Genomic DNA, 52,402 nt, shown 5'->3' with positions numbered 1-52,402 from the left:
ACGTTCGGATCTAACTGAGAGGTGCGGGAGATAATACTCCCCATCGACTCAACCAAGTTCGATTCAGAGCGAGTAGAGAACACGCTGGATAAGGAACGTCAAGAATTGGCGACATTGATTCCTGTGGAAGGACGTTCAGCCCAAATCGGCGATATTGCCGTAGTCGATTTTAAAGGTTCATTCGCCAGAGTTGAGGGCGAGGACGAAACAGCTGAACTAGAACCGATTCCCGGAGCCGAAGCAACTGATTTTCAAGTTGAGTTGCAGGAAGATAAGTTTATTCCAGGCTTTATTTCGGGAATAGTGGGGATGAATCCTGAAGAAACCAAAGAAATTGCGGCGCAGTTCCCAGATCCGTATGCTAATGAAGATTTAGCTGGAAAAGCGGCAACTTTCACAGTGACGCTCAAAGAACTAAAGGAAAAGGAGCTACCAGAAGTAAATGACGATTTCGCCCAAGAAATCAGCGATTTTGAAACCTTAGAGGAGTTACGCGCTTCTTTGGTAGAGCGATATCAAAAAGAAGCGGACGAAAAAACAAAAACCAATAAGCAGGAAGCCTTGTTAACAGAACTGCTCAAGCACGTAGAAGTTGACTTACCAGCAACATTGATTGAGCAAGAAGTGGATGCAATGCTAACGCAAACAGCAATGCGCCTGTCTCAACAGGGATTGGATGTGAGAAAGTTGTTTACTCAAGATATTATTCCTCAGTTGCGGGAGCGATCGCGTATTGAGGCTATTGAACGCATCAAACGCTCCTTGTTCTTACGGGAAGTCGGTAAACGCGAATCTATCGAGGTAACACCAGAAGAAATTGCAGCCAGAGTCACAGAACTTTTGCAGCAATACCCGGAAGAACAAGAGGTTGATGAAGATAAACTGCGCTCAATTGTGGAAAACGAACTATTAACCGAAAAAATCATCGATTGGCTCTTAGAACACTCCTCAGTTGAACTTGTACCCGAAGGCTCCTTGAGTCCCACAGAGGAAACGGAACTGGCAGAATCAGATGCTGATGCTGATGCTGATGCACGTCAGACTGAGGAAGAAAGCAGCGAAGTTTCCACAGAAGTCACAGAAGGATAATAAAAAATCCCACAGCCATGAGTTCACCAGTTCTGAGTTAAAGTACTGGTGAAATGGGTAAGGTAAAGAGATGAGGGAGATGAGAAAGCGGGGGAGCAGGGAGCAGGGAGTAGGGCGAGAAATGCCCCATGCCCAATGCCCCATGCCCCATGACTCTTGACTCCTCAAAAATCAGGGATGAAGGCAGAATAATTAAAGAATTAATGAATTTTCAGCAAATAGTGACACCTGTTATTACCTGGGCTTGGTACTGTGTTAGACGAGAGGAAATTATATGAGGCATAATGGTTAACACGTAGCTTATAAAAATCCGATTCGTCGAAAAGGCAGCCTATGCTGCTGAAACATTTGTCCTAAATTATCGTCAAAGAAAGCTTGTATGCTTGAATCGCAGTCGGGAAATTACCCCATCAGCAACTTAAGTCGAATAAACATTAACTCCCAGTTGAGCAGCCCTAGCAACATCGTGCCGATGGTGATAGAGCAATCTGGCATGGGAGAAAGGGCTTTCGACATCTACTCCCGCCTGCTGCGAGAGCGGATTATCTTTTTGGGAACGCCAATAGACGATGCCGTAGCCAACTCAATTGTGGCTCAGTTGTTATTCCTAGACGCCGAAGACTCAGAAAAAGACATCCAACTGTATGTTAATTCTCCTGGCGGCTCGGTCTACGCAGGGATGGCAATCTATGATACAATACAGCAAATTCGCCCTGATGTTGTTACCATCTGTTTTGGATTAGCCGCAAGCATGGGAGCGTTTTTGTTGACAGCAGGGGCTGGCGGTAAGCGAATGTCGCTGCCCGACTCTCGGATTATGATTCACCAACCACTTGGTGGCGCTCAAGGTCAAGCCATTGACATTGAAATTCAAGCCAGAGAAATTCTTTATGTTAAGGCTAAGTTGAATCAGTTAATGGCTCACCATACTGGTCAACCCTTAGAAAGACTTGAAGCAGATACTGAGCGCGACTTTTTTATGTCGGCAGAAGAAGCGAAAAACTACGGTTTGATTGATCAGGTCATTTCCAGGCAAAATCTTCCCATAGCAGGGGAAAACGTCACCATTCTGAAATAAGAGGCTGGTATGTCTAAGTACGACTCCCATTTAAAATGTTCATTTTGTGGCAAGTCTCAAGAGCAGGTGCGTAAATTAATCGCGGGTCCGGGAGTCTACATCTGCGATGAATGCGTTGACTTGTGTAATGAAATACTAGACGAGGAGTTACTTGATACCAATGGTGCGGCAGCACAACCAGCACCAAGAGCAGAACCACCTCAAAAACGGCGTACCCATTCTTCTAGTATTTCGTTTAATCAAATACCCAAGCCAAGAGAGATTAAAAAGTATCTAGACGAACACGTCATTGGTCAAGACGAAGCGAAAAAAGTGCTGTCAGTAGCCGTTTACAATCACTACAAGCGGCTGGCGGTCATTCAGTCTAAAGCCAGTGGCAAAGCTGGGGCAGATGATGCAATAGAACTGCAAAAGTCCAACATTTTGTTAATTGGCCCGACTGGTTGCGGCAAAACTCTCTTAGCGCAAACCCTAGCAAAAATCTTGGATGTACCCTTTGCCGTCGCCGATGCTACGACGCTGACGGAAGCGGGGTATGTGGGAGAAGATGTGGAAAATATCTTGCTGCGACTGTTGCAGGTGGCAGATTTGGATATAGAGGAAGCGCAACGGGGAATTATTTACATTGACGAAATTGACAAAATTGCTCGTAAGAGCGAGAATCCGTCAATTACCCGCGATGTTTCTGGCGAAGGCGTGCAGCAAGCTTTGCTAAAAATGTTAGAGGGAACGATCGCCAATGTACCACCCCAAGGAGGACGTAAGCATCCCTATCAAGACTGCATCCAGATTGATACAAGTAATATTTTGTTCGTCTGTGGTGGTGCCTTCGTGGGGTTAGAAAAGATTGTAGATCAGAGAGTTGGCAAAAAAGCAATCGGCTTTGTGCAACCGGGAGAAGGCCAATCGAAGGAGAAACGAGCCGCAGACACTCTCCGCCATCTAGAACCGGATGATTTAGTAAAATTTGGCATGATTCCAGAATTTATTGGGCGCGTGCCAATGGTAGCAGTAGTAGATCCGCTAGATGAAGAAGCGCTAATGGCGATTCTCACCCAACCACGCAGCGCCTTAGTGAAGCAGTACCAAAAGCTGCTGAAGATGGATAATGTCCAGTTAGATTTTAAACCAGATGCTTTACGAGCGATCGCTCAAGAAGCCTACCGCCGTAAAACTGGTGCTAGAGCTTTGCGGGGCATTGTCGAAGAACTGATGTTGGATGTAATGTACGAGTTACCATCCCGTAAGGATGTGACACGCTGTACAGTAACACGGGAAATGGTCGAGAAGCGATCGACTGCCGAACTGATAATACATCCATCTTCACTACCGAAACCAGAATCTGCTTAATAGTCATTGGTCATTAGTCATTGGTAATTGGTTATTTGTCAAGAACTAAAGACTAATAACCATATACCAAGGACAAATGACAACTGACAAAGCGCAAAGTCTGGGCGGAGGTTTCCTCCGATCAGAACTTTGTAAGAGAGGACAAATGATAAATGCCTTATATTAATGTTCGTGGCGTTGAGCATTACTACGAATGGGTGAAAAAACCATCCGGTTCTTTGGTAAAACCAGTGATGGTTTTCATGCACGGTTGGGCTGGTTCGGCTAGGTATTGGCAAAATACCGCTGATGCTTTATCGGAGCAATTTGATTGTTTACTCTACGATTTGCGGGGGTTTGGGCGTTCTCGTGGGAAGCCAACTATAGCCCAAGCAAGTGAAGCTGTTGCCGAATCTGAGTCCCCTCAGCAAGAATCAGAGGCAATCAGAGAGTTAACCTATGAATTAGAAGAATACGCTGATGATTTGGCAGCTTTGTTAGATGGGTTGCATATTCAGCCTGTCTATATCCATGCTCACTCGATGGGCGCCTCTGTCGCCACTTTATTTTTTAACCGCTACCCCCAACGAGTAGAACGAGGAATTTTAACCTGTAGCGGCGTTTTTGAGTACGATGAAAAATCCTTTAGTGCCTTTCATAAATTCGGTGGCTATGTAGTAAAATTCCGTCCCAAGTGGTTAAGCAAAATTCCATTTGTTGACCGGATGTTTATGGCCAGATTTCTGCATAGTTCCATACCACATTCTGAGCGTCAGGCTTTTTTGCAAGATTTTCTCGAAGCAGATTACGATGCAGCTTTAGGGACAATTTTTACTTCAGTCAGTAAGGCTCAAGCTGAGTTTATGCCGCAAGAGTTTGCCAAGCTGACAGTGCCGACTTTGCTAGTGGCAGGGGAGTATGACAAAATTATTCCAGCCGAGATGGGGCGTCAAGCAGCAGCACTGAGCGACAAAGTTGAATTTGTGATGATTCCTAACACAGCCCATTTCCCGATGTTGGAAGATGCTCCAACTTACCTGCGACAGGTACAAGAGTTTTTGCAAATTAACACCCCACAACCGCAAGTGGGATAACTTGTTAATCTCTTTGTTGAGTTCCAAGATGTTATTTTCGGATAGCCTGTACAAATTCGACAACAGCGTCGTACTGGTCAGGATGTCCGATATATTGCAGCAACAAAGCTGGGTCTAAATTCGGGAAGAAACCGCTACGGTTTACTTCTTCATATTCGCCAGCCGCATTTAAACGGAATATTTTTATCTGGTTAGATTTCCAGAACCAAACTTCAGGCACTTTCTTGGGTTTGTATAACTCTTTTCGATTAATGGTGCCACTAGTAACAATAACTTCAATAACAATGTCTGGCGTTTCTTTATTGCTGCCAATGCAGTAAGATTCATCTGGTGTGCCAGAAGCATACTCAGGTTCTTCTAGAGTAAAACCACCACGACCATAGAACCGAATGCCCAACTCTCTCATGTAAGCTTCTAGCAAGTATCCAAGAGTTGTTTTCACGTACTCATGTTTATCTCCAATGGGCGACATAAGTTCTAATATTCCTGACAAATAAGAGAGTCGGACATTGCGGTTGTCCTTTAACTGTGCCTCAATACCTTTAAATTCCTCCCAAGAAACATCTGCGACGGTCACTAGTTTCTCTTCTATGGGATAGTCTAGAAGTGGAATACTCATATCGCCTCTCAACAGTTCTCCACAATCATAATCCTGAGTTATTTGTTAGGTGTGTCCGCCTATGCCATTCTTACCTTCTCTTAACTACCTTTAGGTTAACTCAAACCCAGTTCTCGTTTTAGCAAGTTAATCGAGTTAGTGCCGATATAATTTTCAACCTTAATCAACTTTGGTGGACGAATAATATCTTCATCGGCTGCTTGTACGGCTGCTTGCACTGCCGCAAAACTGGCTTGATCGCTTATGATTACCTCAGCTCGTTTAACCATAGCTTGAAGTTTATAAGCATCTTTTGGTTGCGAAGTCATTACCAGTAGTTCATCCCCTCGCAGTCCGTGGAGGATGACTTCTGCTGCTCGTGCAATCCCGGAACTGAGGCTAACTATGCCTACACAGTTTTCTTTTGGTAGGGTTTTCAAGAGGTTGAGTTCTTTGCTGTAGTCGTAGATATCCAGAGGAATTACCCGTGCAGCTTTTGGAGCTGCGATCGCTTCCACATTACTGATAAAATACCGACTTGTGACTACTGTCGCAGAGGTAGTTTTATCTAGCACAGCTACTAATTCTTCCATTGCTACCAACTGTACTGGTATTTTTAGAGCTAGTTCTAATTCATACACCATCAACTCACCAGCACCCATGTCATAAGATGGAACTGCAACCAGTACTCGCGCACTACAACGCAAGCGCCAGTCAATTTCCGCTAAAAATAGTTCTCTGGCTTGATTGAGTGAACATCCTTGGGTGAGCAGATCATCAAGTGCTTTCTGGACAACTTGATATGCATCAGGATTTTGTTTGAGAATTGGTGATTGCAGCCTACTACCGCCCTCATGACCTTGGGGACGAACATAAATTCCTGAACCAGCCATACTTTCAACAAATCCGTCTTCCTCCAGTTGACGGTAAACTTTGCTAATGGTATTACGATGTAATCCAGTTTGCATTGCCAGCGCCCGTGTACTTGGCAATTTGTAAGCAGGGGGATATTGCCGGGAAGCGATCGCAAACCGGATTTGATTAAACAGCTGGGTTGATGCGGGAATTTCGCTGTCTGGCTGAATACGGAATTGAATCATCACCAAACCTCCTGAATACTAAGTGCTGAGTTTTGAGTGCTGAGTTTTGAGTGCTGAGTTTTGAGTATCAAGTGTTGCTTTACTACTCAGCACGGGCTAAACACCCCGCTAGCGCTAACAGCACTTTTAACTCAGCACTCCTTTAGTGACCAGATGCATTTGCTACATATCAAATATTTTATTTACACATGAAGTTTTTCTGGGAGAAATTTCTAATGCGTTCATTATTGGTAATTGATAATTTAATTGGAAATAACCTGGACATACTGGCATAGTTATATCAAATAAACACAAGGCTAATCATATAGCACTGGTAAAAATTATTATGACAGAGCAAGCAATAATTACCACAACGGTTAATCTTTTGCAAGATAATATTCAAGTGTCTGCAAATCTTGCAGAGCCAAAAGAATCTGGATCTTACCCAGGAATCGTGGTATTGCAGGAGATTTTTGGTGTCAACGTTCACATTCGGGAAGTTACAGAACGGATTGCTAAACAAGGATATGTAGCGATGTCTACGACGGGCGTAGCTGCGGCACCTGCACTTTTTCAAGGTATTGCTCCTGGCTTTGAAACCGGATACACACCCGAAGATATTGAAACGGGCAGAAGCTACGCCATGCAAACTCAAGCCTCAGAGTTATTGAGCGATATTCAATTGGCAATTGACTACCTCAAAAATCTGCCTCAAGTGAAAAAAGATGCTTTTGGCTGTATTGGTTTTTGCTTTGGCGGTCATGTCGCATATCTTGCAGCCACCTTGCCAGATATTAAAGCTACGGCTTCCTTCTGGTGTGCTGGAATTACCACCCGCACACCAGAAGGTGGCGCTCCTACTGTCACTCGTACCAGAGAAATCACAGGTACTCTTAATGCCTTCTTTGGCACAGAAGATGCTAGCATCCCAGGCGAACAAGTAGATGAAATTGAAGCAGAGTTAGAAAAATATAAAATTCCTCATCGTGTGTTTCGCTACGATGGAGCTGATCACGGATTTTTCTGTGACCATCGTGCCAGTTATAATCCTAAAGCTGCGGCTGATGCTTGGGAGCAAGTGAAACAACTCTTTAGTCAACTGAACTGAAGCATACACAGCCAAGTTAGTTATTTGTCATTTGTCATTAGTAATAACCACAACACTGTGTACAACTTTTACTCAAATCTAATCCCCAGACCCCTTCTATAGTAGGGAATGGCGAAAACTCACAGCCTCTCTCCTTTTAGAAGTGAGGTCAGAATATTAAGTTGTACATTGCGTAACTACAGACAAAGGACAAATAACAATTTAAACTTCAGTTGCACCATATCAAATAACAATTAATCTTCAAAAGTCATGAATTCCGAATCGAAACTTTCTCAAACAGCCAATTCGCCCTTTACAATGGACGATTTTGCCAAAGCACTAGAAAAACACGACTACCAGTTTCAAAAGGGACAGGTTGTACATGGCAAAGTGTTCCAACTTGACCATGATGGAGCTTATGTCGATATTGGTGGCAAGTCGTCAGCTTTTCTGCCGCGCGATGAGGCTTCTTTGAGAGCAGTTACCGATTTATCGGAGGTGCTGCCATTGCAAGAGGAAATGCAGTTTTTGATTATCCGAGATCAGGATGCAGAAGGTCAAGTTACCCTTTCTCGAAAGCAGTTGGAAATTCAGCACATCTGGGAAAGACTGACCGAAATGCAGGAAAATGCTCAGACTGTGCAAGTACGGGTTATGGGTGTGAATAAAGGTGGTGTCACCGTCGATATTCTCTCTTTGCGGGGATTTATTCCGCGATCGCACCTGGCCGAGCGTGATAATTTAGAAGCACTCAAAGGTCAAAATCTAACTGTGGGTTTTTTGGAAATTAATCGCAACACTAACAAACTCATCCTTTCCCAGCGTTTAGCAACTCGTTCTAGCAACTTCAGCTTGTTAGAAATAGGTCAGTTGGTGGAAGGTAAAGTTACTGGTATCAAACCTTTTGGTGTATTTGTCGATTTAAGTGGGATGGGTGCTTTGCTTCATATCAAGCAGGTAAGCCAAAAGTTCATTGAATCTCTAGAAAAGGTATTTAAAGTTGGTCAGCCAATTAAAGCTGTAATTATTGACTTGGATGAGGGTAAAGGGCGGGTTGCTCTTTCTACCAGAGTTTTGGAAAACTTCCCTGGCGAAGTGCTAGAGAATTTTGATGAGGTGATGGCTTCGGCTGAAGCGCGTGCCAATAGAGCTAATAACAAAGCATCTGAATAGTTTTGAGATGGCCTGCTTAGACAAAAAGATCGTAATCGACCACGGGGCGATCGCATGAATTTACGGGTGAATAACACCCAAAAGTTAATAACTCCTAGATTGGGTTACTACTCCCCCTGCATCAACAAAGATGTGGGGGATACTTTTTGGACAAAAGTCGAATTCAATAAGCAAAATGGCATTTGACTTACTCAAAAGGTCTGTTTGCTTTCTCATTTCGGTGTTTTCCGCAAGCAATCAAGCATATTGAGATAGCAATATGCTTGATTGCTGACTCATTTCAGTAATTCACACACTCGTGACAACTATCCCCTTGAGATTATTTTTCTCTATCTTTATCTAATGCTTCCTGGATTACACGACGGCAAAATTCTGGAGGATCATCCTTGGTAGATAGTTCTTCCTTCATAGTTTTTGTGACACGTAAGTTAAGACGCTCACTTAAAGGTTCTTCCCTCTCTGATTTAAATGGTTTTAAATTTTCTGGATGACCTTTAGGGTTAGGCATTTATGTAGAAATATAAATAAAATTTGAATCACTGGTAGGCAGCAGATTAAATTGTTTTTTAGTGGTTGCTACAACTTGCCGGAAGTACAACCACTAAATATCCAATTTCAAAAATGGACACTTCTATTTTATGTTCACGCGTTCCGAACTTGAAATCAAGACTATTAAAGAATTACGCGATTTGTGTCGTAGATACGGCATCAAACCAACTGGGAATGCAGGATACAAAACCTCGTACATCGTAACTCTGATGGCATTTCCATTTTTAGCACTACAACAAATGAAGCAAGGCAAAGGGTTAAAATTCCCTAACTTTAACGCTATTCAGATAATCAGTTCTGCTATAGAAGAGATGAATTCACCCACAGATGAGCAAGCAGCACTAATTCGGATAACTTTAGAGGGCAGGAAAATGAGCTATCCTGACCGATACGACCAGGAGAACCTGCTGAACTTGCACAAAGCTAAGATGTCGCTTGAACAAGCTATTGATTTGTTGAGCCAGTAAAACTAATTCGATTACCCTATCCCCCACTTTTATAAAGATATGGGGGATAATTTTTAGAGTATTAAGATAAATAAGGTGTGATCTATTGGCTAATAGAGACCTAACCCCCAACCTCTTCCCTACTAGCGTTGGGGAGTAAGATTCAAAGCCCTCTCCTTTTAGGAGAGAGGTTTGGAGAGAGGTCAAAGTGTATTGCATACAAACGAGCGTAGGCGTAGCCCGTCGTAGACATCGCTATATAAACGCTGTAACTATTCAATTTAGGTATTTATATGTTTTTGGTAACTGGAGCAACGGGAGGAATTGGTCGCAGAGTTGTGCGACTTCTACGGCAACGAGAACAGTCTGTGCGGGCATTTGTCCGCCTTACCTCGCGCTACAGCGAGTTAGAACACCGGGGTGCAGAAATCTTCATCGGTGACTTGCTAGAGGAAAAAGATATCCAGAAAGCTAGTCGGGGTGTCCAGTATATTATCAGCGCTCACGGTTCTGATAGCGATGCCCTATCTTTAGATTACCGCGCCAATATTGAACTCATTGACCAAGCAAAAGCCAATGGCGTAGAGCATTTTGTCTTCATTTCCGTATTAGGAGCCGATCGCGGATATGAAGACGCTCCTGTGTTCAAAGCCAAACGAGCAGTAGAGCGATATTTGGCAGCTAGTGGCTTAAATTACACTATTTTACGCCCAGCTGGATTAGCATCTAACTTGCTGCCACTAGTAGAACGATTTCGGGAAACGGGATTGTATCTGCTGATTGGCGATCGCAAAAACCGTACCTCAATTGTCAGTACCGATGATTTGGCAAAGATAGTGGTGGATTCTGTGACAGTTGAAGCCGCTCGTAACCAGATTTTACCAGTGGGAGGGCCGGAGATTTTATTACGAGAAGATATTCCCCGGATTTTTGGTCGGATCTTCACCAAAGAACCAGTAATAATTAACTCACCACTATTTGTCATTGATGGGTTACAGAGTGGATTAGGTTTATTTAATCCCCAAATCCAAAAAGCTTTGGGAACTTATCGCACATTGCTAGCAAATGAATTTTTCTGTACAAAAGATGAAATTGCCAATTTAGAGGCGATTTTTAACTTCCAGTTGGAGACATTAGAAAACTTTTTGCGGCGCTACTTAGCAGTTTGAATTAAACATAAGTCATTAGTCATTTGTCATTAGTGAATCATAAAGGACAAATGACTAATGACAAATGACAACGGACAAAGGACAAAAATGAAATCTTCCCTAGCTGCAAATGCTGCTCAAGCACGTCAGACAAAAGAGCGATTCGCCCAACCAGAGGAACAACTCACCTATGAATTGGGGAAGGCAGTACAGGAATTACCACCCCTGTACACTAGATTATTAGCGGGAACGATGAGCGTCATCGTATTTGGGGCGATCGCTTGGGCGTACTTCTCGCAAATAGATGAAGTAGCAACAGCACCAGGGGAATTAATTGCTTCCACACAAGTAAGACCGGTGACATCCTTGGGTGGGGGGTCAATTGTCGCCGTCAAAGTGCAAGAAGGTGAGCGCGTTACTAAAGGTGAAATTCTGATTCAAAAAGATCCAGACTTACAAATAAGCGATGTTTCCCGCCTAGCCAAATCTACTAGATTGATTCAGGACGATTTACAACGTTTGGATGCAGAACGCACCGGAGGCAAAACTACTGGGACAAAAGTGCAAGATGAACTTTTAAACTCCCGCCTGCAAGACTTCCAAGCTCGTCAAGCAGCGGCGGAAGCAGAAGCAAATCGCCAAATAGCACTCATCAATCAGGCCAAAGTCCGCTTGACTCGGTTGCAAGACAACTTAGTTAATGCCAAAAGCAGCGTTGGGAATGCCAAAACCAACCTTGTCAACGCAGATAGCATCCGAATCAAAATTGAAAGTAATTTGGCACTTGCACAAGAAAGGGAAAAAAGCCTACACACCCTAATTACTCCTGGCGCTGTACCTCGTGTGGATTACTTGGATGCCCAAGAAAAATTAACTCGTGCAAAGACAGAAATCACTAGATCACAAGATGAAGTGACTAACGCCCAGAATAAAATCACAGAGGCTCAAGATAAAGTCACATCATTAGAAAAAGATATTTCTGCCCAAGTCCAAGAAATTCACCAAGCAGAACAAGCTTACAACGGTGCACGCAGTCAGGCCCAGCGTGTAGCATCAGAACGCCAAAGTGAAATTTTGACCCAGTTCAACAAGCGTAAAGAAGAACTGACAACTGTTCAAGGTCAATTAGAGCAAGCGAGAAAGCAGCAAGCTTTGGAAACCATCGAGGCTCCCGTTGCTGGTACGATTTACAGAGTTAAAGCCACCAAGGGGCCAGTACAATCGGGTGAAGAATTGCTGTCTATTTTGCCGGAAGGGGAAGAAATGCTTCTAGAAGTGAAAGTTCTTAACCGCGATATTGGGTTTATTCGTCAAGGAATGAAGGCAAAAGTGAAAATGGCGACTTTCCCCTTCCAGGAATTTGGCGTTGTGGAAGGCGAAGTCATGCAAGTCAGTCCGAATGCAATTGTTGATAAAGAATTAGGCTTAGTTTTTCCGACAAGAATTAAGCTAAGTAAACACTCCGTGAACGTGCGGGGTCAAGAAGTAGAATTTACACCAGGGATGACTGCTACAGGTGAAATTGTCACTCGTAAAAAGTCAATTTTGACATTCATCACTGAGCCTGTGACACGGCGGTTCAACGAGGCATTCTCGGTTAGGTAGCTTTGTAGCTTCTCCTGTTTTTATAACCATTTCAAAAGCGATGCCTGTGGGGGGCTACGGCTACGCATCTCACAACCCACACCTAAAACGTAAGGGTTTAGCATTGCTAAACCCCTACATTCATTCACGATAGATCAGCGATCGCTCTACAGCTACAGTGGTTTTATATTTAATTCAACTCACCTACTTAGTAGTTTTCCAAAATCAAGATTATTTTCATCTTCATTATCATCATTGCTATCCACATTGATGCTGCCCAGAATCTTGTCATAGTTTTGGAATTGCGACCATAATTCGGGATTGGCTAATCCGTTATTATCTTCGGCTGGTGTCAGATATTTTGTCGTTTCTGCGCTCGTCTGACCTGTTAGAGAATTGACATCATAATTATTAAAACTAGCAATAGTCTCTGGTGTCAGATATTTTGCCGTTTCTCTAATCGTCTGACCGCTCAGAGAACCAAAATTGGAACCATTAAAACTAGAAATTGTCTGTGATGTGAGATAATTTGTGGTTTGTGCGTTGATGCGTAGTAGGTTGTCGTCAGACATCGCCTGCCTTGCCAGAGAACTGACATTAGAAAGATTAAAACTAGAGCTTGTAGTTTGTGTATTATTTCCGGCGGTGTCTGCAATCACCTGACTCGCTAGAGAACTGACATTAGAAATATTCAAACTAGAGCTTGTAGTTTGTGTACTATTTCCGGCAGTGTCTGCGACAATCTCACGGACTTGGGCATCAGTCAGCTTGGAGTTAGCACTAAGCATCAGGGCAACTACACCAGCAACGTGGGGAGCAGCCATCGACGTACCGCTATAAATAGCATACTGGTTATTTGGAACTGAGGAGTAGACGTTGACTCCTGGGGCTGTGACGTAGGAAATTTGATTCGTTCCAGAGCGGTTAGAGAAGTCAGCTAGATTATTATTCTTATCTACTGCTCCAACGGCAATTCCCGATTTGGATGCATAGCGGGCGGGATAGTCTGGTGAAGAGCCACCATCATTACCTGCTGCCATGACGACAATCACTCCTTTGCTGCTGGCATAGTTAATGGCTGACTCTAGAGTACTATTAGAATAATTACCTCCTAAACTGAGGTTAATCACGTTAGCTCCATTGTCCACAGCATAATGAATGCCCTTAGCGATGGAAGTGTAGGAACCGGAGCCAGAGTCATCTAAAACTTTGACGGGCATAATCTTGGCATCATAAGCAATACCAGTGACACCGTAGTTATTATTTTCTCCTGCGATCGTCCCAGAAACATGAGTGCCATGACCGTTGTCATCTAGGACATTATTATTATTGTCAACAAAGTTCCAGCCGTGGATATCATCAACATAGCCATTGCCATCATCATCTTTACCATTGCCAGCAATTTCCTTGGGATTAGTCCAGATATTATCCTTTAAATCTTCGTGGTTGTAGTCAACTCCAGTATCTACAACAGCAACAACAACGCCTTTACCTGTGTATCCGTGTGCCCAAGCTTCCGGTGCTTTAATAAGGTCTGCTCCCCAATTATTGCCACCAAGGTCAGGAACATCAGCAAAGGTATTTTGACCAGCAGCTTTAGCCACTGCTGCTGCTGCATTAATTAAGCCATAGCCATTGGTGGAATTATAATTCCCAGTGCTAAAAGCATTAGCAGTAGTGTTACTGGTATTTTGCAACTGCACATCAGAATCGGCTGAGTTGTAGCTACTACGTCCGTTGAGGTTGAGGCTATAGTCATTCTTCGTATTAAAGGTATCTAATGAAGAGATTGAAGAGACATTTAGCTGTTTATTTGACAACAGATTGTGATTAACATCATCACGGAGCATAAGTATTTTTTCTCAAAGATATCAATCGTTTTTTGACAGTTTGAAGCGTTAAAACCTTTACAATAAAAAGATTTTAAGGTGTGAATAAGCTCCATTCTCAACAATTACTATAAAAATTCATAACAAAATGCTAATTCTACTACTAAAAATCAGAATTAATAGTGGAATTATTATTAACATAATAATTGACAAAATAAATATTAAATTGGTAATGTGTAAGTATAAAATGTGGAATAAAAATTAATTCCGTTATGCTTCTAAACTTAGAAGTTCCATAGGTTTTTAACATTACCTTAGAGGATGTTTTAAAAGTCGCAAAGTATACTATAAATCCCTCTCTCCCACTCCTAAGAGGCTTTGAAACCCCCATTACCTCATAGGGAAGGAGGGCTAGAGCGAAGCCTTTGAAATCTACCGTCAACCCAAGGTTGTCGAACGCGCTATCAACCGGCTCAAGCAATTTCGGCGTATTGATACTCAGTATTAAAAACTGGCTGTAAATTATAGAGCTATGATTACGATCGCCTCCATCATATTGTGGTTATAGTTTGAAAACACGCCCTAAGGGGGTTAGATTTGGGAGGTTTTGCTGTTAGCAACAATACTTTTCAAACATCCTCTTAGATGTGTCACAGCAGTAGGGTGCGTTAACTCCGTTAACGCACCTATTTTTATACGTTAAAAAGTAAGGATTGAGGTCAGTGGTAGTTGACAGAAGTAACATCATGGGAGAGCATCAGTTGTTAGCTCAACCTAATACTATAAAAACTTTACTGAGAGGAAATTATGGCAGGTAAATTTGATGGCAAAGTGTCACTTGTAACAGGTGGGACTTCAGGCATTGGTCGGGCTACTGCGATCGCCTTTGCTAACGAAAGCGCAAAGGTAGTCTTGACAGGTCGCCGAGAGGAAGAAGGACAAAACGTCGTTGACATTATTAAACAAACAGGCGGTGAAGCAACTTTTTTCCGAGCCGATGTCTCGCAGGAAGAGGATATTAAGAGAACCATTCAAAAGACAATTGAGACTTATGGAAGACTCGATTACGCTTTTAACAATGCAGGAATTGATTCATCGATAACTCCACTGCACGAGCAACCGCTTGATAAATTTGATCAACTGATGGCAATCAACGTTCGCGGCGTGTTTCTATCAATGAAGTACGAAATCATTCAAATGCTTCAACAGGGAAGTGGCGTAATCGTCAACACCTCATCCATCGCCGGACTGATAGCTTTTCCGGGTCTTGCTCCGTACCATGCTAGTAAACATGCTGTCATGGGCTTAACCAAATCTGCGGCGCTGGATTATGCTAAACAGGGCATTCGGATTAATGCCGTCAATCCTGGCTTCATTACTACTGCTATGATTGAGCGTTTAGCAGCTAACTCAGGAGAAGATGCCGATGCTGCCACACAACAACTAGCAAATTCTGTTCCAATGGGACGCATGGGCAGTTCAGAAGAAATTGCGTCTACAGTATTGTTCCTGTGTTCTGACGCAGCTGCTTACATAACGGGCCAGTCTTTGGTTGTGGATGGCGGTTTATTAGCGACCTGAGTCAATTACGCGCTTAACAACCTGAATCCTGACGTTAAAAATAATTATTCCCAGTAGATCACGGCGGAAATAAAGCTACCATTCAAAAGAGCCAGAAAGCGCAAAATAAAAGCCTTTTGATTTTTGCGTAGCGGTACTAGTACAGTTCGAGTGGTGCAAGAAAAAAAAGCAAATACCTGATTCCAAAACATTGCGATCGCAAAATTTATCATAAATCAAAGGGTTTAAGACCCCAACAATACAGGTAGCGCGGAGTCGGAGCCACTCCGCCTCCGCGAAGTTACCCTGCGGGATCTTGCTACAGTCGGGGTTTAAATAAGAGTCTGAAAATGTCTTTAATTTTGAATTTTGAATTTTGAATTTTGAATTGTTATCATGCTGTTGTATGACAACTTTGTAACCAAACTCAAATGACGAATGGTGTATAACTCCATTCGCCAAAGACTATCCTTAAGCCACTCTCCAGATATCAAGTAGGCACAACCTAAAAGCTAGTTAAATCTACTAAATGTTTGCTTGCTGCCGTTGATATAGTGACCAATATAAACCCTTTTGTTGCAACAACTCTGAGTGAGTACCACGTTCGGCAATCACACCTTGCTCCAATACCAAAATCAAATCAGCACGTTTAAGAGGAGCAAAGCGGTGAGCAATCAAGAAGACGGTACGGTTAGCAGAAATTTTTTGCAGGTTTTGCAATACTTGTTGTTCAGTTTCACTATCCAAAGCGCTGGTAGCTTCATCCAAAACTAAAATCGGCGCTTGGGAAAGAAATAGCCTTGCTAGGGCAATACGTTGTCTTTGTCCGCCAGATAAAGCTGTACCGCGTTCACCAACATTAGTTTCGTAACCGTAGGGTAATTGACTGATGAAGTCGTGTGCTACTGCTAATCTTGCCGCCTCTACTACTTGCTCTGCGGTAATGTCGGGAGTACCGAGAGTGATATTTTCCAAAATGGAACCGTTAAATAAAAAGTCTTCTTGCAGAACTACACTAACTTGTTGCCGCAGTGAGGCTAAATCGGCACTTTTAATGTCAAAACCATCAATAAGGATGCGTCCTGATTCAATTTGATAGAGGCGTTGCAATAACTTAGACAGGGTACTTTTACCAGAACCACTACGTCCGACAATGCCAACAAATTGCCCTGGTTCGGCATTGAAAGATATTCCCCGCAGAATTGCTTCAAAGTTCGGCCGGTAGCGGAAAAATACTTGCTCGAAGGTGACTTGACCTTTCAGGGGTGGTAAAACTAGGCCAGTTCCCAATTCAGCTTCTGGAGAGACGTTGAGAATATCACCAATGCGATCTACAGAAAGTAGCACTTGTTGCAGGTTTTGCCACAACTGTACTAGGCGCAAAAGTGGGCCTGTGACTCTACCAGACAACATTTGAAACGCAACTAGCTGTCCGATTGTGAGCTTTTGTTCGATGACTAACTTGGCTCCAAACCAGAGAATCAGCATGGTGGAAAAATTGGTGAGAAAATCACCAATGTTGCTGCTGATATTGGAGGTAGTAGAGGCTTTAAAACCTGTGCGAATGAAGCGAGCAAATAAGCCTTCCCAGCGATCGCGGGCTACTGGTTCTGCTGCATGGGCTTTAACGGAGTGAATCCCGGTGATTGTCTCCACTAGAAACGATTGACTATCGGCACTCCGGTTAAAGGTTTCGTTGAGCCAGTTACGCAGAATTGGTGTTGCAACTATCGTCAATGTGGCAAATAGCGGCAGTACTGCTAAGGCGACAAAAGTGAGTGGGACGTTATAGTAAAACATCAATGCCAGGTACACCACAGCAAAGATGCTATCTAGAATGACAGTTAATGCTGTACCTGTGAGAAACTGACGAATTTGTTCGAGTTCCTGGACTCGTGCTATTGTGTCTCCGACGCGCCGCGACTCAAAATAAGCCAAAGGCAGACGCATTAGATGGCGAAATAGCTGTGCTGATAAACTCAAATCCAAGCGGCGAGCGGTATGGGTAAAGATGAATAGGCGCAGAATGCCCAGTATAGACTCAAATATGGCTACACACAAAAGTGCGATCGCCATCACATCGAGAGTCGGCAAACTCCCCTGCACCATCACTTTATCAATGACGACTTGCGTAATTAGCGGTGTTGTTAACCCCAAAAGCTGCAAGGTAAAAGATGCCAACAATACTTCTGTGAGCAATCCCTTATACTTCCAAACTGCTGGGGTGAACCAACTGAGGTTAAATTTTTCTTGCTGGGAGATCAGTTCTACTTGCCACAATTGTCCATCCCAAGAAGCCTCAACTATCGACTGCGGCAAGCTTTCACAAGTCCGTTCGGGATTTAGAGGGTTAGCGATAATTAAGCGATCGCCCTTAACTCCATAGGCTACCACCCAAGATGGACTCTGGGGTGAGTCAGAATTCCACAGCAGTAAAGCTGGAAATGACAGCTGTCGCAACTCACCCCAACTCACTTGTAACCGCCGCAACACTAACCCTAACTTTTCTGCTGCTTCCACAACCTGTTTTGGGCGTTGTCCTCTGAGTTGACGCTGCACCCATTCCAGTTGCACAGAATTTTCTAACTGTTGCGCCACCATTGTTAAACAGGCAGCAGCGGTGTTCCAGCTAGCAACAAACGGATAATTTGAGATGATCAGATTGGCGGTTGGGAGTCCTCTTTGGGGTTGGAGGCTGTGGGGGCTGGAAGTTCCCTCCGAGGCTGGCGGTAGTGAAGGAGTGGAAGAGAAGGAAAATGTCTCCCTTTCTCTCTCCATGTCCATTGGTAACACTTGCCAGAACTCCTGAATTTGTGGGTGAGAAAATTCTGCCCACAGCGCTGTATCCCAACACACTAATATCACTTCTTTACTAGCAGCTACAGCTTTAAAATCCGCAGACAGCTTTTGTAAGTCACCAAACCAATCCCCCACATCTAGGGCGGCTATTGGTTTGCCAATGCCTTCTTGAGACAGCGTGTTGGGCGGCTTTGCCGACTTGTTGCGACTGTCTTCTCGCAAACGGACTTTCCCAGCCACAATCAAGAATTGATAGCCGTTGACATCGTTTGACCAGATTTTTTCTCCAAGACGATACTGACGAGTTTGGGACTCATTTTGCAATTTGGATTGTTGTTCGGGAGTTAGCCAACATAGCGGTGGTTGATTCCAAGGCAAAGAAGCTAGCACTTTTAATCGTAAAGATTCATTATCCAGAATTTTTAACTCACTTGTAACTTGACTGTCAGTTTTTGAATTTTCTCTGCTAGCCATTTCTCAAACAACTCATTTTGTAGTGCTTGCTTTAGTTGAGTATCTTCTAAAGACGCTGGCAGAAATTGTTCTACTCGAAACAAACCATAAGGTCCTTCTCCTTGGGGAGAGTCTTTGCCAACGATTTCTATTGGTCCTAACAATTGTCCAGGACTCGCCACATCAATAGTTGCCCGTAATATATCCGGCATACTTCCTCGGCTGACGATTCCCATCATGCCGTTCACAATTCGGTCATCTGAAAGTGAATACTCTTTAGCTAGTTGCTCAAAACTACCTCCTTCTTCAATTTGGGTTTGGAGTTCGTCTGCCAATTCTCGATTATCAACAACAATCCGGGAAAGTACTACCCGATCCAAAAAAATTTTGCGTTCAATAAAATATTCTTGGAGTTTTGGTTCCGTTACTACAGCTTTCAGCTTTTCTAACTTGTAACCAAAAGTAACCGATGTGTGAAAGCTAGCGTAATCTGTGTTATTAGTCTTTAACCACTCTTGAAAACTTTGAGGGTCAGTCAGTTGATTTTTCAGCCTAAAGTCAATAATTGCCTGTTCAGTTATTGCTGTACCAATCTCAATATCGCCTCGTGTTCGGATTTCTGACTCAATTACGTACTGGCGGAGAATATCCCCAATGAACTGTCCCAATTTTCCAGAGGCTTGCAGGTACTTTACTGCTGACTCAATAGAAATTATTTGGTCATTAATTGTCAAAAACGATAAAGATTCCATGAACTAATTATGTGAAAATGGTTAAACACTTATAGGACTTTTAAATCATATAGAAATCATCTGGTCGTTGATGGATAAATATGATAAAGATTCCATGAACTAATTACATCTAAATGGTCAAAAAATTATATAGCTACTAAATAAAATAATTTTCCCTAATCACTTTTACGGTCTAGTGGGGACAAAACAGGATTGAAAATCTCAGAGGTAGCGCAGTAGTAAGGCAGGTTGCCTATTTTCTGCCAAGACCCCTGAGGAATGCTGAGTATTGAGTAGCAAACTTTACTTTTTTACTCAGTACTCGTCAACTGTTTTGCCTTTGCCAATGCCCCACCTAAACGAGTAATTGTTTATTCTCCCGATCTACTTAATGATACTTATCCATGTCCAGGCAAGTAGCACAGCCGCGATCGCACCGATTAATGTATTGAAAATATTTACTACTTCATTGGTCAGCCAGGTATACTTAGATTGCAGTGTTGCCCCAATCACACTTTCTAAGTTAGTGGCAATAAATGCTGCCAACACACACCAACCTACTCCCAATAGATCAATTAAACCAACTCCCCAACCAACAGATGCGATCGCTACAGAAGCCACGATACCAGCTAAAGTTCCCTCCAAGCTTATCGCCCCTTCTGTACCGCGAGGCACTGGTTGGAGTGTGGTAATTAGAAAGGTGCTTTTACCATAAGCTTTACCAACTTCGCTAGCAGTGGTGTCAGCCAGCTTGGTACTGAAACTCGCTACATAGCCTAACAATAATAGGGACTGGAGACTTGTACTGAGCGTTGCGGAAGTATTGGGGACTAGGGATTGGGAACTAGGTACAAGAAATCCCGAATTGATCAACCCTACGCCCAAGGCACACAGCGCCCCAGTCAAAGCCGAACCCCAAACATTCTCTGGGCCCCTTGCCCCAGAACGCTTTTCGGCAATTCCTTCTGCTTCCTTCTGTGCCATACCAATGCGGGTAACGCCAGAACCAACCAGAAAATAGAACATTACTACTGCATATCCTTGCCAGCCTAGAGTTACCCAAATTAGGATGGACAGGAACCAAGCGTGGAATAATCCAGCAGGAGTAAGCAGCTTTTTCGGAGCAATCCAAGCTAAACCCAATAAAATTGTGTTTAATCCTACTGCTACCAACCAGGGATTTACAGAATTAATTAAGGATGACATCAGCAATTAATCATGAGTAATTTTGTCTGAATATCAACAGAATAACGAATTTGTGATAAGTAAGTCGGCGTTAAAAAATCAACTTATGTAACGAAGTGTAAAGTCATCAAAGAGCTTATAAATGAATCGTTTCAGGGTTTTTACAAAACTCAACATACCTTGATTTTATCGTGCCTACTTACTTACTTAATACTTAATCTCTGACACCTCCCCAGCTAAAGTAATATGTTTGTATTATTAACTGAATAGCGTAGGCGTAGACTTGAAAGCTGAGTGTAAAACTACAAAGAATATCTTAGATATACACTGCAATACTGACTAAAGAACGTGGATTAAACAAAATGCAAAACTTCTGTTTAGTTGGGTGGATTCTTCAAGTGCGTAACGCATCCAAAGCACTTTCATCGGGTGCATTAAGTTCCCAACACACCCTAATAAAGTTGTAAATTATCAAATCTACGTTCCTAAGCGTCTGCCAATACAAACCTAAATTAGTATAGCTACACAAGATAAAGCAGTCACCTAAAAAATTAAGTGTAAATTATGTAGATGCAGCGCGAAGCCCGTAGCCGCAGGGTGCGGCGGCTGAAGTGTTACTCAGTCCCGAATCTTAGTCATAACGATAAAGGATATAAGTTAATGTCAATTAAAACTGTGTTCAAGTTGACCACAATCAAGACTTAACAGCATAAATTGTAGATAGCATCAACTACTAGTCTTTTCCACACAAGCTATGAGCCAAACTTTATTCCATCTAGCTTTCCCTGTGACTGACATTGCCCAAACAAAAGCATATTACGTGGATGGCTTGGGCTGCATTCCTGGTCGTGAAAATCATCACGCCCTGATTCTCAATCTCTACGGTCATCAATTAGTGGCTCACGTCACCAAAGAACCATTGATACCGCAAAACACTATCTATCCCAGACACTTTGGGCTAGTTTTTACCCAAGAACGTGACTGGCAAGACTTACTAGAAAGGGCACAACAACAACAGCTACTTTTTCGCGAAGAAACCAAAAATCGCTTTGTTGGTTCTCCTCTTGAACATCGCACTTTCTTTTTAGAAGATCCCTTTTATAACCTCATGGAGTTCAAGTATTATCGTCACCCAGAGGCGATTTTTGGGAGTTACGAACATACACAAATTGGAGATAGAACTTAAGAAATTCGTAATTCGTAATTAAAGATGAATAAATCAAGCGTGGCAAGCATCCTGGCTACTGAGTGGATTTTTTCTTCAGCAAGGGTAGCTTAATAGGCTTTGCTAAAGCTGCTGTGACTACTGCTAAACTCCTGGGGTCTGTCAGCATCCAAGGGTGTAGAGGAACTGGTACTATTACTTCGCTTCCTACGGAGATTTGTGAACTATTCGCTGGGACAATCATCAAATCATAAGGTGTCCAGATAGACGTAAAATCTAGCTGCCCCAATATTACAGCATCAGAATTTAAATCCTTGAGAAAAATGCTGTCGGGGCGCATTTGTAAGCAACCAGGACGGCGGGAACCATAAGCAACCACAGTTCCATTATGGGGCGAAGAGATCGTGATAAACCTCTGCACGCGGTTAATTCCTCCCAGTCGCTGGATATAGTAACGGCTGACAATTCCTCCCATACTGAAGCCTACTAAATCTAGGCGTTGTTCTGATGCAAAGGTAGCTGTAACATAATCGGATACCTGCTTTGCCAATTCATCAAGACCCACATCAGCATTATTTGGCACTAAATTCAGGGTATGTACAGACAAACCTCGTTGTATTAGGTATGCCCTCATTTTATGGAAAACTGCCTCTGTGTCGTCAATCCCGTGTATTAACAAAACGGGATTGCGTTGTTTATTTTCAATGTTCATTTACAGAATCTGGCTGAATTAAGGGGTGTATTTCACTTTTGTAGATACAAACTGAAGCTGTTGCTTTTGGGATTCTTAGGACTTACGCAAAAGTACACACTGTAGGGGCAATTCATGAATTGCCCCTACCTGAAAATAAGGGTTTCGGCTATTGTTTACGTAAGTCCTGATTCTTTAAAAGATATTTTTGCAAAACTGAAATGCTGACAAAGATAGTATGTATAAAATCTAACTAATTCATCTCGCCGTCTGCCAATAGGCTATGACACTCCTCCCACTGGTTGAGAGTAAACTGCTTGCTTAATTTCAATTAAATATTTACTAAACAAAGAAATGTTAATTATTGTAAAGCTTGCTTTCAGAGTCTTGCTCTTAGTTACAGTAAAATTTAATAATTAGTTCTCGGTGTATTCAGGTTGCAAATGCTTGCAATAGAACATTTGTCCTGTAGTTTTACTACAATGTTAATTAAGCACAAACCTATAAGGGTTGTCACCAGAACGGGGTGACGCAAAGTAGAAAATGTAACATTTTGTCGTAATTTTTAACAATTACGGCCGAGTTCCAAATATAAAAGGTAAAAGGCAGGAGTAATTGTAATGGATTTTATCAAAAAGTTAATTTCGGGTATTCAGGGTTTTTTTGGCGCTATTCTAGGTTTTGTTACCGGACTGTTACCAGGGAAGAAGAAAAGCAACGGCTACTTCTTAGAATTGGACGAAGCCAAAGATGCTGCAAAAGATGCTGCTAAAGAGGTAGCATCGAACGCGAAGAAAGTAGCAGAGACAGTTACATCGACAGTTGCATCGAATGCTAAGAAAGTAGCAGAGACAATTACATCAGAAGCACCAACTCCATCTAAATCAGATTCGTTGAATGGAACAAAAACCGCTGCTACTAAGGCTAAGGAAAAATCAGCTAAAAATCCCAAACCAGCCGACGTTCAACTAGTCCAGACTGCTGAGGGTCTTAAAGTTGAACCGGGCAAAAATGCAAAAGCCGCAGCAGCCAAAGTACTCAAAGAGCAGCCAACTGAAACAACCTTTGCGCCAAAATATCTTGCTCCTTCGACTACTAGCTCTAATGGTCGTCGCCGTCCAGGCGCGAATATGAGTGCTTACCTAGACATGGCACGTCAGGTTAAAAAGCCTAAGTAATTGATAGAGACCGTAAATTTATGGTTTCTAGAAGTTAAACGTGAACATGCAAGGTTAAGATAACTTTGCCAGTTGTAGATGGGGGAACTCTCCAAAGAAGGAGCGATCGCTTAATTTTCTCCACTACAACTGCATCTTTTAGGGTAGAGGCTTTTTCATCCAAAACTACCCGTTCTACCCGACCTTTGTTGACGGTGAACTCAAAGACGATTTCACCATTGAAGCCGGAAGGAAAGTTTAGTTGTTGAAGGTGTTGGGTTAGGTTAGCAATTTCTGTTTCATCCAAGCCAGTAGCGCTGATCACCTCTAACTGATGCTTGATGCCTGCGTCTGATATTTCATCTTGTTCCATCTCCTGGAAATCAAAGCTCAAAGAGATATCGACTTCTTTGGCTACTGGAGATTGTGGCGATCGCCTTTGCTTGAGAAAATCTGGAGCTACTCCTGAAGCTAGCGCTGATGGCATTGAGAGTGATATTTTACGCGCAGCCGAAGCTTTGCCAAACCTAACTGCTTCTGGCATTTCGACTGGCATTTGCATAGACACGTATTCGCTTCCTGGTTCAACCCGCACGTCATCGCTGACAGCCACAAAAGCGGTGTATTGAGAAAGCAATTGATAAGTTAAGGCGGTTTCTGTAACTGCTTCTACACCAGCTTTGGTTTCAAAGCTCACCATTTGATTCATCAAATCTTTGATGCAAGCGCGTCCCCATAACTGCGCTACAGCAAGATTTCCTGTTTCCTCAAATATGAGGTGAAACGTTTTTTCGTAGTGCTTACCGCCCGCAGCAATGCCGGAAATTTGCAGATTACCGCCGGCTCTATCCTGTTTGCGACCAAACAAAACTAATGGTTGTTCGCTGAATAAATCAGGCGCTATGGCTGGGTAAATAACAGGCGATTCTGTCTCACCCTGCCAAGAGATTTGAATATTCGTGAGTACAGGATTGTTGATTTGCCTGTAAAATTTTTCGGCAACTTCTTCTGTGGGTTCATCATGACGAATAATTCGGGATATTCCCCGGCCAATTTCGGCGATGCGATTCAGTAAAAAACGGTTAACTGAACTACCAGCACCGAAACTGTAAAGGCGATTTCCTGGTTGCAGATGCTGTTGTACTTCTGCCAAAATCTCGTTTTCGTTGCCGATATATCCATCAGTTAAGAGTACAACACTGCGTAATCTTCCGACTGGTGTAGGGAAATTTATGGCTGTACGAATGCCACTGAGCATTTCTGTACTGCCATCAGCTTGTAAGTTGTTAATGTAAGCGATCGCTTGGGCACGATTTTCTGATGTATTCGGCAGAGGTGTTGGTGATAACTGTCTGACTCTATCGGAAAAATCGATAATTGTGAAAGTATCGTGGGGATTCAACCCATTGATAAATCGCCGCATCAATTCCTGACACTTTTGCAACGGATCGCCAGATTGCGAACCAGAAGTATCCACCAAAAATACAACATCTTTAGGGACAATCTCATCAGTGGAATATTCCAAAGCGGGAATCAGATATATTGCAAAATGTCCGCCGCGATCGTCGGCTTGGGTTAATACTGTGGATTGAGTTTCTTTACCAGAAACTTGATAGCGGAGAATTAAATCTTTGTTGGGAATTGTATCTTCTCCGGCTAATTGAATCCGCACAATTTGACCTGAATGTTCAATTTTTAATTGATGGGAAGGAGAACGCACTTCAGAAATTGGTAAACCTGCATCAATTTCGACTGTGACATTAATATCGTGACGCCTACGCGTTCCTTCCAACACTACAGGCGGTGTAATGCGGGAAGCATCAGGAACTCGGTCTGTGTCACCGCTACCATCTATCGGCGTTCCTGGGATATATCTTGGCCCCACCACCATCGGGAAAACAAATTCGTAGTTTCCCGCCTCAAATTTTAAACTTTCGGTATAACGAATTGTGACATCAATTTGTTCACCAGGTTTGATGTTAGCCAGAGATTGGGTAAAGATATTGTCTCGTTGCTGTTCTAGAAGTCCGGCGGTGCGTCCTTCTTGTTTTGCCTTTTCGTAGATTTGTTGCGCTTCTTCACGTTTTTTAATATTACCTTTGATAATGCGATCGCCTATTTTGATTTCCATGTCATCCACCGCCGCCTCATCAGGTAACGGAAAGATATAGACTGCTTCTAAAGGCTGCGTGAAGGGATTTTCAAAGCTTTGAATCACCTCAACTCGTGACAAGTTACCTGCAATTTTTGCTATAACTTCCGTATGCTTGAGCGGAAAAACTAGCTGCTCTCCTTGAGGAGATTGAACGTACAAACCCCCTAACTGTTGGTTTTTAGCACTTACTGCATTCATAGATTTGATAGCTTGCTTTGTGTGGAATATAAACCTAGACTAACCATGCTTAGATTTTTTCAAAAATCAAATCGGATTGCTATAAATTAATTAATCTACTGATGATAATTTATTTTACTGTTGGTTTAACCAAGTTTCTAAATCAGCAACACTAGAAAAGTCTAGTAATGCTTCTCCTAGATTCTCTAATTTTTCAATCGATAATCCTTTAATTCGCTCGATTAATGATGCATTAATTTCTCCAATACGGCGATTGAGTTGACGTATAATTAAACGTTGTTCTCCTTGTTTATTTCCTTCCTGTATAGCTTGTTCTCTATCTCTTTGATAAAGTGGTTCTAGTCGCATAATTAACTCCCTATCATCTTCTTCTAATTCTTGATTTACTCTCAAGTTTTCGCGCAAGTTGTAAACTAATTCGAGTGTTGCTTTTTGGTATGGATAATTTAATGGTAACGCTTGCAACTCGACAATCGCTTGTGACTGCACACTTCCCCTTCCCAAAAGCCTCAACCATAACGTCTCCGGTGCTTGCGGTAGTTGGTGTATCGCTACAATTGCTGTCCGCAAGGCATCTGGCAGAAAATATACTCCCGATAACCAACCTTCTTTTTGAATAGTTCCAAAGCTAGACAATCTAGTTTCAGATACGGTAGGTGTAAGAACCCACAACTTGGGAATTTCGGACTCCTGAAGTTTGGTTTTATTTGCTTTAGCTTCTCGTCGCACGAGAGCCTTGATTTCTAATAATTTTAAAATACAGTCGCATATTTCATCGGTAGAAGCTGGATTGCGAAATGGTTCTAATATTGCAGGATATTCAGCAAATTTTCCTAGCAATCCTAGCACTTGTAAATTAGAGTTTTGCTGTTTAAAAGGAGTGAATAAAACATCTATTTCTTTAATCTCTCCTGAAACTTTTTCCGACGGATTGACTTCTCCGTAATCTTTTAGTAATTCTTCCAGATAGTCCTTGGCGAATTTGTCATGTATAAAGCGCGTCATCTTATACTTGTCTATGAATTATTTAACCAATACCAGTCCACTATATAAATGAAAAGCTGAGTCCCAATTAGTCTCTTCCCTACGAAACAGATGAATGTGAGACTTGATATGACCCAGCATTTCTGTTTGGTCTAATACTGTATCTGCAAAGGGCGTGAAATCTGACCAAATTTTGACTTGAGGTAGTTGCTGGTCAATCCAACTTGATAAACTATTCCAATTAATTCTGATTGTATTTTGGCTAGCTTGAGGAATGATTTCTAAACCTTGCTGAAATTCATACCCGTTATCATCAAGTCGGAGAATGCAACGTCTACCAAGTAGGTGTAAATCACAAAACTGGGCATAGTCTTGTATTTGGGTTTTCCATTCGAGTTTATGGTGGGCATCAACATCTACAACTTGTTCAAAAATGGGCAACAGTCCCACTACTCTTGCTGTGACTTCTGACCAGTCAAAGGTGAGAGAACCGAGTTGATTTGCCTCGTTGCGGCAAACAACAGTAGCTTGTGAGGTAGATGCTTGAAAATATTTGACTTGATAAACTTGAATTTGCTGAATTTGAGCTATTGTTGCCCAAAAGCAAGGAATACCAGCCTGCTGTAGCTGTTTGCCGTAAAATTTTAGTTCTCCCACTTGGCCAGTGCGGTACAACCTCCAGCCACGACTCGGCAGTATTAATCGTGCAGTATAGGGGTCTAGCTGCATAATCTGGGCGAATTTTCGAGACGCTTCTGTTTTCAGTTCGGTACTGAGTGGCTCTAAAACTAGTACGCCAAGTTCGGTGTTATTTGGTTGGGCTATTGCTTGGGAAATGGCTCTTTGTCTTTCTTCTAGCTCCATTTCTTGTAGCCGTTGCAAACCTTGACGTGCGAGCGACACTATCTTGATATTCCTTGTATCTCGCAGCAATTGCCGATAAATTTTTTCTGCATCTTGGCGCTTTTCAGATACTTCATGTAACCGACCGAGATAATATTGTACCCAAGGATTTTCGGGCGATTCTTTTTGCAGCTGTTTGAGTAATTTAGCAGCTGTTTGATAGTCTTTATGGTCAAAAGCGATCGCAACTTGCTCAATCATCACTTACTTTAAATACATGCTGGAGTGATGTCTCACGCAAAAGTTATTTTGCGTGAGCTATAAATCATTTATACTTCATAAGTTGCGGTAATCAAGGATAATGCTACTACTGGGGCTGTAACTGCTCTCAGGATGCGGCGACCAAGGGAAACAGGTTGAAATCCAGCTGACTTCGCATTCTCAATTTCTGGTGTTGTCCATCCTCCCTCTGGCCCAGTAGCAATGATAATTGTCATTTGTCCTTTGTCATTTGTCATTTGTCCTTTGTGCTGTAAGCAATCTTTCAAATGGGGAAACTCACCACGCGCTACACAGATATATTGCTGGCTGTTTGCAAATGACAAATGACCCATGACTAATGACAAACCTGTATTAAAAGCAACAGGTTCTAAAATTGTCGGCACAAAAGAGCGCTCTGATTGCTCGGCGGCTTCCGCAGCAATGCGCCGCCAGCGTTCAAGCTTTTGAAGACTAGGATGAAGCAAAGTGCGATCGCTCAATACTGGTGCAATACAAGTTACTCCCAACTCCGTACAGCACCGCACTACTTCATCAAATCCATTGCCTTTGGGCAACGCCACCATCAGTGTAATCGATACAGGTAATTCCGTTTCTACTGTCAGTGGTTCTAAAACCTGTGCTTGTTCCCCTGCTAGTTGCGCTAACCACCATTTTCCCCTACCATCCATTGCAATAAAGCGATCGCCTTCACGCAAGCGCAACACCCGCCCCAAATAATGCTGTTGTTCTTTAGTGAGTAAAATTTGACCTTGCTGGAGTTGGGAAGGTGCGATCGCAATTCTTTGCAGTTGAGACATGATATTTGGGAATTTCAAGAATATAAAATCAAAGATGGACACAGATAAGTCCATCTGTGTCCATTCATGGTTTAATTATTTATTCAGTTTACGAAAGATTCTGGAAGTAAGCCTCTAGCGCTTCAGTCACCAACTGAGTCATCGGCTTACCTTGGCTTTCTGCTACTTCCTTCAACTTGCTATAAACCTCTTCTTTCAAATTGACCCGATGGCGCGATTTGTTTGCACCATTGGCTGTTTGGGGTTCGTAGCTAGCAGCAAATTCGCGGATGGCATCAAAACCAACGCGATCGCAAAAATCACCAAAGCTTTCTTTCGATTTCCGAGATTTCTTAAAGTAAACAAAAATCGGCTCTAAGAAGCTTTCCAAGTCATTATGGTGCAGCTTTTCTGTGTAAGGTTGCGCCAGTCGAGTCTGATTTGGCGAACCCCCTAACCATAATTGGTAAGATTCTGGAGCGCTACCGACAAAGGCCAATTCTGCTAAGTAAGGACGAGCGCAACCATTGGGGCATCCTGTCATCCTTACCACAAAATGTTCTTTTTGTAAACCTAATTTATCCAACAGAGCGCGAATCCGCTCCAAAATGCCTGGTATTGCCCGTTCTGATTCCGTGATTGCCAAGCCACAAGTCGGTAAAGCCGGACAAGCCATTGCATACCGTACTAAAGGTTCGATTTTACTAGGGTCGTCTCCGACACCGTGACGGCTGAGAAGGTCTTGAATAGCTTCCTTGCTATCTGGTTCGATATCGTAAAAAATCAGGTTGTGGTTGGCTGTCAGGCGGATGGGTAAATTAAACTGCTCGACAATTTCCCGCAAGGCGGTTTTCAGTTGAAACGAACCTTCATCCTTGATTCGACCATTGTCAATGGAAATTCCTAAGAATAGCTTGCCATCACCTTGTTCATTCCAGCCGAGGAAGTCGTGATATTTAAAGTCTGGTAGTGGTTTAAAGGCTTCGACTGGTTTACCAAAATATTCTTCAACTTGGGTACGGAATTTATCTACGCCCCAATCGTTGATTAGATATTTTAACCTGGCATGACGACGATCGGTGCGATCGCCATAATCTCTCTGGGTAGCAACAATCGCTTTCACTATGTCGTAAACGTCATCTTTCGCCACATAACCAATGGGGTCTGCTAACCTAGCGAAAGTTTCTTCTTTACCGTGTGTTCTACCTAAACCACCACCAGCAAAAATATTAAATCCTTCTAATTGTCCCTTCTTGTTAGTAATTACTACCAACGTCAGGTCTTGGGAATACAAATCAACTGAATTATCCCCTGGCACCGTCACGCAAATTTTAAACTTGCGGGGCATATAGTACGTGCCATAAATCGGTTCTTCGTTGTCATGGATAATTGTCCCATTCCCATTGCGCTGTCGCGCCGCTTTCACCTCTGGATTCTCTTCAGCACTAATTGCCTTTTCGCCATCTAACCAAATTTCGTAATAAGCACCTGTTTGTGCTGACAGCAAGTCAGCAATATTCTGGGCATATTCCCAAGCATACTGATACTCTGGGCGATTCTTAAAGGGGGCTGGTGGTGCCATTACATTGCGGTTGATGTCACCGCAAGCTCCCAAAGTCGAACCCAGGTTATTGACAATCGTGGCAATTGCTGATTTAAGATTCTTCTTTAAAATACCGTGCAGTTGGAAACCTTGACGGGTAGTTGCTCGTAACGTGTGGTTGCCATACTCATCAGCTATTTTATCTAAAGCCAGATACAGCTGCGGCGGTACCAAACCACCCGGATTTTTTGTCCGCAGCATAAACTGGTAATCTTTTTCCTGTCCCTTGGTGCGGTTGTCGCGGTTATCCTGCTGGTAAGAACCGTGAAACTTCAAAAGCTGCACCGCATTTTCGGTAAAATGGGTAGTGTCTTGAAGGATCTCCGTTGCTACAGGTTCACGCAAAAAATTACTATTTTCCTTGATTCCTTCTACTTTGGAAGGCTTACGGCTAGCGATGGGGGAAGGAGCAGATTTAACCATTAGACTTGTATAGGATTCTCAATAAAGCATTAGGTAGACGCCGAATCAGCACCCTTCGGCTAATTTATCCCCGGTAATCCGGCCGGAATAATGAGGAATCTTTTAATTTTACCACGGCAAAAGCCGGCTTTATCAGTAATGTAACACTTAACAAAACCAGCTTTTTGGAGTAGTGAGTTTTGAGTGCTGTTAGCGGTAGCAGGGCGTTTAGCCCGTCCTGAGTACTTAAGTAAAGTATAGAATGACTGAGGACTCAATAATCTTTTATTTGAAGCGATAACCAATACCACCATTGATGCTAACAGCAGAAGCATCGCTATTTTGGTAGGCACCAAGTCCGACTTTGGCATTAGTGTAGACAAGGAAGTTGTTAGCAACTTCCGATTCAACACCAGCACCTACCACTACTGAATCCCGATTACCTATGGAAGTTGGTGAGCCATCTTTCCCTACAAAAGAATAACCACCAGTTAAATAGGCATTAGTTCTATTAGCGATGGGTACATCCACAGAAAGTTCTGGGATGATGGCACTCGTCTTATCACTCCAGAGGACATTACCGCGTGCAGAAAACGGTGTATTTCCTAATTTCACGCGACCTGTGACATTATAGCAGGGGACTCTTTACTGGGGACTGGGTTGAAAGTCTGTTTGTATATAGGTTTTATCATCAGTTAATGTCCTAACCTTCTTGTCCGTTGCTATACCACCAAATGTGGCATCATCGTTGATGCCTTGTCCACCACTGGTAACGCCAGCTGCAACACCAGCACCAACATAACTAGCATCAGTACCATTTTTGGTTTCAGCAGAAGCTTGACCAGCTGATAGAACAACAGGAGCAACTATTAAGGAAGATCATGCATAAATTGTCACGAAATACTTGAGTAAGCGTTTCATAATTTTGACCAAATCTTGTATTTTTTACTTGTATATTTCAGGTCTAAAATCGTGTAATAATGTTCCAAATGTTTCCCAAATTTTATTAAATGAATGTTGCTATTGATGCATAACGCTTACAGTCTAACTATCACTTTAATTTATAAATAAGCTGTTATAATTACATTTCAATGTCTTTGATTTCTGGTTCTTGGTTCCCAGATAGACGCTTTTAAAACTGGCACAATATTTGGAACTAAAACTTAGTCGGGATATGGTAAAAAAAATGCCCGATTAACAATTTTTTGCCGAGCTTTTCACATAGGATGAAAAAGTAGGCTGTAGCATCTGTTGCAACAAGCTATAGAGGGAATCTATAAAGTTAATTTTGAGCAATTCTTGTGGAGATTGAATAATGCTAACCGCTACAAAAACGTTGTCTGGTTTGATGGGTTTATGTGTCGGTGATGCGTTGGGTGTGCCGGTGGAGTTTACTAGCCGTGCTGAACGAGCAAAATCTCCAGTGACAACAATGCAGGGTTATGGCACATGGAATCAACCACCAGGAACTTGGTCAGATGACAGTTCGTTAAGCTTTTGCTTGGCAGAATGTCTTTGTAGAGGGTATTCGTTGGATGCTATAGCCAATTCCTTCTGGCGCTGGTACAAGGAGGCTTACTGGACTCCCCGTGGCGATGTCTTTGATATTGGTCAAACTACCCATACAGCGATTATGCGTCTGAAACAGGGAGTTGTTCCCCATCAGGCGGGCGGCAAGGTTGAAAATAGTAACGGCAATGGTTCTTTAATGAGAATCTTGCCGATGGCTTATTGTCACAGAAGCTTAACTTTGGGCGAATTGCTGGCGCGGGTGCATGATGTTTCGGCTATTACTCATGCTCATGCGCGATCGCAGATGGCCTGCGGCATTTATATTAGTATTGCAGTGGCGCTACTAGAAGGGGCTGACCTCCAAACAGCTTATTTACAAGCACTGCAAGATATCCAAACAATTTATTCTGTGCGGGAATTTTTGTTAGAGAAGCCGCATTTTGGCAGAGTTTTCGGTGGTGAAATTGCCAAAGTACCAGTAGAAGAGATTAATTCTGGTGGCTATGTGATTGATACCTTAGAGTCATCCCTGTGGTGTTTATTAAATAGCTCGTCTTATTCTGAGGCGGTACTGAAAGCTGTCAACTTAGGCGGAGATACTGATACTACTGCTGCTGTCACTGGTGGGTTAGCGGGAATTTACTATGGCGTGGAAAATATTCCTCAACAATGGATAAATAAAATTGCTCGTAAACAAGACATTCTCTACTTGGCAGAGCGTTTTACAAGGGCTGTCTATAGCTAGTTTGGAATTAGAAATTATACCAAGCGTTTGATGAGCGGCTTTTCGCAAGTAAAATCAGTTGTAGAAAAGTTTCATACTGGTTGAACAATGCTAACCGGTGCAAAAACGTTGTCTGGTTTGATGGGTTTATGTGTTGGTGATGCATTGGGTGTGCCAGTGGAGTTCACCACCCGCGCTGAACGAGTAAAATCTCCAGTCATATCTATGCTGGGTTATGGAACTTGGGATGTTCCTGCTGGTACGTGGTCAGATGACAGTTCGCTAACCTTTTGCTTGGCAGAATGTCTTTGTGAGGGATTTTCACTAGATGCGATTGCTAATTCCTTCTGGCGCTGGTATCACGAAAGTTACTGGACTGCTCAAGGCGAAGTATTTGATATCGGTAACACCACATTTTTAGCAATTGTGAACTGGAAACAAGGAACTCCACCCATGAAAGCAGGTGGTACTAGTGAAAATAGTAATGGCAATGGTTCTTTGATGAGAATCTTGCCGATGGCTTATTGTCACAAAAGTTTAACTCTGGATGAATTGATTGCGCGGGTACATCAAGTTTCTTGCATTACCCACGCTCATCTCCGTTCGCAGATGGCCTGCGGCATTTATATTAGTATTGCAGTGGCGCTCTTGGAAGGGGCTGACCTGCAAACAGCTTATCTACAAGCATTACAAGACATCCAAACAATTTATTCTGTTAGCGAATTTTTGTTAGAGAAGCCCCATTTTGGCAGAGTTTTCAGTGGTGAGATTGCCAAGTTACCAGTTGAAGAGATTAATTCTGGTGGCTATGTGATTGATACCTTAGAGTCGTCCCTATGGTGTTTGTTAAATAGCTCGTCTTATTCTGAGGCGGTACTGAAAGCTGTCAACTTAGGCGGAGATACAGATACTACCGCCGCCGTCACTGGTGGGTTAGCGGGAATTTACTACGGGGTGGAAAATATTCCTCAACAATGGATAAATCAAATTGCCCGTAAACAGGACATTCTCTACTTGGCACAGCGTTTTACAAGGGCTGTCTACAGTTGAAGGGAGTGGGGAGTAAGAATTTTAGATTTTAGATTTTGGATTTTAGATTGAATTTTAATCCAAAATCTAAAATCCAAAATCCAAAATCCAAAATTGAATTGCCCAATCCTTAAACCGTAGACAAAGAATAGACCTGACCATCAATCAACAATCGCGTGATGCCCTTAGCTTGCAGATGAGTCCGAGCCTTATGGAGCATTTTACTATCTGGAACCTTGATCACGCGATCGCGCTTTGTAGAAAAGCGCTTGGCGACGCGATGGTTATCAAACACCGGCAGAGTTCTTTGCTGGGTTTCGAGGCTGGGAATTTGCCCCAAGTCACCAAAGTCCTTGAGAGGTCGCGTAATTAATTCCGAGGAACGGTCAATTACCAAATAGCAAGTTTTGGGCAAATTGGCTACAGACAGAGGTAAAACTTGAACTGATGCTTCACCTGGTCTTCGTTTTGTAACTAAAGGTCTTTCCTCATCCAGGTCATCATCATCAAAGTCTTCTTCCTCAAAGTCGTCATCTTCTAAATCATCATCTTCTAAATCGTCCAAATCCTCCGACTCGTCTAGCAAATCTTCGCCCAGCAGGTGCGCGATGACGGCCGCTCCTGGATGTTCATCCTTTAGCGGTGGGATGGGGATGCTGACTATTTCCAGCGGCTTTGGCTCTGGAGTTTCTAATTTCTCTGTAACTCGTAGCTTCGGTTTTTCCGACGCCGAGGGACGTCGCCGCACCCGTCTACTAGCGGCGATTGACTCCGCCGTTTCCTCTGAGTAAAGCTCCTGCTCTACATGAATTACCCGACGCGGCTGTGGCTCAACCTTTGGCAACTCCAAGGGTTGGCTTTCACTGCGGGGAACTTCTATCTCCGGCTCTAGTTGAGTCAGCAGGGGTAACTGCTCGTAGCTTACCTGTGCCCTTCCTTCAGGAGTTCTCGCAGCCCGCTTTAAAGAGACCAAGTATTCATACTCATCTTCTGGCAAAGTGCTTTTGAGCAAGCGACTAATTGTCGAGTTACTCACACCATAGCGGTCTGCCAAAGTTGAGGTTGTTTCGGCAGTCTCTCGATATAACTTCAGAATTTCTTGCTTGTCAGAGTCTGTTAATTTTCTCACGGTAGATACCAAAAATCTTTACTAAGCTCGTTTTCGTCCGCCGGTACGCCGCGTTCGTCTTAGTGATGCGTCATATTCTAAGACAGCGCCCATGCCAAATAACACTCCACTAAACACCCAAAAAACTTCTAATATCTCTCCACTTTGATAATTGGGGCCTTGGGCATATTTAAACCACATATCTGCAATGTAGAGCGAAAAGGCCGCCGCTGCAATCATTCGCCAAGACTGGGAAACTCTTCCCCCCCAAAAGGCTAACAGCAGAGTGGTAGCAATAATTAACAAAACCACATCGCTAACTACGTAAAACCAATTCAAAATAGCGACTAGCAGTTCTGAGGGTTTTTCCTGTTGCATAGAAATCCACCATGCCAACAAACTGCCGAACACTGCAATTCCTAACACAATTAGCCACTGCCATTTTTCCAGGTTGATTCGCCTGGAAGCCACAGCTAAAATCATGCCTGCGCCAAGTAATAGATAAGTCAGTACAAAAAATATATCGCCTACAGACACATCCGGTTCATCTTTTAAAACTATTTCGGTATAGCCAAAAATTATCCCCCCAATGAAATAGGAAAGCATACCTAAGCTAATTAAGAGCCAAACATTCCGTCCACTGACGATTTGCGGACTCAACCAGTTCCTCAAGCATAAGATACTGGCACTCAAATAAGCGAGAGCTTCAAAAATATTTGTGCCAATCACATACCACTCAGCCCGGGTTTCTATGCCATCTGCTCCGGGAACTTTGGCACTAAACAACAAAAAGTATAGCAGTGCCAGTACGCCCCAGCCAATATTAGCTAAGACAATATTCTGAGTGGTGAAAATTGATTTAGAAAGGAACGAATTTTCGTAAGAGTTATTCATAGGGCAAGACTTATGTAGATGCACTCTGGCAGTATTTTGAGTTAAAGGACTGTATATCTAGCAGTGTGTCTGCCAAGTAATACACAATCGGACACCAAAAGCAAGTGCCAGTGGCAGGAATTTTGTGAAAGAATTTCCATGCTACTGCCATAGTTTACCCAGTGGCGATTGATTTAGCCAACTGATAAACAGCGATCGCTCGGCTTCTGGCATATCTTCTAACTTATAAATCACTTGTTTGGTAAAATTAGCGTTGCCAAAATACGCCTTTCCTAATCGATGGAGTTCTTGTAACAGGATAACTACATGATTTTCTTGCCAATCAGGTATTTTGGCTGTCGGCAAAGGATTAGTCGATACCAAATATTTAACTGCTTCTAGGGAAGATGCTTGAGGAAATTGCTTCTGCTGTAACACCTCCGCAATATCTTTCTCAAATAATGCAGCTTGCCGAGCACCTAAAAACTCTTCAATGTCGATAGAAACACCTTGCAACAGCAAAATACTGGCTTGGATCAAAATCCCCGTTTTACTATGACCACCTGTATCATTACCCAGTTGCTCTAAACGGATTTTACCCCAGACGCTAAAGCGTTCCGGTTCCTCCAGTAAAACACAGGCTTTACCCCGGTTATCCGTTAATTCTCTCCATAAAGCTCTAGCTTCTTCCTCTTGACTAGCTTTGAAGACACTAATCAGGCGAAAAGTCTGCCCTTGATAATTGAGAATCGGCACCTGCTGATCCCGTTTTGGGTGCTGAATGCTTGATATTTCAACATCCTGCCGTTTGAGAATAAACATGGCACTAGCAAATAACTCCTCACAGGGGCACTCTTAATATGGAATATATAATGGCATTTGGCAGCATCGCCAAGGCTGAAATTACCTAGCATACTGTGGAGATGAGCCTAGCGATCGCCAGATCCTTCTCCAAGGTAGCCGCCCAGAGGACGTTAGCGCTAACGGGCAAATAACCCCTTGACAACACAATATATCTAAACCAATATCCCATCTGTTTCGTTTTCGGTGTAGATTGACTAACTAGCGACTAGCATCTTAGCCTTGCTAGTGGTAAATCTGCAATTTTCGATTGCTTCTTGGTAGGTGAGAACGATATAATAATGTAGGTGACTCCTTTAGGAGCCATTATTTTGTTTTGGGCGCGTAGCTCAGTGGATAGAGCAATTGCCTTCTAAGCAATCGGTCGCAGGTTCGAACCCTGCCGCGCTCGTTTTAACTTAATATGAACCCTCAAGCACCGTAAATTGATATGATAATTTAATCGATTGAGGGTTCGTTATTGCTGCATCATACCAAGAATAAAGGCGATATTGCTGCTACAAAAGCGATCGCTGATCTAACGCTTAAAGGATACTTGATTCTCACACCACTTGTTTGTGAGCATTTACCTTTTGATTTTGTTGCCTACAAAGACGATAAATTTTACAAAATACAAGCTAAATACGCGGGAGACAACAGGGTAGTCAATAAAACTATTTGGGTAGATAAAAATGGTACTCATCAGAAGAAGTATAAAGTAAATGACTTTGACTTTTATGCTGTTTATCTACCTGATATAGATAAAGTTGTTTATCCATCAATTAACTTTAATGGTTGCTACATAACTACCCAAATACCTAATTCAGCTACACCGTTTTACTGGTGGGAGGATTTTACAGATTTTACTGAAGCAGCGTCTAAGCGAACCTATAAGGAGTTTGGCATTGATTTAACAACTAGAAAGGTTAACCCAGACTCTAGAATTCACACCAGAAAAGTAGAAAGACCATCGAAAGAAGAACTAGAAAAACTAGTTTGGGAAAAGCCAACAGCGGAAATTGGCAGAGATTTGGGCGTGTCTGATAAGGCTGTAGAAAAGTGGTGTAAAGCTTATGGCTTAGAAAAGCCACCCAGAGGTTATTGGGTGAAGAAAGCTTATGGAAAAGTAGAAGGACAGTTAACAATCCATGACGAAGATTGAAACTTATTGAGTCTGCTCAAAAAAACTAAATCAATGAAAACTTTTTTATACATAGAAAATATTCCATCTAATCGGAGTGATGTTTTAGACTCTCTTAAAGGACTCAAGATACTTAATTTGACTAGGTATTGTTGGGAGCCTCCTGATAGAGAAGTTAGCGAATACGGTATTGAAGCAAAAGATGTTTTTTCACTAGCACCTGGACCTCTTATCATGAGCTTTGACTCAGGGCTAGTTATTGGATATGGAAGTCAACCATCAAAAAACTCAGTTACTATCTGGATTGAGAAAAACGAGGCTGCTGAAACAAGTGAAGAACTAGCTGAAGAAGATAAGGAACTTTATCCAGTAGATGCAAGAGATGCAGTATACAGTAATAACTTTTGGGCTAGGTTTGTAGGGCAACGTATATCAAATATAACTATTTTAAAAAGAAGCTACAGCAGCGCACTATACGCAGATATTGCAAATGAAATTGGATTACTGTTTGAGGTAGAAAATGGGAGTAGATTTATCGCTTCTCACGGATTACATGACGATTCGGATGACTTTTCAGTAATTCAGGAATCACAGATTGATAATGAAATTCGTAATCAGATCCAAGGACTTTAGAGGAGAGAGTGAAAAAAGGGCGTTGCTGAATAGTAGGATAAATGGCTCTATGGCTTGTACTTAGCCTACAAAATCATAGCCAAATCATAGCCAAAAAAACAAGCTGGATATCCCAAATTCTGACCTGATAGTCAAAATCATAGTCAGAATAGCCACCAATGAAAGTAAGAAACTTAGCTTTTGAACATCTAAATCTCTTAATAAGCCTGAAACCCTTGATTTTACGTAGATTATTTGATCATTTTAAAAAGCCCGTGACGAGGATTGAACTCGTGACCTCACCCTTACCAAGGGTGTGCTCTACCACTGAGCCACACGGGCAAAAGACGATTTTGATTTTTCAGTTGTAAGTTACAATGCTGGGAGCTTTGCTCTTTACCCAGCCATTATAACCTATAACTTCGTAAGTGGTGGGCCGGGCTGGATTTGAACCAGCGTAGGCGCTAGCCAACGGATTTACAGTCCGTCTCCATTAACCACTCGGACACCGACCCGATTTGTCTCACGATTAATAATCTTAGCACCATGTTTTATAAATAGCAAGTGTTTAGAACAAATAACTTATGGAAGAGACGCAACAAAACTGCGTCTCTTCCATACGTATAAAAAATACTAGTTACAGACTCATCTCCAGCATTCGTTGCATTGGTCGCAGTGCAGCAAGGCGGATATCCTCTGACATGGTAATTTCGGGAGTACGATTTTTCATTGCCCAGTAGAGCTTTTCTAGGGTGTTTAACCGCATAAACGGACATTCGTTACAAGCACAGTTATTCATCGGCGGGGCAGGAATAAAACGCTTGTCAGGAGCTAGTTTTTGCATTTGGTGAATGATTCCCGGCTCGGTAGCAACGATAAATTCTTTGGTGGGGCTATTTTGACAATACTTGAGTAAAGCGGCTGTGGAGCCAATAAAGCTGGCGTGGCGCAATACACTACTTTCACATTCTGGGTGTGCGATCGCCTCTGCTTCTGGATGGGTAATTTTTAACTGGACAATTTTCTTTTCGGAAAAGGTTTCATGGACAACACAGCTACCTTGCCATAGCACCAAATCTCGTCCAGTCTGTTCCATGACATACCGCCCCAAATTCCGATCTGGGGCAAAAATAATCGGCTGATCCTTCGGTATCTGCTGCACAATTTTCACAGCGTTGGAACTAGTACAAATAATATCGCTCATCGCCTTAATATCAGCAGAACAGTTGATGTAAGACACCACCAGATGATTTGGATGCGCGGCTTTAAAAGCTGCAAACTCCTCTGGTGGACAACTGTCAGCTAAAGAACAACCAGCATTCAAATCTGGTAAAAGTACTAATTTATCGGGATTAAGTATCTTTGCTGTTTCTGCCATGAAGTGAACACCAGCAAAGACAATCACATCCGCATTGGTTTTTTCGGCGGCTTTCGCCAGTTGTAATGAATCCCCAATAAAGTCGGCAATATCCTGAATATCTGGCTCTTGATAATAATGTGCCAGGATAACTGCGTTGAGTTCTTTTTTGAGACTCTCAATGGCGGCAAACAAATCTAGTGGTAGTTCACCCGGTTGGGTTTTTTCTCGTTGAGCTAGGGCAGTGGTAAACACAGTTAGGGGGTGCTTTAAGTTGCAAATTTATATCCTGTGGAATCAATTATAGTAGTTTTTACCAAAAATAGTGGACGGTTGATATTTTGGGGTTGTGTCCAAATCGGGCTGAGTTTCATATCCTGGAGATAGACGGCAAGGAAAGTGGCATGACCAGTCAGAAAACTCAATCGATAACCCTCAAAATTGCTGTAATTGGAGATGTTCACGACCAATGGGAAGTGGAAGATGGTATTGCACTCAAGCATCTGGGTGTTGACTTAGCGCTGTTTGTCGGGGATTTTGGCAATGAGTCGGTGGAAGTGGTCAGAGCGATCGCATCTCTCGATATTCCCAAAGCAGCTGTGATGGGCAACCACGATGCTTGGTACACCGCCACCGAATGGGGACGCAAAAAGGCTCCTTATGACCGCTCTAAGGAAGACTGGGTACAGGAACAACTCGATTTATTAGGCGCGTCCCATGTCGGTTACGGTAAGTTGGATTTTCCCGCTTGGAATTTAACTGTAGTGGGGGGTCGTCCCTTTACCTGGGGTGGCCCAGAGTGGAAATTCGCGGAAATCTGTCAAGAACGTTACGGTGTGACGAGTTTGGAAGAATCTGCCGATCGCATCGTGAAAGCAGTTAAAAGCGCCGCTTACCAGACGATTATATTTTTGGGTCACAATGGGCCTAGTGGGTTAGGCGATCGCCCCGAAGACCCCTGCGGCAAAGACTGGCACCCAATTGGCGGCGACTTTGGTGATCCAGATTTTGGCGAGGCGATTTCTCAAGCCTTGACTGCTGGTAAAACCATTCCCCTGGTGACATTTGGTCACATGCACCGAGATTTACGCCATACCAAGAAGGTGCAACGCAAGCCCATCTTTAGAAGTCCAGAGGGGACAATTTACTTGAATGCAGCCATTGTGCCGAGGATTGTGGAAAATGACAGCGAGAAGTTGCGTAATTTTTCCATTGTCACCCTAGAGGCGGGTGTGGTTTCGCAAGTGTCCCTAGTTTGGGTGGGTAATGACTTCCAGGTGGCAGAGGAGGAAATTTTGTATGAGCGATCGCGCAGTGTGTCGTAGAGATTCGCATTCAGTTGTGCAATCTGCGTAGATGATACGATATAGTATTATCTGTCAGCTTTAGTGCTAACCAACAAAAGCGCCTGAATAGCGTCTGAAAGTAGGTTAGGCACAAGTTTGACAGATTTACTGGAGAGGTGGCAGAGTGGTCGATTGCGTCCGACTTGAAATCGGATGAGGCTAAAACCTCCGGGAGTTCGAATCTCCCCCTCTCCGTTCTTAAATATAAAACTTGTCCAAACTTGCATCTAAATACTATAGTTCCCGATGCTGGGGATACTGCTTGCTGGTGGGCTTCCATGTGCTTGCCAGCTTTTCAGGTTTTATTGTAAACCAAGAAGATGGAGCGACCCTTTCATTATTTAACTTATTTGGGCAAAAGTTTAATTTGTAAACCTAAGCCAATTGCCAGTAAAACTGGCCCAAAATTTTGTTCACACTTTGTACCCACATACGTGATAGACTAAAAATTATGGCAAGGACAAAACCACCATCTGATAAAGAACTTAAAATTCGCTTGCCAAAAAACGAACTTGAGCTTCTTGAGGCTTACTGTACTAAACACGGAAAAACAAAAACAGAAGTCTTAAGAGAGTGCATTCGTAGCCTGAAATTAGACTCTTAGAAAGGATAAATAAATGAATTTACCTTGCGTTGAATCTGTGCAGGAGAGCAAATTTTCTCCTCTTGTATATGAGAAAGACCTAGTGACAGAGGCGGAAGAACTAATGAATGAGATTCATGCTATGCGTCGTAATTTGATACGGCTTGTAGATACTAATCCAAAATCTGATTACCGGAATGCACATTCATCTTCACGCCTTGTGACTCTTGGTAAACATAAGAAATGGCTTGATAAAAACTGGCCAAAATACAGTAATGTTTTTGCTGAACCAAAAGAAGTCTTTCCTGAAGCTATTCAACCGAGGTTGGAATTAGTAACAAAACAAGCACAAAGAGATATTTTTCGTATCGCCCGTTTATCTTGGAGTCTACCATATAGTATGGGTTACGGTAGACGACTCAATTATTTGATATGGGATGATTCCAACCACAAACTAATGGGTATTCTTGGTTTACAGTCGCCACCAATCGGTTTTTCAGCACGAGATACAACGTTTAATATCCCTAGAGAACGGAAACCTGAAATAGTAAATCAGACTATGGATGCTTACTCGGTAGGTGCAGTACCACCTTACAGTGATTTACTTGGAGGTAAGCTTGCTGTTTTGGCTGCCGCATCAAAGGACGTGCGTCAAGACTATGAACAACGTTATGAAGGACGAATAACTGAAATGGAAAAAAGAGTGTTGCCTGCTTATTTAATAGCGGTGACTACACTAAGTGCATTTGGACGTAGTTCTTTGTACAACCGAGTAAGTAAGGGAAAGAAAGGCAACCAAAACTTATGGGCTACAGCTTCTCTGGGAAATTGTAAGGGTTGGGGTACTTTCTACTTCAATGATGATCTTTACCGAAAAATAAAAATTTTTCATCAACAGTTATTTCCGGACAAACCAGTTAGAGGATTTGGTACAGGCCCAAAAGTTAAACAACTAGTTATTAGCCATGTACTTAGACAATTATGTTTACCTCAAACTTATCTTAAGCATAATATCAAAAGAGAAGTGTTTATTATATCTCACACAGACAATTTAGAAGATATTCTTGCAGGAAAAGAAGAAACTCCAATATACAATGATCAGCCTTTCCAGGAATTAGCAGAATTTTGGAAAGAACGGTATTGTCTACCACGTGCTAATAACCGATGCTCATGTTCTATAGATGGTAAACAGACTATTGCAAAAGCATTAGAGTTATTGTAAAAACAAGATTTACCACCCCTGGTTATTCAAAAAGTATAGGGGTGGATTGAGTAATTTCCAATTCAAACATCTCAAGGCTAAGTTACATTGAGCCGTAATATCCTAAATATAATTCTCAATTTGAACTGATACTACTTTTTTTGGTGAACCATAAGCCAGAACGCCTCCACCAAGTGGGGCAGATGCTAAATCATTGCGATAACCTGAAAGAACTGGGCAAGCATCTGCCAGATGGCGAAAGTCGTTTGCATGTTCTAATGGTAGAACTAAAAAACCGTCAAATTGGCCTAATAATTCTTTCTGAATGGCTTGAGGACGTTGGGTAATTGCGAGTAATCCAATCTGATAGCTGCGTCCAGTAAAGGCTATCTTGGCAAAAATTGATTCTGGATCAGCTACCTTATCTTTTGATAAAAGATATTGGGCTTCTTCAACGGCGACTACGACTGGAATCATCTGCTTGCGTTGCTCTTCGCTTCCACTCGCTAATGCCTGATTGTGACGAAATATGTGATAGAGAAGAATCACCGTTAGCATTTCACGCTGGTGATCCTCAAGATGATTTTTATCAACAATTACAGTGCAACCTTCACGTAAATACTGAAGTAATTTCCCAGTGCAGTCACCCTGAGTTGCATTTTTAGTCATAAAAGGCATCTTCAAAAGACGTTGTACTGCACGACGAATATAAGATAAGCGATCGCGCAGACCTTTATCAATATCTGATTCTTCGAGTTCTTCTTGTGATCCTTGATTCAAAGATTGAGACTTCTGTTTACTTTCCTTATTAGCCCTAGCTTTTTTCTTCCCTGCTTCGCTATAGAACATGGGCCCATATTTTCTACCCCATACAACTGTATCTGGCATACCATACTGATCTATAGCTAACAAATCATTAAAAAACTCAGATGGATTTCTGTCGGTATCTTCTATCAGTCGCACTACATTAGTTTGAGCTTCTGTTAAATTGGTTAAATCACAAAAAACTGATAATGAAAGAGTTTCTAATGGTAATTTAAGTTGGAGTATATCTCTCACTTTCTCTCCATACTTTTGATATTCATTACGATTGCAAGTCAAAATAATAAGTTTTTCTTTAGCTATATTCCCCAACTTATTGACCAATCCTGGTACAGTTTCCCCTGCTTGGTTATATGTATCAAAGGGATATTCCATTTTAAAATCATCTACCAGAAAGCCTACTTTGCGCTTATCTGTTTTATCCTTATATGAATTCATCAAACGTAGATGACCATCTAATAGCTGGCGCATTGCTGTAGACTTCCCTTTACCAGTTTGACCAACTATTAAAAATCTCTTCCCTGCTAAATCTACTGTAGAAAAATGTACAGGAATATCTTGTCTTGCATCTCTGCCTACACGTAGAGAACCAATATTTATACCAATTTGCCATTCACTTGCCATTAACTTTTCAGTATTAATGCTGGCTCTAATGGCTGTTGTAGTGTATTTACTAGGACGGTATCCTTGTTCAGTAATCTCTCCACTGCGGATTTCTCCCAGAAGATTACATATAGCAAGGTTTTTGCACAAAGCGCGAAAAGTTGGATCGTCAATTTCTTTATCCGGACGGCGGCGGAGTAAGTCTAACATTTGAGCGTGTTCTTCACGATGCGAGAATGCATACTCAATGTCAGTAACCATAAGTAAATAATTTCTTCCAGTTCGATTATCTCTTGCTTCAAGTAAATCTCCAACTCGACAATCAAAACTGACATCAATTTCTACCTGATAGCACTTATGTTCGCCATCTAATTGAGTACCGACTACAAAGTTTATTTCCTTGGATTTGGGAATCTCACGTTTAGGAAAATCTTCCAAGAATTCATTCTCTACTATTTTTTTAGATTGATTAATTACAATTTCAGTTTCAGTCATCTTAAGCTATTTAAATCAGTAAATATTATGTAGTTTATGTGCTGTAATATCTAAAGTATTATCAAACAATTCATTCAATAATTCATTTGAGTTTGCAAAAGCTTCGCGGTATTTTTGACGAATTATGTTAATTTTTTCTGAAGTAAGAATTACCTCTTTATGGGCAATACCAAGTAAATTAGGATAACCAAAGTGAGATACTTCCTGCTCACACAGCCAAAGAAGTTCTCTAATAGTAGGTTCGACAAGTCTCTCGATGTCCTTGTCATCGATAACTAAGTCAGTCACGTGAATAGTATTTGTCAGATCACTCTCATCAACTTTTGCTTTCAGAATATCTTTCTGCCATTTTCTTAAGCTTTGGGGTTCATAAGCAAGACGCTTGTAATGATGTAAGTCATATAGATTAAATTCAAGAATGACGAAAGTTGTAAAATTTTTAGGATCGGGACAAAAAGCAGTCCAGAGTGCGCCGATACCCGCCAGGTCTGTATGGTCTTTTCCACCAAGCATTAGTGTTTTGCGTTTATATTTATCGTTAGCGTAGCTTTCTTCAATAATTTCTGAGGGGATAAGAAAGTAGAAAGCCCTGTCAGTCTTCTTAGCAATTTCTCGTACAATTGGAAACAAAGCACTATAAACCGAACCAGACTTGACAACTGCCACACAACGTACATCATTACGAACAGATGTTCGCCCCAATTCATCCACCCAAGAGGCTGCTTGTTCTATCTGACAGTTAAATCGTCCATCCTTTAGTACCAAACTACCTGGTGCTAATTGGTGAGTAATTGCTGCTCGCAGAGATAACCATTCACCTGTAGCTCTTTCAACAGCTGCTAAAGTTCGCACCCCTTTCTTATTGTTGAATTTTGGGTTTAAAAGAGGAGGTTCAGTAGGTCTAGCAGAAGATAGGGTTTGCCTAATTGCGTAAAAGTCATTACGAAAGCGACGGCTTTCTTCTCTGTTGGGCAAATCCATTGTCAGATGATAGTAAAATAAATCCTCTGTGATCAAGAAGCCCCCACTGGGACCATCACGGTAAGGTTCTTCATGAGGATGTTGTGTATCAAGTTCCACATAAAGAACACCCCAAGCAGCAATCCCTTGATCGGGGCTGTAAGGCAAAAAAAACATCTGTTGATCTGTACCGTCTAAGGCAGCAATATAAGAAGTAGATGGATAAATATGCGGTTCTACAGTCTTATGAGGAGGCAGGGTAGTAGGAAGTGGTCGATCCATACCTGCTTCAAAATTTTTTCGAGTTGCTTCGAGATGGCGTTCATCAAGATTCATTAAGGTCTCCTAATGTAATATTCTGGTTTATTATTTCTCCGGATAGTTACAGCTGTTGAGTATAAATATGTCCATCCGCGTTCAGCATCTTCACGATCCAAAGCAGTAACTTTTTCTCGGCCAAGTAATCCAGCACTGAAAAGCTTCTGTAAGTAAACACTGATATTACCTACAGCTTTTTTAGAAGTTTCTCCTTCTTGAATTAGGGCTATTTTACTGGCACTTGCTGGACCATTTTGTTCTAAAAAGTCTAACAACTCTTGAAATTTATTTGGAATTTGACCAATTAAGTCTGCTTTTTCTTCTTCATTTATGACCCACAAAATTTTTGGCGGATGAAAGCGGCAAGCCTCGCTGTCTAGGCTTTCCTTAACCATTAGTCGTACATTTGTAAATATAACTGGTGTCTTACAATCTGAAGCAATATCTGGAGCGGACTCTACCAGAACTTTGGCAGCAGAGGGTGTAAGTACATCTATATCTTGAAGATTAATAATGTACAGAATATCTTGCTTGTCAGGTTGCCAATATTCTTTTAACTTACTTACCATCTCTGGCTTACGAAAATCTTTGCCACCCAATTCTATCAGTGTAATAATCTTGCGTCTGCGACCTTCAATGACACCATCAGGATGCCAATCCGGTTTTTTGATTGCTTCTAGCAAATCAAGTTGTTTAATAACTGGCATTGTTCGAACTCCTATTTCTCTTTTCCTGGTCAAATAAATGTAGATGAAAAAGAATACTTCTGGGTAAAAAACCCTCACTACGAGGTTGCAAACCCATTATTGAAAAACTTGGTGGCTTATTCAATAAATTTTTCTCCTCTTCATTTTTTCCTGATGAACGAAAGATTAAATGATGGGTTTTCCAATTAATAATAAGTACACCTTGATAAAGATGAAGCAAGTCATAAATACAAGGCATTCCACCACCTTGGCTACCTAAGAGGCTATTGGCAAGACCAACAGCATTATCATCTGGAGGCCACCAATCAGATAAATGATCAATTGGGTTAGACCAAATGATTTCTATGTGACCACTTGGCCAAATAGAAACTCCAAATACTCCTCTATGACCATGATCTATAAGATTTTTGACAACTTCACATACAAGTTGCCACAATTTGTTCTGTGTTTTGTTGTCTATTCGATCAGAGATAAAGTCTAACCAGTCTTGGACATAAGGAAGTACATCGTTGCGATTACTTTTGTTAACCATTAGTAATGGTGTAACTATACGTGATTGGAAATCCATCACATCTATCCATTCATTCTTGGGTGTTTTTTGAGTTAACCCGTGCATTCCCAAAACTTTCCATAGTTGTCCTACAGGGGTATTAACATCTGGAGGAATAAACTCGAAGTCAATTATAGGTTTTGTTCCAGTTGCCTTATGCATATCACATGACCACTTATGTAAAGTTCCATAGCACCGTAATAAATTGACAAAAACTTCAATATTCAGCAAACCACCTCCCCCTCGAAGATAAGTTTCCTGAAGATATATCTCCTCTAGCTCAAGTAACTCTGTTAATTTAGACTCGCAAGCGTACTCTGCTGCTAACTCTATTGCTCTACAATCAAATACTACTTTTGAAGGAACTGTATTTCTCTTCCACCTCTGTTTAACCTCGCGAATACCCTGGCATTCATTAAAGGTGATTCCAACATATACAGGAATCTGAGGTATCTGTTCGATATCAGTAGCAACTTGGAGGGGTGAATCTACTTTTGTAGTCACTTTATACGCAGTTGCAGTTTCTTTGACTAAGCCAGATGGCTGTTTAATTTGCGAGTGCAAAAGTGGCGTTGGCGAACTTGCAGAACTCGTATCTTCTCCGCAAACTGAAGAATCGAATAAGGATAGTTGCCCTGGAGAATAGTTAAAATTCTTTCTTCTGCCCATAACTTATTTATTTTTGAGACACTCCTCAACAAATAAAGGATTTACTGTTTAATCCATTCCTTTTTCATAACTTGAATTGCACAGAGATTCACTATCTTGGCTATATGGATTTAGCTGCCATTGGAGTTCAGCAATCACTTGGGCTTGAGTGCTAATCACCATGTTTAGGTAATTAACCTCTGCTTCCAATTCTTTAATTCGATAATTTATAACACTGTTACAGTTGCTTAGTACTGATTTTTGATGCCCAGGCATTCATGATCTCCATCTAGTTGAGTAAAGCTGATGCAACATTTGTGAGGATTTATACAAATTAAGACACAGACCCCTAAAACATTTTGGGGCTATGCTCACCCAAGCTTAAAGAAAAGGCTTATTTAATAAATGTAATCCTTTTTTAGCATGAGAGCAAGTATAAGTTAGGTTTTTTGGAAATTGCAATTACGGTTAACCGAACAATCAAGCTTTGTCTCTTGAAACGATAGCTCTTTCCCTGTTTTTCAATAGTACTGGCGATCACGTCCTCTCCCAAGACCATAAATTGTGCTGGTAAGTCAAGCGATCGCTACCTTTTAGTTGCATATACCTGATGCTTGTATTATCCAAGACTAAAAGCTTTAACCAAAGCCAACAACTTTTCTACGAATTACGAATTAGTATCAATCTTCTATAGTGTCGTTTGAATTTTCTAGCTTATTTAGCGCATCCCAAATTGCTTGCCTGACAAATTCTGGGTAGTTATCTAGACTTTTTAATTTTTCCAGCATGGATGGGGGAAGTCTGAGAGTTATTTTTGCGGTTAATGGTTCTTCTCTATCAGTGGCAAATTGATGCTTTTTTAAATAAGGTTTTTCTTCGTAATTAGGCATAAAAATTTTTATATACCAATTGTATCGCATGAAGTCGTGCGATAATTTAATTGGCAGCTAGCCGACCCTCGCAAGTTGGGGTAGCTGCCAAACCCAATTAGAAAATTAGGCATTTCTATGTTTACACGTTCTGAACTTGAAAGCAAAACCCTTAAAGAATTGAAAGACTTAGCTGCACGGTACGGAATCAAGGCAGTAGGAAATCCAGGGTATAAAATAAGCTGGATTACTCCGTTATTGGCTTTTCCAGTCCAAGCTATTCAGCAGTTCCAAGACCACAAAACAGGTTTAAGGAATCCTAGTTGGAGAAGTTCTGAGGCGCTCGGCACGATGCTTTATGAAATCGGAGAACCTACTAATGAACAAGCTGCGCTAATTCGGGCAACGCTAGAGGGTAAGTTACTTCCACTCCCTGAACGCTATGACCAAACTAGACTGCTAAATCTTCACAAGACTAAGCAATTGATTCAAGAAGCAATTGAAACACTCAATAAATAGCATCTAAACCATAACACTTACTGTACTCCTCTCCTGTGAGAGGAGTTTTCTCCATGAAATCCCTTCTTGCTTACATCATGTTACGATTAGCAATAAATTCTTTTGGGAGGTCAATCAATGGCTACCCTTCATGGGCTAAACATACCTGATGAGTTATACCAACAACTGCAAGAGTTAGCTAAAGCTGAAAATAACTCAATTGATGCTCAAGTTATTACAATCTTGCAGAACGCTTTGCAGGCAAAAACACAGCCAACGGAAGAGGAAAGGCGAAAAAATGTCCCAAAACTCCTAGAGGAAATTAGTCGCCGTCGCCGCCGCTTGAATCCAGCAGACTTTGGATTACCTGATAGTACTCAACTGATTCGAGAAGACCGCGACAGATGACCAATCCTCTCAGATGCGTGTTAGATACCAGTGTGTGTATCAAGTATTTTATTGCTGATCCACTAACTGCCAAAGTTAATCAACTTTTCGACCATTTTGCCAATCCACAGACGGAAATATTTGTTCCAGACCTCTTTTACATTGAGTGTGCTAACGCCTTATTGAAGTACGTCCGTGCAAGAATGTACACTGATGCTGAGGTTCAGACAGATTTAGCTACTCTCAAAGCTTTTCCCTTGCGTGTTGTCTCCACGGCTGATTTGATGGCGGATGCAGTTGCGATCGCATTAAATTATGGAATCTCCGCCTACGATGGCTCTTATGTTGCACTTTCACAGCAGATAGGTGCTACTTTGCTGACTCTCGATGGTAAGCTGGTAAAGGCTTTAGCGGCTTCGTCTTACAATGTTTGCTCGTTTAATGACTTTGAGGTTCCGCCGTTGGAGTCAATGTAGAAGCGATCGCCTTTCCTCACCATATATTTAACCCCCAAGGATTGGATGAGACTAAACAAATCGATACAAACTCAGAACTGGGGAAATTGAATTTTTATCACCGACTTACTTAGTTGCAATAAAATTAGTTTGTAGAGTAGGGGATAAACCTGCTGTTTTTTTAATATTCAATTGTCAAAAATGCCTTTTACTTATAAACGCACGGTTCGCTTTCAAGATACTGATGCTGCTGGGGTAGTTTATTTCGCTAACGTTTTAGGTATTTGCCATGAAGCTTATGAAGAATCTTTAGAGGCATCAAGTATTAATATCAAAGATTTTTTCACGAATCCGTCTGTGGCTTTCCCCATTGTTCATACTAGTGTCGATTTTTTCCGCCCTATGTTTGGCGGGGACAAGTTGCTAATTAGTTTAATACCTCAAAAACTAGGTGTTGATAAGTTTGAAATTACTTATGAAATTACGGTGGCTGAGGTGGTAGTTGCTAAGGCTATTACTAGACATGTTTGTATTGATGTGAGTAGTAGAAGTAGGCAGGAATTACCTGATGAGATAGTTCAGTGGTTGGAAACGAACCGCAGAGACGCTGAGGACGCAGAGAGAAGAAAGTCGAGAGAGATTATGTGATGGAATTTTGGAGGAATTCTGTGGCTATTTGCTGTAACTGTTGGCGGTTAATTTTACCTTGGGAGTTACGGGGCAAGTTTTGCTGGGGAATCCAATATTTAGGGATTTTAAATTTGCTGAGTTTATCTTTAAGTAGGGTTTGGATTTTTAAGGCAGAGGTATCTGATTGTTTGGGAATATAAATTGCTGTTAAGGCTTGTCCCCAGTGTTTATCTGGGATGCCGATGACACAAATATCGGCAACCATTTGAGTTGCTTGTATTGCGGATTCAATCTCTGCTGGATAAATATTTTCGCCACCTGTAATAATTTTGTCGCTGCTACGCCCGACAATATTTAAATGATTTTGTTCGTCTAAAAAACCTAAATCGTCTACTTGGAAAATATCCTGATTTTCTCTGGTTCTCGGATAGTAACTAAGGGCTAGAGATTGAGCATGAATGGTGATATTTCCGATTTGATTGGAATTTAAAATTTCGCCTTGCTGATTGCGAATAGTTACTTTTGCATGGGGAAGAATTTGACCACTGCTAATTTTACCGCTCAGAAACTCATCTGGTTTGAGGGTAGCAACTTGAGAGGCGGTTTCTGTCATGCCATAGGTAGGTGCTAACCGGATGCGATGAAATCTGGCTTTTTCTAATAGTTCGTTCCATGCTGGCGCACCTCCCAACAGTACAGTATTAAATTGGTATAGCCATTCAGTTAATTCTGGATTTTCTAAAAGACGTTGTAACTGTGTTGGTACTAAAGATATGAAAAACTCTGGTTGTTTAATATTTAATGTTTGACCTGTTTCTAATGCTTTGAATGGTAGTATCGCCAGTTTACCTGTGGTGGTGAAAGAGCGCATAAATTGCATTAAACCGCTAACGTGATATAGCGGTAATACACAAAAGGAATTGACTTGTTTTAGTTGAAAGTATTGGGTAAATCCTTTTACAGATGCTGTGAGAGTTTCCCAAGTGTGGATGACGAATTTTATCTGCCCCGATGAACCACCTGTGGGAATCAGAATCAGTGGGGAGTGGGGAGTAGGGAGTGGGGAG

46 protein-coding genes, 4 tRNA genes and 1 pseudogene are annotated in these 52,402 nt (G+C 41.9%); 24 read left to right on the top strand and 27 right to left on the bottom strand.

Going from position 1 to position 52,402, the window contains the following annotated elements:
- The first annotated feature begins 21 nt into the window (after window positions 1-21).
- From tig to HWQ41_RS08625, 4 genes are all read left to right on the top strand, one after another.
- Complete coding sequence (gene tig, locus HWQ41_RS08640) at window positions 22-1,089, top strand: trigger factor (protein WP_292761529.1); 1,068 nt, start codon at window positions 22-24, stop codon at window positions 1,087-1,089.
- Between the two features lie 379 nt (window positions 1,090-1,468).
- Window positions 1,469-2,167: an ATP-dependent Clp endopeptidase proteolytic subunit ClpP gene (gene clpP, locus HWQ41_RS08635; protein ID WP_292761527.1), complete on the top strand. Its 699-nt coding sequence runs from the start codon at window positions 1,469-1,471 to the stop codon at window positions 2,165-2,167.
- 9 nt (window positions 2,168-2,176) lie between these two features.
- Window positions 2,177-3,517 carry an ATP-dependent protease ATP-binding subunit ClpX gene (clpX, locus tag HWQ41_RS08630; RefSeq protein ID WP_292761525.1) on the top strand — a complete coding sequence of 447 codons (1,341 nt, stop codon included), beginning with the start codon at window positions 2,177-2,179 and terminating at the stop codon, window positions 3,515-3,517.
- 152 nt (window positions 3,518-3,669) lie between these two features.
- Entirely contained in the window at window positions 3,670-4,590 is a 921-nt protein-coding gene (locus tag HWQ41_RS08625) for an alpha/beta hydrolase (protein ID WP_292761522.1), read from the top strand.
- Window positions 4,591-4,621: 31 nt separating this feature from the next.
- Here the strand turns inward: HWQ41_RS08625 and HWQ41_RS08620 are convergent, their stop codons facing one another.
- Both HWQ41_RS08620 and HWQ41_RS08615 read right to left on the bottom strand, forming a co-directional pair.
- A complete protein-coding gene (locus HWQ41_RS08620) occupies window positions 4,622-5,209 on the bottom strand; it encodes a Uma2 family endonuclease (protein ID WP_292761520.1) in 588 nt (195 codons plus the stop codon).
- A 95-nt stretch (window positions 5,210-5,304) separates the two neighbouring features.
- On the bottom strand, window positions 5,305-6,288 hold the full coding sequence (locus HWQ41_RS08615; protein WP_292761517.1) for a GntR family transcriptional regulator: 984 nt from the start codon (window positions 6,286-6,288) through the stop codon (window positions 5,305-5,307).
- Window positions 6,289-6,613: 325 nt separating this feature from the next.
- On the opposite strand from HWQ41_RS08615, the gene HWQ41_RS08610 reads away from it, so the two are divergent.
- Window positions 6,614-7,375: a dienelactone hydrolase family protein gene (locus tag HWQ41_RS08610; RefSeq protein WP_292761516.1), complete on the top strand. Its 762-nt coding sequence runs from the start codon at window positions 6,614-6,616 to the stop codon at window positions 7,373-7,375.
- A 249-nt stretch (window positions 7,376-7,624) separates the two neighbouring features.
- Complete coding sequence (locus HWQ41_RS08605; protein ID WP_292761515.1) at window positions 7,625-8,527, top strand: S1 RNA-binding domain-containing protein; 903 nt, start codon at window positions 7,625-7,627, stop codon at window positions 8,525-8,527.
- A 319-nt stretch (window positions 8,528-8,846) separates the two neighbouring features.
- Here HWQ41_RS08605 and HWQ41_RS08600 read toward each other — a convergent pair whose 3' ends face one another.
- Window positions 8,847-9,035 (bottom strand): hypothetical protein, encoded by a 189-nt coding sequence (locus HWQ41_RS08600; RefSeq protein WP_292761514.1) that lies wholly within the window; start codon window positions 9,033-9,035, stop codon window positions 8,847-8,849.
- Window positions 9,036-9,165: 130 nt separating this feature from the next.
- Between HWQ41_RS08600 and HWQ41_RS08595 the strand changes: the two genes are divergently transcribed.
- The 3 genes from HWQ41_RS08595 (at window position 9,166) to HWQ41_RS08585 (ending at window position 12,275) form a co-directional block, all read left to right on the top strand.
- Window positions 9,166-9,543 (top strand): hypothetical protein, encoded by a 378-nt coding sequence (locus HWQ41_RS08595; protein WP_292761512.1) that lies wholly within the window; start codon window positions 9,166-9,168, stop codon window positions 9,541-9,543.
- 272 nt (window positions 9,544-9,815) lie between these two features.
- Window positions 9,816-10,691 carry an SDR family oxidoreductase gene (locus tag HWQ41_RS08590; RefSeq protein ID WP_292761510.1) on the top strand — a complete coding sequence of 292 codons (876 nt, stop codon included), beginning with the start codon at window positions 9,816-9,818 and terminating at the stop codon, window positions 10,689-10,691.
- An 87-nt stretch (window positions 10,692-10,778) separates the two neighbouring features.
- Window positions 10,779-12,275 carry an HlyD family efflux transporter periplasmic adaptor subunit gene (locus tag HWQ41_RS08585; RefSeq protein ID WP_292761531.1) on the top strand — a complete coding sequence of 499 codons (1,497 nt, stop codon included), beginning with the start codon at window positions 10,779-10,781 and terminating at the stop codon, window positions 12,273-12,275.
- 179 nt (window positions 12,276-12,454) lie between these two features.
- Here HWQ41_RS08585 and HWQ41_RS08580 read toward each other — a convergent pair whose 3' ends face one another.
- The gene (locus HWQ41_RS08580) at window positions 12,455-14,104 is read right to left on the bottom strand and encodes a S8 family peptidase (protein ID WP_292761508.1); all 1,650 of its coding nucleotides are present in this window, start codon (window positions 14,102-14,104) and stop codon (window positions 12,455-12,457) included.
- A 786-nt stretch (window positions 14,105-14,890) separates the two neighbouring features.
- Here HWQ41_RS08580 and HWQ41_RS08575 point away from each other — a divergent pair.
- On the top strand, window positions 14,891-15,664 hold the full coding sequence (locus HWQ41_RS08575; protein WP_292761506.1) for an SDR family oxidoreductase: 774 nt from the start codon (window positions 14,891-14,893) through the stop codon (window positions 15,662-15,664).
- A 504-nt stretch (window positions 15,665-16,168) separates the two neighbouring features.
- On the opposite strand, the gene HWQ41_RS08570 is transcribed toward HWQ41_RS08575, so the two are convergent.
- The 3 genes from HWQ41_RS08570 to HWQ41_RS08560 all read right to left on the bottom strand — a co-directional run bounded on the left by HWQ41_RS08570 (window position 16,169) and on the right by HWQ41_RS08560 (window position 20,832).
- Window positions 16,169-18,916: a peptidase domain-containing ABC transporter gene (locus tag HWQ41_RS08570; RefSeq protein WP_292761504.1), complete on the bottom strand. Its 2,748-nt coding sequence runs from the start codon at window positions 18,914-18,916 to the stop codon at window positions 16,169-16,171.
- Window positions 18,865-19,647 carry a peptidylprolyl isomerase gene (locus HWQ41_RS08565; protein ID WP_292761501.1) on the bottom strand — a complete coding sequence of 261 codons (783 nt, stop codon included), beginning with the start codon at window positions 19,645-19,647 and terminating at the stop codon, window positions 18,865-18,867. The genes HWQ41_RS08570 and HWQ41_RS08565 overlap by 52 nt, the downstream gene beginning before the upstream one ends.
- Window positions 19,648-20,010: 363 nt before the next feature.
- Window positions 20,011-20,832 carry a TIGR00297 family protein gene (locus tag HWQ41_RS08560; protein ID WP_292761498.1) on the bottom strand — a complete coding sequence of 274 codons (822 nt, stop codon included), beginning with the start codon at window positions 20,830-20,832 and terminating at the stop codon, window positions 20,011-20,013.
- 733 nt (window positions 20,833-21,565) lie between these two features.
- On the opposite strand from HWQ41_RS08560, the gene HWQ41_RS08555 reads away from it, so the two are divergent.
- Window positions 21,566-21,997 carry a VOC family protein gene (locus HWQ41_RS08555; RefSeq protein ID WP_292761496.1) on the top strand — a complete coding sequence of 144 codons (432 nt, stop codon included), beginning with the start codon at window positions 21,566-21,568 and terminating at the stop codon, window positions 21,995-21,997.
- A gap of 55 nt (window positions 21,998-22,052) precedes the next feature.
- Here HWQ41_RS08555 and HWQ41_RS08550 read toward each other — a convergent pair whose 3' ends face one another.
- On the bottom strand, window positions 22,053-22,688 hold the full coding sequence (locus tag HWQ41_RS08550; protein WP_292761494.1) for a triacylglycerol lipase: 636 nt from the start codon (window positions 22,686-22,688) through the stop codon (window positions 22,053-22,055).
- Window positions 22,689-23,287: 599 nt separating this feature from the next.
- On the opposite strand from HWQ41_RS08550, the gene HWQ41_RS08545 reads away from it, so the two are divergent.
- Window positions 23,288-23,845: a hypothetical protein gene (locus HWQ41_RS08545; protein WP_292761492.1), complete on the top strand. Its 558-nt coding sequence runs from the start codon at window positions 23,288-23,290 to the stop codon at window positions 23,843-23,845.
- 34 nt (window positions 23,846-23,879) lie between these two features.
- Here the strand turns inward: HWQ41_RS08545 and HWQ41_RS08540 are convergent, their stop codons facing one another.
- The 6 genes and pseudogenes from HWQ41_RS08540 to HWQ41_RS08515 all read right to left on the bottom strand — a co-directional run bounded on the left by HWQ41_RS08540 (window position 23,880) and on the right by HWQ41_RS08515 (window position 31,937).
- The gene (locus tag HWQ41_RS08540) at window positions 23,880-26,177 is read right to left on the bottom strand and encodes a VIT domain-containing protein (protein ID WP_292761489.1); all 2,298 of its coding nucleotides are present in this window, start codon (window positions 26,175-26,177) and stop codon (window positions 23,880-23,882) included.
- Between the two features lie 114 nt (window positions 26,178-26,291).
- Window positions 26,292-27,182: a DUF4351 domain-containing protein gene (locus HWQ41_RS08535; RefSeq protein ID WP_292761486.1), complete on the bottom strand. Its 891-nt coding sequence runs from the start codon at window positions 27,180-27,182 to the stop codon at window positions 26,292-26,294.
- 18 nt (window positions 27,183-27,200) lie between these two features.
- On the bottom strand, window positions 27,201-28,265 hold the full coding sequence (locus HWQ41_RS08530) for a tetratricopeptide repeat protein (RefSeq protein WP_292761483.1): 1,065 nt from the start codon (window positions 28,263-28,265) through the stop codon (window positions 27,201-27,203).
- A 68-nt stretch (window positions 28,266-28,333) separates the two neighbouring features.
- On the bottom strand, window positions 28,334-29,083 hold the full coding sequence (locus HWQ41_RS08525; RefSeq protein ID WP_292761482.1) for a 16S rRNA (uracil(1498)-N(3))-methyltransferase: 750 nt from the start codon (window positions 29,081-29,083) through the stop codon (window positions 28,334-28,336).
- A gap of 88 nt (window positions 29,084-29,171) precedes the next feature.
- Entirely contained in the window at window positions 29,172-31,088 is a 1,917-nt protein-coding gene (sir, locus tag HWQ41_RS08520; RefSeq protein ID WP_292761480.1) for a sulfite reductase, ferredoxin dependent, read from the bottom strand.
- A gap of 264 nt (window positions 31,089-31,352) precedes the next feature.
- Window positions 31,353-31,937 (bottom strand): annotated as a pseudogene (locus HWQ41_RS08515) (hypothetical protein).
- Window positions 31,938-32,382: 445 nt separating this feature from the next.
- Here HWQ41_RS08515 and HWQ41_RS08510 point away from each other — a divergent pair.
- Window positions 32,383-33,324, top strand: coding sequence for an ADP-ribosylglycohydrolase family protein (locus HWQ41_RS08510; protein WP_292761478.1), 942 nt, complete (start codon window positions 32,383-32,385; stop codon window positions 33,322-33,324).
- An 87-nt stretch (window positions 33,325-33,411) separates the two neighbouring features.
- Window positions 33,412-34,353, top strand: coding sequence for an ADP-ribosylglycohydrolase family protein (locus HWQ41_RS08505; RefSeq protein ID WP_292761476.1), 942 nt, complete (start codon window positions 33,412-33,414; stop codon window positions 34,351-34,353).
- A 109-nt stretch (window positions 34,354-34,462) separates the two neighbouring features.
- Here the strand turns inward: HWQ41_RS08505 and HWQ41_RS08500 are convergent, their stop codons facing one another.
- From HWQ41_RS08500 to HWQ41_RS08490, 3 genes are all read right to left on the bottom strand, one after another.
- Complete coding sequence (locus HWQ41_RS08500; protein ID WP_292761475.1) at window positions 34,463-35,461, bottom strand: transposase; 999 nt, start codon at window positions 35,459-35,461, stop codon at window positions 34,463-34,465.
- 21 nt (window positions 35,462-35,482) lie between these two features.
- On the bottom strand, window positions 35,483-36,334 hold the full coding sequence (locus HWQ41_RS08495) for a hypothetical protein (RefSeq protein ID WP_292761473.1): 852 nt from the start codon (window positions 36,332-36,334) through the stop codon (window positions 35,483-35,485).
- A gap of 141 nt (window positions 36,335-36,475) precedes the next feature.
- Complete coding sequence (locus HWQ41_RS08490; protein ID WP_292761472.1) at window positions 36,476-37,135, bottom strand: Npun_F0813 family protein; 660 nt, start codon at window positions 37,133-37,135, stop codon at window positions 36,476-36,478.
- A gap of 357 nt (window positions 37,136-37,492) precedes the next feature.
- On the opposite strand from HWQ41_RS08490, the gene HWQ41_RS08485 reads away from it, so the two are divergent.
- The 3 genes from HWQ41_RS08485 to HWQ41_RS08475 all read left to right on the top strand — a co-directional run bounded on the left by HWQ41_RS08485 (window position 37,493) and on the right by HWQ41_RS08475 (window position 38,927).
- Window positions 37,493-37,565, top strand: a tRNA-Arg gene (locus HWQ41_RS08485).
- A 69-nt stretch (window positions 37,566-37,634) separates the two neighbouring features.
- Window positions 37,635-38,315, top strand: coding sequence for a group I intron-associated PD-(D/E)XK endonuclease (locus HWQ41_RS08480; protein WP_292761469.1), 681 nt, complete (start codon window positions 37,635-37,637; stop codon window positions 38,313-38,315).
- 33 nt (window positions 38,316-38,348) lie between these two features.
- A complete protein-coding gene (locus HWQ41_RS08475; RefSeq protein ID WP_292761468.1) occupies window positions 38,349-38,927 on the top strand; it encodes a hypothetical protein in 579 nt (192 codons plus the stop codon).
- Between the two features lie 249 nt (window positions 38,928-39,176).
- On the opposite strand, the gene HWQ41_RS08470 is transcribed toward HWQ41_RS08475, so the two are convergent.
- The 3 genes from HWQ41_RS08470 to nadA form a co-directional block, all read right to left on the bottom strand.
- Window positions 39,177-39,248: transfer RNA gene (locus HWQ41_RS08470), tRNA-Thr, on the bottom strand.
- 87 nt (window positions 39,249-39,335) lie between these two features.
- A tRNA-Tyr gene (locus tag HWQ41_RS08465) sits at window positions 39,336-39,421 on the bottom strand.
- A gap of 122 nt (window positions 39,422-39,543) precedes the next feature.
- The gene (nadA, locus tag HWQ41_RS08460; protein ID WP_292761467.1) at window positions 39,544-40,518 is read right to left on the bottom strand and encodes a quinolinate synthase NadA; all 975 of its coding nucleotides are present in this window, start codon (window positions 40,516-40,518) and stop codon (window positions 39,544-39,546) included.
- Between the two features lie 149 nt (window positions 40,519-40,667).
- Here nadA and HWQ41_RS08455 point away from each other — a divergent pair, with 149 nt between their 5' ends.
- From HWQ41_RS08455 to HWQ41_RS08445, 3 genes are all read left to right on the top strand, one after another.
- A complete protein-coding gene (locus tag HWQ41_RS08455; RefSeq protein ID WP_292761466.1) occupies window positions 40,668-41,588 on the top strand; it encodes a TIGR04168 family protein in 921 nt (306 codons plus the stop codon).
- A gap of 131 nt (window positions 41,589-41,719) precedes the next feature.
- Window positions 41,720-41,804, top strand: a tRNA-Ser gene (locus tag HWQ41_RS08450).
- Window positions 41,805-42,226: 422 nt separating this feature from the next.
- The gene (locus HWQ41_RS08445; protein WP_292761464.1) at window positions 42,227-43,414 is read left to right on the top strand and encodes a Druantia anti-phage system protein DruA; all 1,188 of its coding nucleotides are present in this window, start codon (window positions 42,227-42,229) and stop codon (window positions 43,412-43,414) included.
- Window positions 43,415-43,516: 102 nt separating this feature from the next.
- Here the strand turns inward: HWQ41_RS08445 and HWQ41_RS08440 are convergent, their stop codons facing one another.
- The 6 genes from HWQ41_RS08440 to HWQ41_RS08415 form a co-directional block, all read right to left on the bottom strand.
- Complete coding sequence (locus HWQ41_RS08440; protein ID WP_292761463.1) at window positions 43,517-45,313, bottom strand: DUF87 domain-containing protein; 1,797 nt, start codon at window positions 45,311-45,313, stop codon at window positions 43,517-43,519.
- A gap of 15 nt (window positions 45,314-45,328) precedes the next feature.
- Window positions 45,329-46,609 carry a hypothetical protein gene (locus tag HWQ41_RS08435; RefSeq protein WP_292761462.1) on the bottom strand — a complete coding sequence of 427 codons (1,281 nt, stop codon included), beginning with the start codon at window positions 46,607-46,609 and terminating at the stop codon, window positions 45,329-45,331.
- Entirely contained in the window at window positions 46,609-47,298 is a 690-nt protein-coding gene (locus HWQ41_RS08430) for a hypothetical protein (RefSeq protein ID WP_292761460.1), read from the bottom strand. Before HWQ41_RS08430 ends, HWQ41_RS08435 begins: the two co-directional genes overlap by 1 nt.
- The gene (locus HWQ41_RS08425) at window positions 47,285-48,517 is read right to left on the bottom strand and encodes a hypothetical protein (RefSeq protein WP_292761458.1); all 1,233 of its coding nucleotides are present in this window, start codon (window positions 48,515-48,517) and stop codon (window positions 47,285-47,287) included. The genes HWQ41_RS08430 and HWQ41_RS08425 overlap by 14 nt, the downstream gene beginning before the upstream one ends.
- Window positions 48,518-48,565: 48 nt before the next feature.
- Entirely contained in the window at window positions 48,566-48,772 is a 207-nt protein-coding gene (locus HWQ41_RS08420; RefSeq protein ID WP_292761456.1) for a hypothetical protein, read from the bottom strand.
- Between the two features lie 404 nt (window positions 48,773-49,176).
- Window positions 49,177-49,386, bottom strand: coding sequence for a hypothetical protein (locus HWQ41_RS08415; RefSeq protein WP_292761455.1), 210 nt, complete (start codon window positions 49,384-49,386; stop codon window positions 49,177-49,179).
- 117 nt (window positions 49,387-49,503) lie between these two features.
- Between HWQ41_RS08415 and HWQ41_RS08410 the strand changes: the two genes are divergently transcribed.
- The 4 genes from HWQ41_RS08410 (at window position 49,504) to HWQ41_RS08395 (ending at window position 51,353) form a co-directional block, all read left to right on the top strand.
- A complete protein-coding gene (locus HWQ41_RS08410; RefSeq protein ID WP_292761454.1) occupies window positions 49,504-49,884 on the top strand; it encodes a hypothetical protein in 381 nt (126 codons plus the stop codon).
- Window positions 49,885-50,001: 117 nt separating this feature from the next.
- Window positions 50,002-50,271 (top strand): hypothetical protein, encoded by a 270-nt coding sequence (locus HWQ41_RS08405; RefSeq protein ID WP_292761453.1) that lies wholly within the window; start codon window positions 50,002-50,004, stop codon window positions 50,269-50,271.
- A complete protein-coding gene (locus HWQ41_RS08400) occupies window positions 50,268-50,726 on the top strand; it encodes a type II toxin-antitoxin system VapC family toxin (RefSeq protein ID WP_292761451.1) in 459 nt (152 codons plus the stop codon). Before HWQ41_RS08405 ends, HWQ41_RS08400 begins: the two co-directional genes overlap by 4 nt.
- Window positions 50,727-50,906: 180 nt before the next feature.
- A complete protein-coding gene (locus HWQ41_RS08395) occupies window positions 50,907-51,353 on the top strand; it encodes a thioesterase family protein (protein ID WP_292761449.1) in 447 nt (148 codons plus the stop codon).
- Here the strand turns inward: HWQ41_RS08395 and HWQ41_RS08390 are convergent.
- The coding region (locus HWQ41_RS08390) for a 2-succinylbenzoate--CoA ligase (protein ID WP_292761447.1) at window positions 51,346-52,402 on the bottom strand (1,057 nt) is incomplete at its 5' end. The two genes, HWQ41_RS08395 and HWQ41_RS08390, sit on opposite strands and share 8 nt — an antisense overlap.

The organism is Nostoc sp. NOS(2021) (assembly GCF_017115025.1).
Lineage (GTDB): Bacteria > Cyanobacteriota > Cyanobacteriia > Cyanobacteriales > Nostocaceae > Nostoc.
This window is presented reverse-complemented; position numbering and strand designations above follow the sequence as displayed.

Coding starts and splice junctions, on each gene's coding strand:
- HWQ41_RS08615 (WP_292761517.1), bottom strand. CDS start 6,288: ATGATTCAATTCCGTATTCAGCCAGACAGCGAAATTCCCGCATCAACC.
- HWQ41_RS08535 (WP_292761486.1), bottom strand. CDS start 27,182: ATGACGCGCTTTATACATGACAAATTCGCCAAGGACTATCTGGAAGAA.
- HWQ41_RS08495 (WP_292761473.1), bottom strand. CDS start 36,334: ATGAATAACTCTTACGAAAATTCGTTCCTTTCTAAATCAATTTTCACC.
- HWQ41_RS08575 (WP_292761506.1), top strand. CDS start 14,891: ATGGCAGGTAAATTTGATGGCAAAGTGTCACTTGTAACAGGTGGGACT.
- HWQ41_RS08405 (WP_292761453.1), top strand. CDS start 50,002: ATGGCTACCCTTCATGGGCTAAACATACCTGATGAGTTATACCAACAA.
- HWQ41_RS08440 (WP_292761463.1), bottom strand. CDS start 45,313: ATGACTGAAACTGAAATTGTAATTAATCAATCTAAAAAAATAGTAGAG.
- HWQ41_RS08580 (WP_292761508.1), bottom strand. CDS start 14,104: ATGCTCCGTGATGATGTTAATCACAATCTGTTGTCAAATAAACAGCTA.
- HWQ41_RS08610 (WP_292761516.1), top strand. CDS start 6,614: ATGACAGAGCAAGCAATAATTACCACAACGGTTAATCTTTTGCAAGAT.
- HWQ41_RS08590 (WP_292761510.1), top strand. CDS start 9,816: ATGTTTTTGGTAACTGGAGCAACGGGAGGAATTGGTCGCAGAGTTGTG.
- HWQ41_RS08400 (WP_292761451.1), top strand. CDS start 50,268: ATGACCAATCCTCTCAGATGCGTGTTAGATACCAGTGTGTGTATCAAG.
- HWQ41_RS08600 (WP_292761514.1), bottom strand. CDS start 9,035: ATGCCTAACCCTAAAGGTCATCCAGAAAATTTAAAACCATTTAAATCA.
- HWQ41_RS08595 (WP_292761512.1), top strand. CDS start 9,166: ATGTTCACGCGTTCCGAACTTGAAATCAAGACTATTAAAGAATTACGC.
- HWQ41_RS08625 (WP_292761522.1), top strand. CDS start 3,670: ATGCCTTATATTAATGTTCGTGGCGTTGAGCATTACTACGAATGGGTG.
- sir (WP_292761480.1), bottom strand. CDS start 31,088: ATGGTTAAATCTGCTCCTTCCCCCATCGCTAGCCGTAAGCCTTCCAAA.
- clpP (WP_292761527.1), top strand. CDS start 1,469: ATGCTTGAATCGCAGTCGGGAAATTACCCCATCAGCAACTTAAGTCGA.
- HWQ41_RS08455 (WP_292761466.1), top strand. CDS start 40,668: ATGACCAGTCAGAAAACTCAATCGATAACCCTCAAAATTGCTGTAATT.
- HWQ41_RS08555 (WP_292761496.1), top strand. CDS start 21,566: ATGAGCCAAACTTTATTCCATCTAGCTTTCCCTGTGACTGACATTGCC.
- HWQ41_RS08605 (WP_292761515.1), top strand. CDS start 7,625: ATGAATTCCGAATCGAAACTTTCTCAAACAGCCAATTCGCCCTTTACA.
- HWQ41_RS08415 (WP_292761455.1), bottom strand. CDS start 49,386: ATGCCTAATTACGAAGAAAAACCTTATTTAAAAAAGCATCAATTTGCC.
- HWQ41_RS08545 (WP_292761492.1), top strand. CDS start 23,288: ATGGATTTTATCAAAAAGTTAATTTCGGGTATTCAGGGTTTTTTTGGC.
- HWQ41_RS08410 (WP_292761454.1), top strand. CDS start 49,504: ATGTTTACACGTTCTGAACTTGAAAGCAAAACCCTTAAAGAATTGAAA.
- clpX (WP_292761525.1), top strand. CDS start 2,177: ATGTCTAAGTACGACTCCCATTTAAAATGTTCATTTTGTGGCAAGTCT.
- HWQ41_RS08530 (WP_292761483.1), bottom strand. CDS start 28,265: ATGATTGAGCAAGTTGCGATCGCTTTTGACCATAAAGACTATCAAACA.
- HWQ41_RS08430 (WP_292761460.1), bottom strand. CDS start 47,298: ATGCCAGTTATTAAACAACTTGATTTGCTAGAAGCAATCAAAAAACCG.
- HWQ41_RS08395 (WP_292761449.1), top strand. CDS start 50,907: ATGCCTTTTACTTATAAACGCACGGTTCGCTTTCAAGATACTGATGCT.
- HWQ41_RS08550 (WP_292761494.1), bottom strand. CDS start 22,688: ATGAACATTGAAAATAAACAACGCAATCCCGTTTTGTTAATACACGGG.
- HWQ41_RS08510 (WP_292761478.1), top strand. CDS start 32,383: ATGCTAACCGCTACAAAAACGTTGTCTGGTTTGATGGGTTTATGTGTC.
- HWQ41_RS08475 (WP_292761468.1), top strand. CDS start 38,349: ATGAAAACTTTTTTATACATAGAAAATATTCCATCTAATCGGAGTGAT.
- HWQ41_RS08425 (WP_292761458.1), bottom strand. CDS start 48,517: ATGGGCAGAAGAAAGAATTTTAACTATTCTCCAGGGCAACTATCCTTA.
- HWQ41_RS08505 (WP_292761476.1), top strand. CDS start 33,412: ATGCTAACCGGTGCAAAAACGTTGTCTGGTTTGATGGGTTTATGTGTT.
- HWQ41_RS08565 (WP_292761501.1), bottom strand. CDS start 19,647: ATGGAATCTTTATCGTTTTTGACAATTAATGACCAAATAATTTCTATT.
- HWQ41_RS08490 (WP_292761472.1), bottom strand. CDS start 37,135: ATGTTTATTCTCAAACGGCAGGATGTTGAAATATCAAGCATTCAGCAC.
- HWQ41_RS08585 (WP_292761531.1), top strand. CDS start 10,779: ATGAAATCTTCCCTAGCTGCAAATGCTGCTCAAGCACGTCAGACAAAA.
- HWQ41_RS08560 (WP_292761498.1), bottom strand. CDS start 20,832: ATGTCATCCTTAATTAATTCTGTAAATCCCTGGTTGGTAGCAGTAGGA.
- HWQ41_RS08620 (WP_292761520.1), bottom strand. CDS start 5,209: ATGAGTATTCCACTTCTAGACTATCCCATAGAAGAGAAACTAGTGACC.
- HWQ41_RS08420 (WP_292761456.1), bottom strand. CDS start 48,772: ATGCCTGGGCATCAAAAATCAGTACTAAGCAACTGTAACAGTGTTATA.
- HWQ41_RS08445 (WP_292761464.1), top strand. CDS start 42,227: ATGAATTTACCTTGCGTTGAATCTGTGCAGGAGAGCAAATTTTCTCCT.
- HWQ41_RS08435 (WP_292761462.1), bottom strand. CDS start 46,609: ATGAATCTTGATGAACGCCATCTCGAAGCAACTCGAAAAAATTTTGAA.
- HWQ41_RS08540 (WP_292761489.1), bottom strand. CDS start 26,177: ATGAATGCAGTAAGTGCTAAAAACCAACAGTTAGGGGGTTTGTACGTT.
- HWQ41_RS08525 (WP_292761482.1), bottom strand. CDS start 29,083: ATGTCTCAACTGCAAAGAATTGCGATCGCACCTTCCCAACTCCAGCAA.
- HWQ41_RS08570 (WP_292761504.1), bottom strand. CDS start 18,916: ATGGCTAGCAGAGAAAATTCAAAAACTGACAGTCAAGTTACAAGTGAG.